The 54,752-nt window shown below is 69.6% G+C and carries 55 protein-coding genes (1 of these 55 only partly in view); 11 read left to right on the top strand and 44 right to left on the bottom strand.

What is annotated here, in order from left to right:
* Window positions 1–151: 151 nt before the first annotated feature.
* The 6 genes from ACWTPI_RS00990 to ACWTPI_RS00965 all read right to left on the bottom strand — a co-directional run bounded on the left by ACWTPI_RS00990 (window position 152) and on the right by ACWTPI_RS00965 (window position 5,745).
* Complete coding sequence (locus tag ACWTPI_RS00990; protein ID WP_020205155.1) at window positions 152–355, bottom strand: CsbD family protein; 204 nt, start codon at window positions 353–355, stop codon at window positions 152–154.
* Window positions 356–493: 138 nt separating this feature from the next.
* Window positions 494–1,072, bottom strand: a complete 579-nt coding sequence (locus ACWTPI_RS00985; protein WP_454730754.1) for a hypothetical protein — start codon at window positions 1,070–1,072, stop codon at window positions 494–496.
* A 234-nt stretch (window positions 1,073–1,306) separates the two neighbouring features.
* Window positions 1,307–2,638 (bottom strand): ATP-dependent protease ATPase subunit HslU, encoded by a 1,332-nt coding sequence (gene hslU, locus ACWTPI_RS00980; protein ID WP_454730753.1) that lies wholly within the window; start codon window positions 2,636–2,638, stop codon window positions 1,307–1,309.
* Window positions 2,639–2,704: 66 nt separating this feature from the next.
* Window positions 2,705–3,241, bottom strand: coding sequence for an ATP-dependent protease subunit HslV (hslV, locus tag ACWTPI_RS00975; protein ID WP_020205158.1), 537 nt, complete (start codon window positions 3,239–3,241; stop codon window positions 2,705–2,707).
* 311 nt (window positions 3,242–3,552) lie between these two features.
* Window positions 3,553–4,539: a tripartite tricarboxylate transporter substrate-binding protein gene (locus tag ACWTPI_RS00970; RefSeq protein ID WP_059414814.1), complete on the bottom strand. Its 987-nt coding sequence runs from the start codon at window positions 4,537–4,539 to the stop codon at window positions 3,553–3,555.
* A gap of 306 nt (window positions 4,540–4,845) precedes the next feature.
* Window positions 4,846–5,745 carry an alpha/beta fold hydrolase gene (locus ACWTPI_RS00965; RefSeq protein ID WP_454730752.1) on the bottom strand — a complete coding sequence of 300 codons (900 nt, stop codon included), beginning with the start codon at window positions 5,743–5,745 and terminating at the stop codon, window positions 4,846–4,848.
* A 300-nt stretch (window positions 5,746–6,045) separates the two neighbouring features.
* Here ACWTPI_RS00965 and ACWTPI_RS00960 point away from each other — a divergent pair, with 300 nt between their 5' ends.
* From ACWTPI_RS00960 to ACWTPI_RS00930, 7 genes are all read left to right on the top strand, one after another.
* Window positions 6,046–6,522 carry a Fur family transcriptional regulator gene (locus tag ACWTPI_RS00960; protein WP_156174016.1) on the top strand — a complete coding sequence of 159 codons (477 nt, stop codon included), beginning with the start codon at window positions 6,046–6,048 and terminating at the stop codon, window positions 6,520–6,522.
* A 97-nt stretch (window positions 6,523–6,619) separates the two neighbouring features.
* Window positions 6,620–7,696 carry a CobW family GTP-binding protein gene (locus tag ACWTPI_RS00955; protein WP_454730751.1) on the top strand — a complete coding sequence of 359 codons (1,077 nt, stop codon included), beginning with the start codon at window positions 6,620–6,622 and terminating at the stop codon, window positions 7,694–7,696.
* A gap of 302 nt (window positions 7,697–7,998) precedes the next feature.
* Window positions 7,999–8,685, top strand: a complete 687-nt coding sequence (dksA, locus tag ACWTPI_RS00950; protein WP_231401717.1) for an RNA polymerase-binding protein DksA — start codon at window positions 7,999–8,001, stop codon at window positions 8,683–8,685.
* A 269-nt stretch (window positions 8,686–8,954) separates the two neighbouring features.
* Entirely contained in the window at window positions 8,955–10,304 is a 1,350-nt protein-coding gene (gene zigA, locus ACWTPI_RS00945; protein WP_454730750.1) for a zinc metallochaperone GTPase ZigA, read from the top strand.
* Entirely contained in the window at window positions 10,261–10,776 is a 516-nt protein-coding gene (locus ACWTPI_RS00940; protein WP_454730749.1) for a hypothetical protein, read from the top strand. Before zigA ends, ACWTPI_RS00940 begins: the two co-directional genes overlap by 44 nt.
* Before the next feature lie 195 nt (window positions 10,777–10,971).
* Window positions 10,972–13,134 carry a TonB-dependent receptor gene (locus ACWTPI_RS00935; RefSeq protein ID WP_454730748.1) on the top strand — a complete coding sequence of 721 codons (2,163 nt, stop codon included), beginning with the start codon at window positions 10,972–10,974 and terminating at the stop codon, window positions 13,132–13,134.
* A 177-nt stretch (window positions 13,135–13,311) separates the two neighbouring features.
* Complete coding sequence (locus tag ACWTPI_RS00930; protein WP_454730747.1) at window positions 13,312–14,892, top strand: ABC transporter substrate-binding protein; 1,581 nt, start codon at window positions 13,312–13,314, stop codon at window positions 14,890–14,892.
* An 852-nt stretch (window positions 14,893–15,744) separates the two neighbouring features.
* Here ACWTPI_RS00930 and ACWTPI_RS00925 read toward each other — a convergent pair.
* The 23 genes from ACWTPI_RS00925 to ACWTPI_RS00815 form a co-directional block, all read right to left on the bottom strand.
* Window positions 15,745–16,293 (bottom strand): GNAT family N-acetyltransferase, encoded by a 549-nt coding sequence (locus ACWTPI_RS00925; protein WP_454730746.1) that lies wholly within the window; start codon window positions 16,291–16,293, stop codon window positions 15,745–15,747.
* 95 nt (window positions 16,294–16,388) lie between these two features.
* Complete coding sequence (locus tag ACWTPI_RS00920; RefSeq protein ID WP_043367838.1) at window positions 16,389–17,000, bottom strand: GatB/YqeY domain-containing protein; 612 nt, start codon at window positions 16,998–17,000, stop codon at window positions 16,389–16,391.
* Between the two features lie 138 nt (window positions 17,001–17,138).
* Entirely contained in the window at window positions 17,139–18,071 is a 933-nt protein-coding gene (locus tag ACWTPI_RS00915) for an MBL fold metallo-hydrolase (protein WP_454730745.1), read from the bottom strand.
* Between the two features lie 59 nt (window positions 18,072–18,130).
* Window positions 18,131–18,892, bottom strand: a complete 762-nt coding sequence (locus ACWTPI_RS00910; protein WP_454730744.1) for a DsbA family protein — start codon at window positions 18,890–18,892, stop codon at window positions 18,131–18,133.
* A gap of 7 nt (window positions 18,893–18,899) precedes the next feature.
* Window positions 18,900–19,160 (bottom strand): DUF1289 domain-containing protein, encoded by a 261-nt coding sequence (locus tag ACWTPI_RS00905; RefSeq protein WP_059414788.1) that lies wholly within the window; start codon window positions 19,158–19,160, stop codon window positions 18,900–18,902.
* A 4-nt stretch (window positions 19,161–19,164) separates the two neighbouring features.
* Window positions 19,165–19,686, bottom strand: a complete 522-nt coding sequence (locus ACWTPI_RS00900) for a YbaK/EbsC family protein (protein ID WP_020206981.1) — start codon at window positions 19,684–19,686, stop codon at window positions 19,165–19,167.
* Window positions 19,687–19,706: 20 nt separating this feature from the next.
* The gene (locus tag ACWTPI_RS00895; protein WP_020206982.1) at window positions 19,707–20,642 is read right to left on the bottom strand and encodes a hydroxymethylglutaryl-CoA lyase; all 936 of its coding nucleotides are present in this window, start codon (window positions 20,640–20,642) and stop codon (window positions 19,707–19,709) included.
* A gap of 71 nt (window positions 20,643–20,713) precedes the next feature.
* Window positions 20,714–21,655, bottom strand: a complete 942-nt coding sequence (locus ACWTPI_RS00890; RefSeq protein ID WP_454730743.1) for a 2-hydroxyacid dehydrogenase — start codon at window positions 21,653–21,655, stop codon at window positions 20,714–20,716.
* A 1,088-nt stretch (window positions 21,656–22,743) separates the two neighbouring features.
* A complete protein-coding gene (gene bioB / locus ACWTPI_RS00885) occupies window positions 22,744–23,787 on the bottom strand; it encodes a biotin synthase BioB (RefSeq protein ID WP_454730742.1) in 1,044 nt (347 codons plus the stop codon).
* Between the two features lie 52 nt (window positions 23,788–23,839).
* The gene (gene bioD, locus ACWTPI_RS00880) at window positions 23,840–24,553 is read right to left on the bottom strand and encodes a dethiobiotin synthase (RefSeq protein ID WP_454730741.1); all 714 of its coding nucleotides are present in this window, start codon (window positions 24,551–24,553) and stop codon (window positions 23,840–23,842) included.
* Window positions 24,550–25,764: an 8-amino-7-oxononanoate synthase gene (gene bioF, locus ACWTPI_RS00875; RefSeq protein WP_454730740.1), complete on the bottom strand. Its 1,215-nt coding sequence runs from the start codon at window positions 25,762–25,764 to the stop codon at window positions 24,550–24,552. The genes bioD and bioF overlap by 4 nt, the downstream gene beginning before the upstream one ends.
* Window positions 25,754–27,238 carry an adenosylmethionine--8-amino-7-oxononanoate transaminase gene (bioA, locus tag ACWTPI_RS00870; protein ID WP_454730739.1) on the bottom strand — a complete coding sequence of 495 codons (1,485 nt, stop codon included), beginning with the start codon at window positions 27,236–27,238 and terminating at the stop codon, window positions 25,754–25,756. The genes bioF and bioA overlap by 11 nt, the downstream gene beginning before the upstream one ends.
* A gap of 312 nt (window positions 27,239–27,550) precedes the next feature.
* A complete protein-coding gene (locus ACWTPI_RS00865) occupies window positions 27,551–27,979 on the bottom strand; it encodes a YchJ family metal-binding protein (RefSeq protein ID WP_020206775.1) in 429 nt (142 codons plus the stop codon).
* Complete coding sequence (locus ACWTPI_RS00860; protein ID WP_020206774.1) at window positions 27,976–28,665, bottom strand: HAD family hydrolase; 690 nt, start codon at window positions 28,663–28,665, stop codon at window positions 27,976–27,978. The genes ACWTPI_RS00865 and ACWTPI_RS00860 overlap by 4 nt, the downstream gene beginning before the upstream one ends.
* On the bottom strand, window positions 28,662–29,339 hold the full coding sequence (locus ACWTPI_RS00855; protein ID WP_020206773.1) for a 2-hydroxychromene-2-carboxylate isomerase: 678 nt from the start codon (window positions 29,337–29,339) through the stop codon (window positions 28,662–28,664). Before ACWTPI_RS00855 ends, ACWTPI_RS00860 begins: the two co-directional genes overlap by 4 nt.
* Before the next feature lie 105 nt (window positions 29,340–29,444).
* Window positions 29,445–30,575: an acyl-CoA dehydrogenase family protein gene (locus tag ACWTPI_RS00850; RefSeq protein ID WP_454730738.1), complete on the bottom strand. Its 1,131-nt coding sequence runs from the start codon at window positions 30,573–30,575 to the stop codon at window positions 29,445–29,447.
* A gap of 68 nt (window positions 30,576–30,643) precedes the next feature.
* Window positions 30,644–31,324, bottom strand: coding sequence for an SDR family oxidoreductase (locus tag ACWTPI_RS00845; protein WP_454730737.1), 681 nt, complete (start codon window positions 31,322–31,324; stop codon window positions 30,644–30,646).
* An 83-nt stretch (window positions 31,325–31,407) separates the two neighbouring features.
* Window positions 31,408–32,604: an acetyl-CoA C-acetyltransferase gene (locus ACWTPI_RS00840; protein WP_020206770.1), complete on the bottom strand. Its 1,197-nt coding sequence runs from the start codon at window positions 32,602–32,604 to the stop codon at window positions 31,408–31,410.
* 85 nt (window positions 32,605–32,689) lie between these two features.
* Window positions 32,690–33,361, bottom strand: a complete 672-nt coding sequence (gene can / locus ACWTPI_RS00835; RefSeq protein ID WP_020206769.1) for a carbonate dehydratase — start codon at window positions 33,359–33,361, stop codon at window positions 32,690–32,692.
* Window positions 33,358–35,166 (bottom strand): bifunctional isocitrate dehydrogenase kinase/phosphatase, encoded by a 1,809-nt coding sequence (gene aceK, locus ACWTPI_RS00830; RefSeq protein WP_454730736.1) that lies wholly within the window; start codon window positions 35,164–35,166, stop codon window positions 33,358–33,360. The genes can and aceK overlap by 4 nt, the downstream gene beginning before the upstream one ends.
* 138 nt (window positions 35,167–35,304) lie before the next feature.
* Window positions 35,305–36,486: an isovaleryl-CoA dehydrogenase gene (locus ACWTPI_RS00825; protein WP_059412489.1), complete on the bottom strand. Its 1,182-nt coding sequence runs from the start codon at window positions 36,484–36,486 to the stop codon at window positions 35,305–35,307.
* 78 nt (window positions 36,487–36,564) lie between these two features.
* Window positions 36,565–37,032, bottom strand: coding sequence for a PaaI family thioesterase (locus ACWTPI_RS00820; protein ID WP_020206319.1), 468 nt, complete (start codon window positions 37,030–37,032; stop codon window positions 36,565–36,567).
* A gap of 138 nt (window positions 37,033–37,170) precedes the next feature.
* Entirely contained in the window at window positions 37,171–37,611 is a 441-nt protein-coding gene (locus ACWTPI_RS00815) for a MerR family transcriptional regulator (RefSeq protein ID WP_029044304.1), read from the bottom strand.
* A 208-nt stretch (window positions 37,612–37,819) separates the two neighbouring features.
* Between ACWTPI_RS00815 and ACWTPI_RS00810 the strand changes: the two genes are divergently transcribed.
* Window positions 37,820–38,893, top strand: coding sequence for an MBL fold metallo-hydrolase (locus ACWTPI_RS00810; RefSeq protein WP_020206321.1), 1,074 nt, complete (start codon window positions 37,820–37,822; stop codon window positions 38,891–38,893).
* Window positions 38,894–38,926: 33 nt separating this feature from the next.
* Here the strand turns inward: ACWTPI_RS00810 and ACWTPI_RS00805 are convergent, their stop codons facing one another.
* From ACWTPI_RS00805 to argS, 5 genes are all read right to left on the bottom strand, one after another.
* Entirely contained in the window at window positions 38,927–39,757 is an 831-nt protein-coding gene (locus ACWTPI_RS00805; protein WP_454730735.1) for a helical backbone metal receptor, read from the bottom strand.
* Entirely contained in the window at window positions 39,754–40,554 is an 801-nt protein-coding gene (locus ACWTPI_RS00800) for an SDR family oxidoreductase (protein WP_454730734.1), read from the bottom strand. The genes ACWTPI_RS00805 and ACWTPI_RS00800 overlap by 4 nt, the downstream gene beginning before the upstream one ends.
* 142 nt (window positions 40,555–40,696) lie before the next feature.
* Window positions 40,697–41,335 carry a thiol:disulfide interchange protein DsbA/DsbL gene (locus tag ACWTPI_RS00795; RefSeq protein ID WP_020206324.1) on the bottom strand — a complete coding sequence of 213 codons (639 nt, stop codon included), beginning with the start codon at window positions 41,333–41,335 and terminating at the stop codon, window positions 40,697–40,699.
* A 90-nt stretch (window positions 41,336–41,425) separates the two neighbouring features.
* Window positions 41,426–42,181, bottom strand: a complete 756-nt coding sequence (locus ACWTPI_RS00790) for an SPOR domain-containing protein (RefSeq protein ID WP_020206325.1) — start codon at window positions 42,179–42,181, stop codon at window positions 41,426–41,428.
* 116 nt (window positions 42,182–42,297) lie between these two features.
* On the bottom strand, window positions 42,298–44,091 hold the full coding sequence (gene argS, locus ACWTPI_RS00785; protein ID WP_454730733.1) for an arginine--tRNA ligase: 1,794 nt from the start codon (window positions 44,089–44,091) through the stop codon (window positions 42,298–42,300).
* A gap of 250 nt (window positions 44,092–44,341) precedes the next feature.
* Between argS and ACWTPI_RS00780 the strand changes: the two genes are divergently transcribed.
* Window positions 44,342–44,662, top strand: a complete 321-nt coding sequence (locus tag ACWTPI_RS00780) for a DUF1840 domain-containing protein (protein WP_020206327.1) — start codon at window positions 44,342–44,344, stop codon at window positions 44,660–44,662.
* 332 nt (window positions 44,663–44,994) lie between these two features.
* On the opposite strand, the gene ACWTPI_RS00775 is transcribed toward ACWTPI_RS00780, so the two are convergent.
* The 3 genes from ACWTPI_RS00775 to ACWTPI_RS00765 all read right to left on the bottom strand — a co-directional run bounded on the left by ACWTPI_RS00775 (window position 44,995) and on the right by ACWTPI_RS00765 (window position 45,892).
* Window positions 44,995–45,438, bottom strand: a complete 444-nt coding sequence (locus ACWTPI_RS00775) for a DUF883 family protein (protein ID WP_454730732.1) — start codon at window positions 45,436–45,438, stop codon at window positions 44,995–44,997.
* Between the two features lie 43 nt (window positions 45,439–45,481).
* Complete coding sequence (locus ACWTPI_RS00770) at window positions 45,482–45,643, bottom strand: DUF1328 domain-containing protein (RefSeq protein WP_020206329.1); 162 nt, start codon at window positions 45,641–45,643, stop codon at window positions 45,482–45,484.
* A gap of 75 nt (window positions 45,644–45,718) precedes the next feature.
* A complete protein-coding gene (locus tag ACWTPI_RS00765; RefSeq protein WP_020206330.1) occupies window positions 45,719–45,892 on the bottom strand; it encodes a DUF1328 family protein in 174 nt (57 codons plus the stop codon).
* Between the two features lie 297 nt (window positions 45,893–46,189).
* Between ACWTPI_RS00765 and ACWTPI_RS00760 the strand changes: the two genes are divergently transcribed.
* Complete coding sequence (locus tag ACWTPI_RS00760) at window positions 46,190–47,671, top strand: CHASE3 domain-containing protein (protein WP_454730731.1); 1,482 nt, start codon at window positions 46,190–46,192, stop codon at window positions 47,669–47,671.
* A gap of 144 nt (window positions 47,672–47,815) precedes the next feature.
* Here the strand turns inward: ACWTPI_RS00760 and ACWTPI_RS00755 are convergent, their stop codons facing one another.
* The 6 genes from ACWTPI_RS00755 to ACWTPI_RS00730 form a co-directional block, all read right to left on the bottom strand.
* A complete protein-coding gene (locus tag ACWTPI_RS00755; RefSeq protein WP_020206332.1) occupies window positions 47,816–47,959 on the bottom strand; it encodes an entericidin A/B family lipoprotein in 144 nt (47 codons plus the stop codon).
* 83 nt (window positions 47,960–48,042) lie between these two features.
* Window positions 48,043–48,450, bottom strand: a complete 408-nt coding sequence (locus ACWTPI_RS00750) for a response regulator (protein ID WP_029044305.1) — start codon at window positions 48,448–48,450, stop codon at window positions 48,043–48,045.
* Between the two features lie 100 nt (window positions 48,451–48,550).
* The gene (locus ACWTPI_RS00745; RefSeq protein WP_059414755.1) at window positions 48,551–49,183 is read right to left on the bottom strand and encodes a response regulator; all 633 of its coding nucleotides are present in this window, start codon (window positions 49,181–49,183) and stop codon (window positions 48,551–48,553) included.
* A 250-nt stretch (window positions 49,184–49,433) separates the two neighbouring features.
* Entirely contained in the window at window positions 49,434–49,748 is a 315-nt protein-coding gene (locus ACWTPI_RS00740) for a hypothetical protein (RefSeq protein ID WP_020206336.1), read from the bottom strand.
* Window positions 49,749–49,998: 250 nt separating this feature from the next.
* Window positions 49,999–52,746, bottom strand: coding sequence for a methionine synthase (gene metH / locus ACWTPI_RS00735; protein WP_454730730.1), 2,748 nt, complete (start codon window positions 52,744–52,746; stop codon window positions 49,999–50,001).
* A 41-nt stretch (window positions 52,747–52,787) separates the two neighbouring features.
* Window positions 52,788–53,888: a homocysteine S-methyltransferase family protein gene (locus ACWTPI_RS00730; RefSeq protein ID WP_454730729.1), complete on the bottom strand. Its 1,101-nt coding sequence runs from the start codon at window positions 53,886–53,888 to the stop codon at window positions 52,788–52,790.
* Between the two features lie 177 nt (window positions 53,889–54,065).
* Here ACWTPI_RS00730 and ACWTPI_RS00725 point away from each other — a divergent pair, with 177 nt between their 5' ends.
* A complete protein-coding gene (locus ACWTPI_RS00725; RefSeq protein WP_020206339.1) occupies window positions 54,066–54,458 on the top strand; it encodes a rhodanese-like domain-containing protein in 393 nt (130 codons plus the stop codon).
* Between the two features lie 143 nt (window positions 54,459–54,601).
* On the opposite strand, the gene ACWTPI_RS00720 is transcribed toward ACWTPI_RS00725, so the two are convergent.
* On the bottom strand, window positions 54,602–54,752 hold the 3' portion of the coding sequence (locus ACWTPI_RS00720) for a BTH_I0359 family protein (protein WP_017227282.1). Its footprint extends 107 nt past the window's final position; 151 of the gene's 258 nt are visible here — the last part of the coding sequence; its start codon lies off the right edge, out of view — the gene reads right to left on this strand; its stop codon occupies window positions 54,602–54,604.

Genomic DNA, 54,752 nt, shown 5'->3' with positions numbered 1-54,752 from the left:
TGCGCCGCTGCACCGTCAAGTCCCCGCCGGCCGGAGCGCGGCGCGGATGGCTGGTGAGAGCGGCAAGCCGGCTCCCCGCGGGGGAGAGCCGGCCGCCACTTTGTCATCGCACGGTAGCGCTTGCCAGCGCGCTTACCAATGCTTACGGTCCTTACCAGCGCGTGTCACGCTCCCACGCTTTCATTTCATCCTCGACACGTTCCTTGGTATAGCCGTACCGTTCCTGGATGCGGCCGGCAAGCTGGTCGCGCTTGCCCTGGATCTGCGTGAGGTCGTCGTCGGTGAGCTGGCCCCACTTCTCCTTGATCTTGCCCTTGGCCTGATCCCACTTGCCTTCGATCTGATCCCAGTTCATGGTTGCTCCTTGGTCGCGATTGCGGTGGACGGGGGCGCCGCGGCGCGGCTGGCCGGCCCGGTTGCTGCTGGTTTCGGTGCTGGTTTCGGTGCTGGTTTCGGTGCTGGTTTCGGCGCTGGTTTCAGCGCTGGTTTCAGGTTACCTGGCGTACCTGGCCTGCACGTTGGCCTGGCACTTGTCCTTGGCGTCGCCGGACAGCGCGTCGCACTTTTCCTTGTCGGCCTTGTAGCTGGCGTCGACGGTGTCCTTCCTGGCGTCGCGGCGCGCCTCGGCCACGTCGGTACTGGTGCCGGTGGCGGCGGCCTTGTCGACCTTGGCCGCGCCGAGCGCCTGCTCGTGGGCGGCCTTGGCTTCCTTCACGCACACGTCCTTGTCGTTGCCCTTGCGGTCGTCGCACTTTTCCTTGGCGACGTCGTAGTCGGCGTCGGCCTTGACCTTCTCGGCCTTGGCGCGGGCCTTCGCGGTGCCGTCGCGGGTGGCTTCGGCGTTGGCCTTGGCTACGTCCTGGTCGCGCCTGGCCTCCTTCACGCACACGTCCCGGGCGTTGTCCTTGAGGCTGTCGCAGCGAGCCCGCGCGGCCTTGTAGCCGGCGTTGGCCGTCTTCACGGCGGCGTCATAGTCCGCCTTGGATCCCGGCGCGCCCTGGGCCAGCGCATGACCGGCGGGGGCGGCGATCATCATCGAACATGCTGTGGCAATCAGCCATTTCTTCATCATGTCATGCTCCTTTTCAGTGACGGCATGGCGTGGATGGCGGCTCCGGCCTGCGGTCCGCTCTGGCCCACACCGTATGAACAGGTTACGCAGCAAGCCCGCGCGCAAGCAGGCGTGCGGCTCCGAAAGCCGCGTCAGACGATTCCCACAGTTGGCATAGGCAGGCCCCAAATGCGGATCGCCCCGCGTGGAGCGTGTCCACGCGGGGCGATCGGGGCTGGCTGCCGGGGCGGCGGCTTACAGCACGTAGCGCGACAGGTCCTCGTTGCCGGCGAGGTCGCCGAGCCGCTCATCGACATAGGCGGCGTCGATGGTGACGGTCTCGCCCGACGACCTGGCGGCGTGGAAGGACAGGTCCTCCAGCAGCCGCTCCATCACCGTGTACAGGCGGCGCGCGCCGATGTTCTCGACCTTCTCGTTGACCGAGAACGCGATCTCCGCGAGGCGGCGGATGCCGTCCGGCGCGAACACGAGCTGGACCTGCTCGGTGCCGAGCAGCGCCTGGTATTGCTTGGTCAGGCTGGCGTCGGTCTGCGTCAGGATGGCTTCGAAGTCGGACACCGACAGCGACTCCAGCTCGACGCGGATCGGGAAGCGGCCCTGCAGTTCCGGGATCAGGTCGCTCGGCTTGGACAGGTGGAACGCGCCGGAGGCGATGAACAGGATGTGATCGGTCTTGATCATGCCGTATTTGGTGTTCACCGTGGTGCCCTCGACCAGCGGCAGCAGGTCGCGCTGCACGCCCTGGCGCGACACTTCGCCGCCGCCCAGCTCGCTGCGGCTGGCGATCTTGTCGATCTCGTCGAGGAACACGATGCCGTTCTGCTCCACGTTGGCCACCGCCTTGTGCTTGAGCTCCTCGTCGTTGAGCAGCTTGGCGGCTTCCTCGTCGATCAGCAGCTTGAACGCTTCGGCCACCTTCATCTTGCGGCGCGCCTTCTTGCCCTGGCCCAGGCCCGCGAACATGGTGCGGATCTGCTCGGTCATGTCTTCCATGCCCGGCGGACCCATGATGTCCATGCTGGGCGTGCCGGCGGAGACCTCGAGCTCGATTTCCTTGTCGTCGAGCTGGCCTTCGCGCAGCTTCTTGCGGAACACCTGGCGGGTGTTGGAATCCTTTTCCTCGGGCTGGTTGAAGCCGATGTCGCGCGGCGGCGGCAGCAGCACGTCGAGCAGGCGGTCCTCGGCGGCTTCCTCGGCCTTGGTGCGCACCTTCTTCATCTCGGACTCGCGCGCCTGCTTGACCGCCATCTCGGCGAGATCGCGCACAATGGTGTCCACGTCGCGGCCGACGTAGCCCACTTCCGTGAACTTGGTCGCCTCGATCTTGATGAAAGGCGCGTCGGCCAGCTTGGCCAGGCGGCGCGCGATCTCGGTCTTGCCGACGCCGGTCGGCCCGATCATGAGGATGTTCTTCGGGGTGATTTCCTGGCGCAGGGGTTCTTCCACCTGCTGGCGGCGCCAGCGGTTGCGCAGCGCGACGGCCACCGCCTTCTTGGCCTTGTTCTGGCCGATGATGTGCTTGTCGAGTTCGGAAACGATTTCCGACGGGGTCATGGTATGCGGCATGGTATCCGTTCAAGAAAGGAGACGCGCAGGCCTCGCGCCGGCGGCGGCGCGGGGGCCGGCCGACGCTTATTCCAGCGTCTCGATGACGAAGTTGGTGTTGGTGTAGATGCAGAGCTCGCCGGCGATGCCGAGCGACTTTTCCACGATGTCCCTGGGCCCGAGGTCGGTGTTCTCCACCAGGGCCTTGGCCGCCGACTGGGCGTAGACGCCACCCGAGCCGATCGCGGCGATGCCGCCTTCGGGGTCGAGCACGTCGCCGTTGCCGGTGATGACCAGCGTGGTGTCGCGGTCCGCGGTGATGAGCATGGCTTCGAGCCGGCGCAGCGCGCGGTCCGAGCGCCAGTCCTTGGCGAGGTCGACGGCGGCGCGGGTCAGGTTGCCCTGGTATTTCTCGAGCTTGGCCTCGAAGCGGTCGAGCAGCGAGAACGCGTCGGCCGTGCTGCCGGCGAAGCCGACCAGGACCTTGCCGTTGTAGATGCGGCGCACCTTGCGCGCCGTGCCCTTCATGACGACATTGCCGAGAGTGACCTGACCGTCACCGCCGAGCGCAACCTGGTTGCCGCGCCGCACGCTGACGATGGTAGTGCCGTGATACTGTTCCATGATGCCTTCGCGAGAATATGTCTGGGGGCTACTTGGCGACGGTAGCAACGAATTCAAGGGCCGCGGCGGCGACGCCCCGACCGGCTGCCGGACGGCGGCACCAGACCAATATAGACGAGCGCCGCGCGGCGCAGCGGACAGGCCGGGCCGCCAACGGGCCAGCCCGGCAGACCCGGCGGGATGCCGGCCGGCCGCGCGGGAACGGCGCAGAAGCGGCGCAAGAGCGGTGCAGAAACGGCGCAGAAGCGGCGCAAAAGCAAAAAGGCCACGCGTCGCGCGTGGCCTTTTCTTCATTCCGGCTGGCCGGAGGCTCAGTCGGCGTACACCCCGGCCTTCTTGATGACCGGCGTCCACTTGCCGATTTCGGCGGTCAGGAAGGTCTTGAGCGAATCCGGCGTGGCGCGCTGGGCCGGCACCGCCTCGGCGCCCAGCTCGGCCATCTTGGCGCGGAAGTTGGGGTCGGTCACGGCCTTCTGCAGCGCGGCGGACAGCTTGTCCACCACCGGCTTGGGCGTGCCCTTGGGCGCGTACATGGCGTGCCAGATCTTCACTTCCACGCCGGGCAGGCCCTGCTCGGCCGCGGTCGGGATGTCCTTGAACGCTTCCACGCGGCGGCTCTGCATGGCGGCGTAGGGCTTGAGCGAACCGGCCTTGAGCTGGCCGGCGATATTGGTGGTCTGGTCGCACATCAGGTTGACCTGCCCGCCCAGGATGTCGGTCAGCGCCGGTGCCGTGCCCTTGTAGGGCACCGTGGTCAGCTCGGTCTGGATCGCGCTCTGGAACAGCAGCCCGCACAGGTGCGAGGCCGAGCCGATGCCGGCGTTGGCCAGCGACAGCTTGGCGGCGTTGGCTTTGATGTACGGCAGCAGGTCCTTGAAGTTGTTCGGCGGCAGGTTCTTGTTGCCGACCATCACCATCGGCACGTCGGCGATCTCGCCCACGGTCTCGAAGTCCTTGAGCGGATCGAAGCCGAGGTTGCGGTACAGCGCCGGCGCCGTCGACATGCCGATGTGGTGGATCAGGATGGTGTAGCCGTCGTTCTTGGACTGGGCGACCTTCTTGGCGCCGATGGTGCCGCCGGCGCCGCCGAGGTTCTCGATCACCATCGTGGTGCCCAGGTGCTTGGACATGATCATCACCAGCTCGCGCGCGACCTTGTCGGTCGGGCCGCCCGCCGCGAACGGCACCACGGCCGAGACCGGCTTGCTGCCCGGGAATTCCTGCGCCTGCGCGCCCGCCTGCGTGCCCATTACGCCCACCGCCAGCGCGGCTGCGACAAATTGTGCAACTCGTTTCATGCTATCTCCTGGATACCCGCCTCATTCCCCGTTTGGCGCCGTCCCGGCCGGAGCGGCGCGCCCGTCCTCGCGGACGGAGCGCGGCCGTTCCCGCGCCGCCGTCCCGATCCGAGCGATCCCGACGGCGGCGCCGACCATGACACGGGCACGGCGCACCGGCCCGCGGCAAGGGCCGCGCAACCGGAGCGCAATGCTATCAATGCCGAAAAATGCCAAATATCCGGAAAAACCCGCGAAGACATTTCCATCGCCGCTTAAAAGCCGGTTTCCGGCCCACCCTGGCCGCGCCGGGGCCGGCCCAGACAATCAGCGGAAGAAATCGAGCATGTCCTGCTGCAGCAGCGCCGGCGCTTCCTCCGGGATGTAGTGCCCGCACGGCAGCGCCTGGCCGCTGACGTCGGCGGCCACTTCCTGCCACAGCGAGAGCGGTTCGAAGCAGCGCGCCACCACGCCGTGCTCGCCCCACAGCACGCGCAGCGGGCACTCGATGCGGCGGCCGTCGGCGCGGTCGGCGCGGTCGTGCTCCAGGTCGATGGTGGCCGCCGCGCGGTAGTCCTCGCACATGGCGTGCACGTGGGCCGGGTCGCGCATGGCGGCGACGTAGGCGGCCATCGCGTCGGGCGCGAACGGGCTGGGGCCGCCGTGGCGCAGCCCCATCAGTTTGTGCAGGTAGAACTCGGGCTCGGCATTGATGAGCGTCTCGGGAAACGGCGCCGGCTGGATCAGGAAGAACCAGTGCCAGTAGGCGGCGGCAAAGGCCATGCTGGTGCGCTCGTACATCGCCAGCGTGGGCGCGATGTCGAGCAGCATGGCGCGCGTGACGCGCCCGGGGTGGTCCATGCACAGGCGGTGGGCCACGCGCGCGCCGCGGTCGTGCGCGCACAGCGCGAAGCTGCCGAAGCCCAGGCGCGCCATCACCTCCACCTGGTCCTGCGCCATCGCGCGCTTGCTGTAGTTCTCGTGGCCGGCGCTGCCCGGCGGCGCGTCGCTGCCGCCGTAGCCGCGCAGGTCGGTGGCGATGACGGTGAAGCGGTCGGCCAGCGCGGGCGCCACCTTGTGCCAGATCAGGTGGCTCTGCGGATGGCCGTGCAACAGCAGCAGCGGCGGCCCGGAGCCGCCCCGCACGCCGGCGATGGAGACTTCGCCCAGTTGCAGGCGGAACGGCTCGAAATTGGGGAACAGCAGGGCACTGGCATCGTTCTGCATCGGGACGTCTCCTGGGGACCGGCGGCCAATACGCGGCAATGCGGCGGGGCGCGCGGCGCCATCCTGGCGCCGCGTGCCCTGCCGTTGCCGATGATAGACGCAACCGGGGCACAAGCGGAGCACATGCGGGGCACAAGCGGGGCACAAGCGGCGCGCAACCGGAAAGCGGCCGGAAGACCCGCCCCGGGCCATCCGCCCAAGCGCAGTTGACGCAACTGAATTGCATCAGTACCGGCGCTATGGTTAAATCGGCCCATGAGCAGCAGCCCCACCCCCAACCTGGCCGCGCCGGCCCCCGGCATGACGCCGGCGGCGACCACCCTGGACGCCGCCCACGAGCGCCTGCGCGAGCTGGGCGCCCGCGTCACCCAGCCGCGCCTGGGCATCCTGGCCTGCCTGATGGAGAGCAGCGAGGCGCTGACCCACCAGGCGGTGATCGACCGCATGCCGGCCGACGGCGAGGCGGTGGACCGCGTGACCGTCTACCGCGTGCTGGACTGGCTGGTCGAGCAGGGTCTGGCGCAAAAGCGCGCCGGCCACGACCGCGTGTTCCGCTTCAGCCTGGTCGAGCACGAGGCCGCGCGCGCGCAGGCGCACCGCCAGCACAGCCATTTCCATTGCAGCCGCTGCGACCGCACCTTCTGCCTGGACGGCGCCAGCGTGCCGGCCCAGGCCGCGCCCAAGGTGCCGAGCGGCTTCGCCGTGGAGCACGTGGAACTCACCGTCAACGGCGTCTGCGCCGAATGCGGCGCGCACACGACCGGGCGCGGCCAATGAACGCCCGCGCCGCCCGGCACATGCCGCCGGCATCACCCCAATCACACCGGCCCCGCGCACGGCAGGCCAGCGGTATTCCCTTCCCGGAGAAACAACAATGTCCAAACTGACCCCGGTCACCATCCTGACCGGCTTCCTCGGCAGCGGCAAGACCACCTTGCTCAAGCGCATCCTGAACGAGCAGCACGGCATGAAGATCGCCGTGATCGAGAACGAGTTCGGCGAGGAAAACATCGACAACGAGATCCTGGTCCAGGATGGCCGCGAGCAGATCGTGCAGATGAGCAACGGCTGCATCTGCTGCACCATCCGCGGCGACCTCGTGGCCGCGCTGTCGCAGCTGATGACGCAGCGCGACGCCGGCGAGATCGGCTTCGACCGCGTGGTGATCGAGACCACCGGCGTGGCCAACCCCGGCCCGGTGGCGCAGACCTTCTTCATGGACGACGAGATCGCCTCGCGCTACCTGCTCGACGCCGTGATCACGCTGGTGGACGCCAAGCACGCCAACCTGCAGCTCGACAAGCAGGAGGAGGCGCAGCGCCAGGTGGGCTTCGCTGACGCCATCTTCATCACCAAGGCGGACCTGGTGGACGAAGCCGACGTGGCCGAGCTGCGCCACCGCCTGCTGCACATGAACCCGCGCGCGCCGGTGCGCACGGCGCATTTCGGCGAGGCGCCGATCGAGACCATCTTCGACCTGCGCGGCTTCAACCTGAACGAAAAGCTCGAGATCGACCCCGATTTCCTGCGCGCCGAGGCCGAGGAACACGATCACGACCACGGCCACGCGCACGGCGAGCACTGCGGCGACGACTGCGGCCACGACCACCACGACCATCATCACGGCCACGATCACCACCACCATCATCACCACACCGACCGCATCGGCTCGTTCGTGTTCCGCAGCGAGCGGCCGTTCAACTACGCCAAACTGGAGGAATTCCTGTCCGGCATCCTCTCGGTCTACGGCGAGAACCTGCTGCGCTACAAGGGCGTGCTGTACATGGACGCGGTCGACCGCAAGGTGGTGTTCCAGGGCGTGCACCAGCTCATGGGCAGCGACATCGGCGCCAAGTGGGGCGACGAGACCCCCGGCACCAAGATGGTCTTCATCGGCGTCGACCTGCCCAAGGACGCCATCCTGAAGGGCCTGGCGACCTGCCTGGCCTGACCCCGCGGCGGGCGCCCTCCGCCCGCCCCGCCCGCCCCCGCCGGCAAGGGGGTCGGGAACTCAGGGAAAACTCCCCGCTTTTCCCCCATATCTCCAAAATTTTTGTTCAAGTACAATAGTCTGGATTTAGTGCGGGTTACGCAGCCTCGGCGGCGGCGCCCGCGCAATGCAGGGCGGCGGTCGTCGTCAGCATGAGGCGGGCTGCCGGCAGGTGCGGTCGCAGTGCTTCGTGCGGAGACCGCCCTCCGCTTGGGGCACAGGTTCCGCGCCGATATCGACCGACGCGAGAAAAGAGGTGTCCCATGGTAGCCGCAACGAAAACGAAAGAAAGCCGCAGCAAGAACGGTAGCGCTGCGGCCGAGACGCTGAAGGCGCGGCCCACCAAGGCTGCGCCCGCTCCCCGCGGCAGTACGGTGCACGCCGGTGCGGGCGAGGCCAAGGGGGGCACGCAAAGCAGCAAGACTGCAGCCAGCCAGAGCGAAACGTCCACGCCGCGCAAGCGGCAGGACACTGCACCCGAGCGGACCAAGACGCCGCCGGTCGCATCAACAAGAGAATCAGCAGCAACCATGAGCAGCAATAAACTTCTGACTGAAGCTGAAATCCTGAAGATGGGCGACAAGGATTACATGAACGAGGCGCAACTGGCCTTTTTCAAGAATCGCCTTGAGCAGCTGCGCGACGACATCCTGAAGAACGCCGATCAGACCACCGAGCACCTGCGCGAAACGGTGATCGTGCCCGATCCGGCCGACCGCGCCACCATCGAGGAAGAGCACGCCCTGGAGCTGCGCACGCGCGACCGCGAACGCAAGCTGCTCAAGAAGGTGGAGCAGTCGCTGGCCCGCATCGAGTCCGGCGACTACGGCTGGTGCGAGGAAACCGGCGAGCCGATCGGCGTGCCGCGCCTGCTGGCGCGCCCCACCGCCACGCTCTCGCTGGAAGCCCAGCAGCGCCGCGAATTGCGCCAGAAGCTGTTCGGCGACTGAGCCGGACCCGCCGGCGCGCTCCCAGACGGCCCGGTTCCCCGGGCCGTTTTGCTTGGCCGCGCGCCGCCGCGCCGGTGCCCTGTCCGGCACGTCTTTGCGGTGTCACGTCACCGGCCTATCATTAGGCACGGCGGGAGAACTGCCGCCCGCCGCCCCGGCATGGCCGGGCGCAATATCGGCCGCGGCGGCCCCGAAACACCCGCTTTCTGATACAGTCGCAACTTTGTTGCAATAACATGCGCGCACCTCGCCGGGCGCGCCTTCCCGTCATGGCCGATCGCCTGCCCGTCACCGTGCTGTCCGGATTCCTCGGTGCCGGCAAGACCACCCTGCTGAACCACATCCTCGCCAACCGCGAAGGCAGGCGCGTGGCCGTGATCGTCAACGACCTCGCGGACGTGAACATCGATGCCCGCCTGGTTGCCGACGGCATGGTGGCGCAGAGCGGCGAGCGCCTGGTGGAGCTGTCCAACGGCTGCATCTGCTGCACGCTACGCGAGGACCTGCTGGTCGAGGTGGCCAAGCTCGCGCGCGAAGGCCGCTTCGACTACCTGCTGGTGGAATCGACCGGCGTGGCCGAGCCGCTGCCGGTGGCCGAGACCTTCACCTTCGCCGACGAGCAGGGCGTGGCGCTGGACAGCCTGGCGCGCCTCGACACCCTGGTGACGGTGGTCGACGCCGCGCACTTCCTGCAGGACTTCAACGAAGCCGATTTCCTCCAGGACCGCGGCCAGGCGCGCGACGAGGACGACGACCGCACCGTGGTCGACCTGCTGATCGAGCAGGTCGAGTTCTGCGACGTGATCGTGCTCAACAAGCTCGACCTCGTCGGCGACGCCGAGCGCGCGCGCCTGACCGGCATCCTGCGCTCGCTCAACCCGCGCGCGGCCATCGTGCCGGCCAGCTTCGGCAAGGTGCCGCTGGACAGCGTGCTCGACACCGGCCGCTTCGACTTCGACGCCGCCGCGGCGGCGCCCGGCTGGCTGGCCGAGCTGCGCGGCGAGCACGTGCCGGAGAGCGAGGCCTACGGCATCGGCAGCTTCGTCTACCGGCGCCGCCGCCCGTTCCACCCGCAGCGCTTCGCCGACCTGATCCACACCGAATGGCTGCGCGAGCACGGCAGCGTGCTGCGCTCCAAGGGCTTCTTCTGGCTGGCCACGCGCATGGACACGGCCGGCACCTGGGGCCAGGCCGGCGGCGTGTGCCGCCACGGCGGCGCCGGCGCCTGGTGGGCCGCGCTGGATGCGTCCGAATGGCCCGACGACGACGACAGCCGCGCCGGGATCGAGGCCGACATGACCGTGGACGGCCAGCCCGCCCCGTTCGGCGACCGCCGCCAGGAACTGGTGCTGATCGGCCAGGACCTCGACCGCCCCGCGCTCGAGGCGCTGCTCGATGCCTGCCTGCTGACCGACGCCGAAATGGCGGCCGGCCCGGCGGCCTGGGCGAGTTATCCCGACCCGTTCCCGTCCTGGGAAGACGGACTCGACGACGACCACGTGCACGGCGACGACTGCGGCTGCGGCGACCACGGCCACCATCATGGCCACGCGCACGATCACGGCGACCACGACGATGGCCACGACGGCGACGATGGTCACGGCGGGCATGCCCGCTAGGCCGGTCCCGCCCTGGCGGCGCCTGCAGCGCCGCCGCGCGCGCGGCCTCGGCCTGTGGCCGGCGCTGTGGCTCGCGCTGTGCCTGCTGCTGGCCCAGCACGCCGGGCTGACCCACCGCGTCCACCACGGCGCGATGCCGTACCTGCCGGCGCAGGCATCCGCCGACGCCATCAATGACGCCGCCGGCTCCGCCCTGGCCGCCGCCGAACTGGCCGCGGACACGGACATGGACACGGACGACGACCTCCAGCCCGAACCCGCCGTCCCGCTGTCCGCCGGCGCGGCGGGACACTTCTGCGTCCTGTTCGACGGCGCCACCGTGGCCGCCAGCCATTGCGGCACGCCGGCCCTGCCGGCGCTGACCCATCTCCAGTCCCCGCTGCCGCCCGCCAAGGGCTGGCGCAAGCCTGACCTGCCTCCGGCCCGGCCCTTCCACCCGCGCGCCCCGCCCGCCGCCTCCGCCCTCGCCTGACATCCGGGCCGCGGCCGCCGCGCCGCCGCCCGCTTCCTGACGCACCGCGCCACACACGCAGCCTGCCACGCCGCTTGCCGTGCCGCCCCGCGCCCGTACATGCCCGCACTGGCCTGTACGCGCCCGGCGGCGCGGCGCGCGTGCGCGGCCGCCGGCGCCGCGCGCCCGACCGCAGATAAAAAAGCAACGCGAGCCATGTCCTTGTCTTACCGCTTCCAACCCGAATCCCTGCTGCGCCGCACCCCGCTGGCCGCCATCGCCGCCCTGATCGCCTCCGCCCCCGCCGGCGCCTTCGCGCAGGGCGCGCCCGCGACTTCCACGGCGGCTCCCGCACCGACTGCCCCGGCCGCGCCCGCCGCCACGCTGCGCGAGGTGGTCGTCACCGCCAACCCGCTCGGCAGCGAGCTCACCGATCTGGTCGCGCCGGTGTCCAGCCTCGGCGGCGACGCCCTCGCGGTGCGCCAGGCCAGCACGCTGGGCGAGACGCTCGACCGGCTGCCCGGCGTGTCGTCCAGCTACTTCGGCCCCAACGCCAGCCGCCCGATCATCCGCGGCCTCGACGGCGACCGCATCAAGGTGCTGCAGAACGGCGGCAGCACCATCGACGCCTCCACCCTCTCCAACGACCACGCGGTGCCGGTCGACCCGCTGGTGGCCGAGCGCATCGAGGTGGTGCGCGGGCCGGCCGCGCTGATGTACGGCGGCAACGCCATCGGCGGCGTGGTCAACGTGATCGACAACCGCATCCCCAAGGAGCCGATCCACGGCGTGGGCGGCGCGGTGGACGCCAGCGCCACCGCCGGCGGCGACACCGCGCGCGGCGCCAGCGGCCTGGTCGAGGCCGGCAACGGGCAGTTCGCCGTGCACGCCGACGGCTTCGTGCGCAAGACCAGCGACCTGCGCATTCCCGGCTACGCGCGCAGCGCCAGCCTGCGCAACAGCCAGCCGCTGCCCGAAGGCGAATCCGAGGCCTACGGCCGCCTGCCCAACAGCAGCGCGCAGCAGCAGGGCGGCTCGCTGGGCGGCGCCTACACCTGGGCCGACGGCTTCGTCGGCGCCAACTACAGCGAATACCACAACGAATACGGTACCCCGGCCGAGGACGACGTGCGCCTGCAGATGCGCCAGCAGCGCTTCGCGCTCGAAGGCGAGGCGCGCAACCTGGCCGGGCGCACCGGCGGCTTCATCGAATCGGTCAAGGGCAAGTTCAGCTACACCGACTACGAGCACAAGGAAATCGAGTCCGGCCAGACCGGCACCGTCTTCAAGAACCACGGCTGGGACGCGCGCTTCGAGGCGAAGCACGCGCGCATCGGCAACATGACCGGCGTGATCGGCACCCAGTTCGGCTCGACGCGCTTCTCGGCGCTGGGCGAGGAAGCCTTCGTGCCGAGCACCGACACCGACAACGCCGCGCTGTTCATCTTCGAGGAAATGCCGCTGACCGCCGGCGGCGACCTCAAGCTCAACCTCGGCGCGCGCATGGACCACACCAGCCTGAAGGCGCGCGCCGACGGCAACGAGCGCTTCTCGGACGCCAGCCGCAGCTTCAATGCCGGCAGCGCCTCGGCCGGACTGCTCTACAAGCTCGCGCCGGCCCTGTCGCTGACCTCCAACCTGGCCTACACCGAGCGCGCGCCGACCTTCTACGAGCTCTACGCCAACGGCCCCCACGTGGCCACCGGCGCGTGGGAACAGGGCAACCCGGATGCGTCCAAGGAACGCGCCACCTCGCTCGATCTCGGCGTGCGCTTCAAGTCCGGCCCGCACAGCGCCAGCCTGTCGGGCTACTACAGCCGCTTCTCGAACTACCTGGCGCTGTCGGCCACCGGCAACGCGCGCGACGCAGAAGGCAATGTGGTGGCGCCCGGCGCCGCCGGCGCGCTGCCCGAGTTCCAGTACCAGGGCGTGGCCGCCACGCTGTACGGCTTCGAGGCCGAAGGCCGCGCGCGCGTGGCGCAGAAGCTGCTGACCGGCAGCGACACGCTCGACCTGGAAGCGCGCGCCGACTACGTGCACGGCCAGAACCGCACCACCGGCGAGCCGCTGCCGCGCCTGTCGCCGCTGCGCCTCGGCGGCGCGGTGGTGTACGGCGCCGGGCCGTGGGGCGCGCGCGCCGACGTGACCTACGCCGCGCGCCAGTCGCGCGTGCCGGCCAACGACACGCCCACCGACGGCTACACCCTGCTCGGCCTGTCCATCACCTACAAGTTCAAGCTGGCCGGCACGCAGACGCTGGTCTACCTGCGCGGCGACAACCTGACCAACCAGGACGCCCGCAGCTCGACCTCGATCCTGCGCGACATCGCGCCGCTGGCCGGGCGCAACGTCAAGATCGGCCTGCGCACCACGTTCTGAGCGCCGCCGCCCATGCCTTGCCGTGGTGAAAGCGCGGCGGCGGGCGCCAGCATCGCGCCCGCCCGCCGTGCATCCCGCCTCGGCGCGGTGCATCGCGCGCCGCGGGTCGGCCCGCCTTGACCGGGCATGGGCGAGTCCTGACAATGCCTGCATCACAGGACAACCACGGACCACCCGATGACCCTCATTCGCCGCGCCCTTGCCTGTGCAGCCCTCGCCACGAGCCTGGCCTGCGCCATGTCCTCCCCGGCCGCCGTGGCCGCCGGCCTCACCATCGGGCTGTCCGGCGACATCACCTCGCTCGACCCGCACTATCACAACGTCACGCCCAACGCGAACGTCGCCGAGCACATGTTCGAGGCGCTCATCGCCAAGGACGAGAAGATGCGCTTCAAGCCCGCGCTGGCGCTGTCGTGGAAGCCGCTCGACGACACCACCTGGGAAATCAGGCTGCGCCCCGGCGTGAAGTTCCACGACGGCAGCGAGTTCACCTCGGCCGACGTGGTCTACTCGCTCAACCGCCCCGCCACCGTCAAGAACAGCCCGTCGCCGTACACCATCTACACCAAGGGCTTCAAGGACATCGTCGCGGTCGACAAGCTGACCGTGCGCATCACCACCAACGGCCCGTACCCGCTGGTGCCCAACGACCTGTCCACCATCTACATGGTGTCGAAGAAGGTCGCCGAGAATGCCGGCAGCGACGACTTCAACAGCGGCCGCGCGATGGTCGGCACCGGCCCCTACAAATTCGCCAGCTTCCGCAAGGGCGACCGCGTCGAGCTCGTGCGCAACGACAGCTACTGGGGCCCCAGGCCCGAGTGGGACACCGTCTCGCTGCGCATCCTCACCAACGACGCGCCGCGCGTGGCCGCGCTGCTGGCCGGCGACGTGCAGGTCATCGAGAACGTGCCCACCTCCGACATCCGCAAGCTGTCCGCCGACCCGGGCGTGAGCGTGTTCAAGGTGCCCACCTTCCGCCTGATGTACCTGCACCTCGACAGCAACCGCGACGTCACCCCGTTCGCCGCCGACAAGGCCGGCAAGCCGCTGGCGAAGAACCCGCTCAAGGACCCGCGCGTGCGCGCCGCCATCTCGCACGCGATCTCGCGCCAGGCCATCGTCGACCGCGTGATGGAAGGCGCCGCCGAGCCCACCGGCCAGCTGGTCAACTCCACGCTGTTCGGCTACGCGCCGTCGCTCAAGCCCGACACCTTCGACGCCGCCGCGGCCAGGAAGCTGCTGGCCGACGCCGGCTACCCGGACGGCTTCCAGCTCACGCTGCACGCGCCCAACAACCGCTACGTCAACGACGAACAGGTCGCCCAGGCCATCGCCTCGATGCTCTCGCGCATCGGCATCCAGACCCGCGTGGAAGCCATGCCGTCGGCCACCTTCTTCACGCGCGCCAACAAGCTCGACTTCTCGTTCATGCTGGCCGGATGGGGGGCAGACACCGGCGAGGCCGGGTCCTCGCTCAAGTCATTGCTGGCGACCTATGATCCGGCCAAGGGGTGGGGGGCGTCCAATCGCGGGCGCTACAGCAATGCGGCGCTTGACGCCAAGCTGAGCGCGGCGCTGACCACGATTGACGATCGCGCACGAGAGAAGCTGTTGCAGGATGCGACCGAGATCGGGATCAAGGATTATGGGGTGATTCCGCTTTATTTCCAGATTAATGTTTGGGCGGCGAGGAAGGGATATAACGTGGTGCCTCGGCAGGATGAGAGGACTCATGCGTTTGCGATTTCCAAGTAGTTTTTTGGTATTTTTTAGGTTTCTTGTTCTGGCTTTTGTGGGCCTTGAGGCTCGGGCGGTTGTTGGCGCTTGAACCCAAAAGCTGTATGACATCCCCGCTGCGCGGGGCTGCCAGTCACTTTCTTTTGTCTGAAAAGAAAGTAACCAAAGAAAGCAGACCCCTTGCAGGGGGGCTGGGCGCTCAGACTTTATGGCTGGTGCGGGATTCGTGGTGCGGTCTGTGGCTTCGATGAGGCTGCTGACGCTACCGGTTTGCTTGCCTGCGGCGTCGCAAACGAAATTGGATTCGTGGTGGCGCTGCATGATGGCGGCGGCCCAGGCCCTTCAGGCTGCTGCCGCGACCGAAGCGAATGGGCACGTCATGGGAGCGGCACTGGTTTCGTGGTGGGCACGGTGGCCCCGGATTGAAATGCGCCCGGCACGAGAACCTCAACGCTGACCGAAACCCAACACACTCGCACCGGGTCCACCACGCCCACCACGAAACCATAAGGGTGCTATGTAGCGGTGGCCAAAACCGGTAACGGCAGATGCCCGAACCAGCAGTGCGCCCGCCATCATAGGTCTGACCCCGCAACCCATACCGCCAGCCAGATCGTGGCCACTCGCACCGGTAATGGCAGGATGCCAGCAGAACCACGAACCCCACGACGAAACCACCAACAACCAGCAACACTGTTCGGCTCTGCCCCTGCCGGCCAGGCAGCCCGCTTTCTTGGCCTACTTTCTTTTCGGACAAAAGAAAGTAGGTCGCTCCGGGGGAGCGAAAGCCTTTGACTTTGACCTTGATTTTGACTTTATGCCTTTAAGGCCCTTGAAATTTACTTTAAAGTTGAAACCTCTGATTAAAACCTACTCCCCCTCATACCAAGGCGGCACCAACGAATACATAGCCGCCGCACACGGCACCCCATGCAACACCAGCCGGTTCCGCGCAATGCACTCGAAACGCGCGCCGATCTTCTCCGCCACCGCGCGGCTGACCGCGTTGTTCTCCGCGGCCACCACCTCGAGCCGCGTCAACCCCAGCCAGTGAAATCCATAACACGCCATCATGTCGGCCGCGCGCGCGCCGATGCCCTGGCGCTGGCGGCTTTGCCGGATCCAGTAGCCGAGGTTGCCGAAGTTGTAGTCGCGGTTGATCTGGTTGATGGAGACGCCGCCGTACAGCTCGCGGCCGTCCGGCGCGAACACGCCGATGTCGTAGGCTTCGCCGCTGCTCATGCTTTCCTCGCACATGTCGAACCAGCTTTCGGCGTCGCGCACGTTGTAGCCGGCGTGGCACCAGGGCATCCACTTGCCCACGGTGTCGAGCGATTCGTGCACGGCCGCAACGAACTGCGGCACGTCCGTGTAGCGGAACGGGCGCAGCAGGAAACCCTGGCCGTGGAGCGCTTGCATGATGGGGCCTCGTGTCCTCAAAGTGTTCTGGTCCTCGGTTTCTCGCGGCGGGTTCCGCTTCGCCTGCGCTTGCCGCGCCTCGTGCTTCGCCGCACTCAGCGCAGCGCCCTGCCGCCGCGCGCCATCGCCCCGGCGATCAGCAGGCGGGCCTGCACGCGCGCGTGCAGCAGGGCCATGTCGGCATGGCGCAGGCGCGGGTCGCGGCTGAGGATGGCCATTGCCTTGCCGGCCTGCCGCGCGCCGGCGGCGCCCGCCTCGGCCGCGGCGCGGTCGATGGCGGCGTCGAGCTCGCACTCTGACAGCGGCGCGGCGATGCGCGCGGCCAGATGCAGCGCGGTGTCGTCGAAACCGGCGCCGTCGTCGAAATGGATGCGGCCTTCGATCTCCACGTCGAGGCCCTGCGGGTCGAGCTCGCCGAAGCGCAGCGCGCCGACGTCCACGGCATGGTGCCGGCCGTCGAGATAGAGCGAGCCGTCGATATAACCCGGCTCCGGGTTGAGCGGGAAGCGCAGGCGCCGGCCGGCGAGCCGCGCCAGGCTGAGGCTGGGCAGACTCACGCCGTCGAGGCGGAGCGCCGTGCGCACCTGCGCGCCGCCGAGCGGGAACGGCGCGAGCTCGACCAGCAGGTCGGCGCCGTGCGCGCGGATGGACGAGGGGGTGAGATGGGCAACCAGGGGCTGGAGCAATGCGACGGGAAAGACAGGCATCGGCGGCTTCCTCGCGGACGGTTCGGGGGGCGCAACGTGCCTACATGCTACGGCGTCCGGCGGGCGCGATCAAACGGAAAACGAGGGGAACCGCCGCTGGCCGCCCACGCTCCTTCGTCCGCCCCCGGTTGTCCGCCCTTAATCCCGGTTATGGACTTCGTCGCCTTCCACCGCCACCGCGCCGGCCTTCGCCAGCGACGCCAGCATGCGCGCGAGCATGGCGCCGAAATCCTCGCCGGCCAGGAAGCGCGCGTGGATGCGCCGCATCAGCGGGGTCTGCCCGACCCACGCCAGCAGCGCCGCGTGGGACATGCGCTGCTGCTCGAGCAGCTTGAACTTGAGCAGCACCTTGACCGCGTGCGCGGCGTTGCGCGCGGGATCGGCACTCAGGTAGGCCAGCCGGCCACCGGCCACCTCGAGCGCGGCGTCGACGTCGGTGAAGGGCCGGCCGTGGCCGGGAATCACCACGCGCGCGCCGAGCGTGGCGATGCGCGCCAGCACCGCGGCCTGCTCGGCGAAGCCGCTTTCGCCGTCGAGTTCGGGGAAGATCACGCCGAAGCCGTTCTCCCACAGCGCGTCGCCCGAGATCAGGATGCGCTCGTGCGGCGCGAACAGCATCACCGCGTGCGGGTCGTGCCCGGGCGCGGCCACCACCTGCCAGTCGATGCCGCCCAGGCGCAGCGCGTCGCCGTCCTGCACCACGCCGTCGAAGACGAAGCGGTCGCACTGCTGGCCGGTGGCGCGGTAGCTGAGCAGGTCGTCGTCCCAGCTCCGCACGGCCGCGGCCTCGGCCGCCGGGATCAGCGTGCGCGGCTGCCAGCGCCGCTGCAGGATGGCGTTGCCGCCGCAATGGTCGGAATGCAGGTGCGTGTTCACCAGCCGCCGCAGCGGTTTGCCGCCCAGGCCGGCCTCGGCCAGCGCCAGCGTCTGCGGCGCGTGCGTGACATAACCGGAATCGACCAGCGCGGTGTCGTCGCCGTCGACGAACAGGATGTTGTTGGCCGACAGCCAGCCGCGCTCGAACACGCGCATGGTGGAGGGCAGGACCGGCGGGGTGAAGGCATCGGGCATCGGCGTTTGTCTCTGTGTTTTTCTGGTTTTTCCGGTTTTCTGATTCTGGCCCGCGCCGGCTAGGGGCCGGCCGGCTTCGGCGCATCCGCGCGGCCTTCGCCGGGCGGCAACTCCCCGGCCGCGCGGAAGGCGTCGGAGGCGAAGAACGGGTCCCGCCGCAGGCGCGCGGCCAGCATGTCGAGCGCGTCGAGGCCCCAGAACAGCTGGCCGGCGGGGTCGCCCGGCAGCACCGCGGTCGGCACGCCGAACACGCCGCGCGCCACGGCCTCGTCGCCGTGCTCGCGCAGGCGCGCCTTCACTGGCTCCCGCACCAGCGCAGCGGCGGGTACGCCCAGCGCGCCGCACAGCACCGCGAATTCGGCCTGCCGCTGCGGCACGTGGCCGTGCCGCCAGACGAAATGCAGCAGCGGCGCCAGCGTCTCGCGCGAGAGCCGGCCCTCCAGTTCCAGCGCCACGGCCAGCCGCAACAGCGGCAGCGGATTGAACGGGTGCGCCGCCGGCATGGCCAGCGGCACCTCGTCGCGGTGCGCGATCCAGGCGACGTGCTCGAAGGTGAAGCGGCGCTTGGGCGGAATCTCCGCCGGGCCGACGTTGCCCCAGTGCCGCAGCAGGCCGGCGAACAGCACCGGCACGTAGCGCACGCGCGTGGCGGCCGGCAGGACCTGCGGCAGCCGCTCGAAGGCGAGGTAGGAGAATGGCGAGATCGGGTCGAAGTACCAGTCGATGGCGGCGGGAGCGACAGCGGGATCGGTGGCGAAATCGGCGACGAAATCGGTGGCGGGGCTGGTGGCGAAATCGGTAGCAGAATCGGCGGCGGTCATGGCAGCCTCACTCCGTGCCGGGCCGCGCGGCCTGCGCGGCCAGTTGCGCGGCGCGCGCCGGCAGCCGCGCCCAGATGGCGCGCCGCGCGGCGTCGTCGCTGCCGGACCACGCGGCGATTTCGTCGATGGTGCGCAGGCAGCCCTCGCAATAGCCGCTGGCCGCGTCCATGCGGCACACGTTGCGGCATGGCGACGGCACCGGCAGCGCATGCTGCGCGGCCTGCGCGCCGCGCGTCAGGTCCGCGGCCAGGCGGGACAGCCGCGACACGGCCTCAGTCCCCGGCCCGCTGCGCCACGTCGGCCACCGGGGCGCCGGTCATGCGCTGCAGCTCGTGCGGGGTGAGGTTGAACACCGCGTGCGGATGGCCGGCGGCGGCCCACAGGCTGTCGTAGCGGAACAGGTCGCTGTCGAGCAGCATCACCGGCGCCACCGCATGGCCGATCGGGCAGACCCCGCCGATGGCGTAGCCGGTCTTCTCGCGCACGAATTTCGCGTCGGCCTTGCCGAGCGGCCCGACCACCGCCGCCACCTTGGCTTCGTCGACGCGGTTGCTGCCGCTGGCGATCACCAGCACCGGCGCGTCGTCCGCCACGCGGCGGAAGATGATGGACTTGGCGATCTCGGCCACCGAGCAGCCCAGGCCCGCCGCGGCCTCGGCCGAGGTCTTGCCGGTCGCCGGCAGCATCACCACCGGCTTGGCATGGCCCAGGCCGGCCAGCAGCCCGGCCACGCGCTGCGCGGCCTCGGGCAGGGGCGCCGCGGCCTCGTCGTCGTTCACGGAACGGTCGTTCATGTCTTCTTTCCGGTGCGGGTTCACACGCAGGCCGGCGCCGCCTCGGCGGCGCTCGCCCACTTGGTCAGCAGCGCGCGGCCCACGCGCGAGCTGTTGGCGCGGCCGATGGCCTGCGAGATGAAGTCGCCGGCGCGCACCACCTGATCCAGGTCCACGCCGGTGTGCAGGCCCATGCCGTGCAGCATGTACAGCACGTCCTCGGTGGCGACGTTGCCGGTCGCGCCCTTGGCATACGGGCAGCCGCCCAGGCCCGCGACGGAGGCGTGGAAGATCGAGATGCCCACTTCCAGGCTGGCCAGGATGTTGGACAGCGCCTGGCCGTAGGTATCGTGGAAATGGCCGGAGAGGCGGTCCATCGGGAATTCCGCGGCGGCCGCGCGCATCACTTCCTGCACGCGCACGGGCGTGCCCACGCCGATGGTGTCGGCAATGTCGATCTCGTCGCAGCCGAGGTCGCGCATGCGGCGCACCACGTCCACCACGGCGCGCACCGGCACCTCGCCCTGGTAGGGGCAGCCCAGCGCGCACGAGAGGCTCGCGCGCAGGCGCAGGCCCTTTTCCTTGGCCGCCGCGGCCACCGGCTCGAAGCGCGCGATGGACTCGGCGATCGAGCAGTTGATGTTCTTCTGCGAGAACGCCTCGCTGGCCGCGCCGAAGATCACCACCTCGTCGGCGCCGGCGGCCACCGCGCCCTCGAAGCCCTTCATGTTGGGCGTGAGCACCGAGTACAGCGTGCCCGGGCGGCGCTGGATGCGCGCCATCACCTCGGCGCCGTCGGCCATCTGCGGCACCCACTTGGGCGAGACGAACGAGGCCGACTCGATGTTGACGAAACCGGCGTCGCTCAGGCGGTTGACCAGCTCGACCTTGACCTCGGTCGGCACCAGCGCCTTTTCGTTCTGCAGCCCGTCGCGCGGGCCGACCTCGACGATCTTCACATAGTTGGGCAGTGTCATGGCGTCTCCTCCGTGTCCTGCCGCCGCGGCGCGCACGCCGCGGCGGCTGTGTCTGCTTGCTGTGTCTGCGTTCAGTAACCGCGCTGCAGGTCGACCACGCCGGCAATCGGCTGGCCCGCCCCGAGCGCGCGGATCTTGCCGGCGATCTGGGCGATGCTGTCCTCGCGCAGCGTCAGCGCGGCGATGTGCGGCGTGATGGTGATGCGCGGCTCGCCCCAGAACGGATGCTCGGCCGGCAGCGGCTCGGTGCGGAACACGTCCAGCGTGGCGCCGGCAATCTGGCCGGACTGCACCGCGGCCAGCAGGTCTTCCTCGACCAGATGCTGCCCGCGCGCCACGTTGACCAGATAAGCGCCCTTGGCCAGCTTGCCGAACAGGGCCGCGTCGAGCATGTTCTCGGTCTGCGGCGTCAGCGGCAGCACGTTGACCAGCACGTGCAGCCCGTCGAGGAACGCGGCCTGTCCGGCCTCGCCGGCAAACCCCCGCACACCCTCGATCTCGCGCGGCGTGCGGCTCCAGCCGCGCACCGGAAACCCGAAACCCGCCAGCGCCCGCGCGATCTGCGCGCCGAGCGTGCCCACGCCCATCACGCCCACGCTGAAACCCGCGCGGCGATGCGGCTTGAGGAAGCGCCAGTTGCCGGCCTGCTGCGCCAGCGCGTATTCGTCCAGGCGGCGGAAATAGCGCAGTACCGCGTGCGTCACGTACTCGATCATCTGCGCGGCCATGCCGGCGTCGTCCAGGCGCACGATGGGCACGCCGTCCGGCAGCGCGCGCGGATCGTCGTCACGCAGGCGCAGGATGCCGTCCACGCCGGCGCCGAGGTTGAACACCGCCTTGAGGTCGGTGCGCCCGCGCAGCATCTCCAGCGGCGGGCGCCACACCACGGCGTAGTCGGCGCGTTCGGATTTGCTGTCTTCCCAGGTCAGGCATTGTGCCTCCGGCAGGGCTTCGGAGAAGCCGTCGATCCAGGGTTGGTAGCGGCCGTCGGGCACGTACAACTGCAGCTTCATTTCTTCTCCACAGGGGGTTCTTATCGTGATTTGGTCTATTTTCGCAGAGATGGGGTGGGAGTGGGGGGCTTCTGGGGGCCTGGCGGCGGCGGGGGGGGGGTGTTCGTTTGGTTTCTTGGTTGACTGTTGAGGGTCAAGGGTGACTGTTGAACGGGGACTGTTGAACGTCAATGGCTGAACGTCAAAGTCAACGGCTGAACGTCAACGGCTGAACGTCAAAATCAAAGTCAACTTCAAAGTCAAAGGCTTTCGCTCCCCCGGAGCGACCTACTTTCTTTTCCCCGAAAAGAAAGTAGGCAAAGAAAGCGGGCTGCCTGGCCGGCAGGGGCAGAAACGTTGGGGTTTCTAGTGTTTCTGGTTTCGTCGTGGGGCCTGTGGTTCTGCTGGCATCCTGCCGTTACCGGTGCGAGCGGCCACGATCTGGCTGGCGGTATGGGTTGCGGGGTCAGACCTATGATGGCCGGCACACTGCTGGTTCCGCCATCTGCCGTTACCGACTCGGGCGGCCACGACATAGCATCGGCACTGGTTTCGTGGTGGGCGTGGTGGACCCCGCGCGGGTGTGTTGGGTTGCTGGAACCGGGATTGCTTTTCAACTGTTCGGCACCGCGCTCGAACAGGGGCCACCGCGCCCACCACGAAACCAGCACCATCTCTATGACGAGCCCCTCCGCCCCGGTCGCGGCAGCATCCCGAAGGGCCTGGACCTCCGCCATCATGCAGCGCCACCACGAATCGAACACCACCCGAGAGAACGTGGCCACCAAAACCGGTACCGGCAGAACCCCTGCAGAACCACCACCCCCACCACGAAACCACCAACAACCAGCAACACTGTTCGGCTCTGCCCCTGCCGGCCAGGCAGCCCGCTTTCTTTGCCTACTTTCTTTTCGGGGAAAAGAAAGTAGGTCGCTCCGGGGGAGCGAAAGCCTTTGACTTTGACGTTCAGCCGTTGACGTTCAGAAGTTGACATTCAGAATGTTGACTTTGACGTTCAGCCACCGACGTCAAACCATTGAAGCCAAAGCCAACTTCGAAGTCAGCCAAATCAGCCAATACCCCCAACCACCCCGAACAAAAAAATCCCCCTACCCACCATACCCCTCAGTCCGAATATCCAACCTCCCCAGCAAAGCCCGATCCCGATCCGCCTGCGGATTGGCCGTCGTCAACAGCCGATCCCCATAAAAAATGGAATTGGCCCCCGCCATGAAACACAACGCCTGCAACGCATCGTCCATCGCCTCGCGCCCGGCCGACAGCCGCACCATCGCCCGCGGCATGGTGATGCGCGCCACCGCGATGGTGCGTACGAACTCGAACGGGTCGATTGGCTCGGCGTGGGCCAGCGGCGTGCCTTCCACGGCCACCAGGTTGTTGATGGGCACCGACTCGGGATACGGGTCCATGTTGGCGAGCTGGGCGATCAGCCCGGCGCGCGCGTCGCGCGATTCGCCCATGCCGACGATGCCGCCGCAGCAGACGTGGATGCCGGCGTCGCGCACGTGGCCGATGGTGTCGAGGCGGTCCTGGTAGGTGCGGGTGGTGATGATCTCGCCGTAGAACTCGGGCGAGGTGTCGAGGTTGTGGTTGTAGTAGTCCAGGCCCGCTTCCTTCAGGCGGCGCGCCTGTTCGGCTTCGAGCATGCCGAGCGTGACGCAGGTCTCCAGGCCCATCGCCTTGACTTCCTTGACCATCTCGATGACCGGCTCGAGGTGGCGCTCCTTGGGGCTGCGCCAGGCCGCGCCCATGCAGAAGCGGCCGGCGCCGCTGGCCTTGGCGGCGCGCGCGGCTTCGAGCACTTCGTCCAGCGCCATCAGCTTCTCGGCCTTGACGCCGGCGTCGTGGTGCGCGCTCTGCGGGCAGTAGCCGCAATCCTCCTCGCAGCCGCCGGTCTTGATCGACAGCAGCGTGGAGAGCTGCACGGCGTTGGGGTCGAAATTCTCGCGGTGCACCTGCTGGGCGCGGAACATCAGGTCGTTGAACGGCAGCGCGTAGAGCGCGGCGACGTCGGCCACGGACCAGTCGCCGGGCTTGGCGGGCGCGGGTTCGGCGAAGCGGCGGGCGGTCTGGCGCAGGCTGTCGGCGGAGATGGTGGCGATGGCGTCGCCGGCGAGGGTGTTATTGGTCATGGTCGTTTCCGTGTTCTGTCTTGTCTTGGGGGATAGGTTCCGCGCGCCGCGCTCAGCCGAGCAGCGGCGCGAGCGCCAGCCGGCCGGCGGCTTCGGCCGGCGGCACCTGCCACGGCAGCGTGCCGAGCAGGGGCGCGTCCAGCGTGCGGCGCAGCGTGTCGATGTTTTCGTCGGCGAGGTCCATGTCCGGGTCGATGCGGTTGGCGATCCAGCCGGCCAGATGCAGGCCGCGCGCGCGCACCGCCTCGGCGGTCAGCAGCGCGTGGTTGATGCCGCCCAGGCGGATGCCCGCCACCAGCACCACCGGCAGGCCGAGCATCACGGCGAGGTCGGCCGTGTCCCAGCCGCCGTCCGCGGCCGGCGCGCCGTCGAGCGGCACGCGGAAGCCGCCCACGCCTTCGACCACCACCGCATCGGCGCGCGCCTGCAGGGCGGCGAAGGCGGCGCGGATCGGCTCGCGCGTGATGCGCGCGCCTTCGGCGGCGGCGGCCAGGTGCGGCGAGGCCGGCGTGCGCAGCAGGAACGGGCAGGTCAGCGCCTGCGGCACGTCCACGGCGCTGGCCGCGCGCAGCTGCGCGACGTCGTCGTTGTGCCAGTGGTCGCCGCGCCATTCGCTGCCGCTGGCCACGGGCTTCATGCCCACGGCCTGGCGGCCGGCGGCGCGCAGCGCGTGCAGCAGCGTGGCGCTGGCGTGGGTCTTGCCCACGCCGGTGTCGGTGCCGGTGACGAAGCACGCGAACGGGGCCGCGCTCATGCTGCCGCTCATGCGATCTCCCTGTGCGGCACCACGCTGCCGAGGCTGGCCAGCAGGCGCTCCACGTCGGCCTGCGCGTGCGCGGCCGAGAGCGTGATGCGCAGCCGCGCGGTGCCGGCCGGCACCGTGGGCGGGCGGATCGCGCCGACGCGGATGCCGTCGGCCTCGAGCGCCGCGGACAGCGCCAGCGCGGCCACGTTGTCGCCCACGATCACCGGCTGGATGGCGCTGGCGCTCTCGCCCAGGCGCCAGCCGGCGGCGCGCGTCAGGCCGGCCAGGCCGCCGCGCAGCGTGCGGATCAGCGCGGCGAGATGGGCGCGGCGCTGCCGCCCTTCCTCGCCGGCGATCAGCGCCAGGCTGGCCGACACCGCGTGCGCCACCGCGGGCGGCGCGGCGGTGGTGTAGATGTACTGGCGCGCGGTGTTGATCAGGTGCTCGATGATGGTTTCGTGCGCGGCCACGAAGGCGCCCGCCACGCCGGCGGCCTTGCCCAGCGTGCCGACGTAGATCAGGCGCGGCGAGGTCAGCGCGAGGTGCTCGAGCACGCCGCGGCCGGACTCGCCCAGCACGCCGAAGCCGTGCGCGTCGTCGACGATGATCCAGGCGTCGTGGCGCTCGGCCAGCGCCAGCAGTTCGTCCAGCGGCGCGAGGTCGCCGTCCATGCTGAAGATGCTGTCGGTGACGATCAGCTTGAGCGGGGTGGCCGCGCCGGCCAGCAACTGCTCCAGCGCAGCCACGTCGCGGTGCGGGTAGCGCGTCACCTTGGCGCGGGCCAGGCGCGCGCCGTCGATCAGCGAAGCGTGGTTCAGTTCCTCGCAGAACAGCGTGGCGTCGGCGCCGCCGAGCGCGCTCAGCACGCCCATGTTGGCCATGTAGCCGGTGCAGAAGTACAGCGCGCGCGCATGCGGGATGTGGGGCGCGAACCATTCGCCCAGCTCGCTCTCGAGCAGGTGGTGCGCCTGCGAGTGGCCGCTCACCAGGTGCGACGCGCCGCTGCCCGCGCCGTAGCGGCGCGCGCCCTCGGCCATCGCCTCGACCAGCGCCGGGTGGTTGGCCAGTCCCAGGTAGTCGTTGCTGCAGAAAGTCAGCAGCGCGTGGCGCTCGCCGCCGGCGTCGCTGACTTCCTGGTGCGGCGCGCACGCGGTGTGGGCGGTGCGGCGGCGGCGCGTGAGGGCCTGCTCGTCGCGCTCGGCGGCGGCCAGCTTCAGGTGTTCAAGCAACATCGTGCGTCTCCGTGGGTTGCACCGGCGCGGCGGCTGGCGCATCGGCCGGCGCGGCGGCCGGTCCGGACAGTACCGTGTCGAGCGTGGCGTGCAGCCGGTCCGCCAGCCATTGCGCCATGTCCGCGTCGAACACGTAGGGCGGCATGACGTAGAGCGTGCGGCCGATCGGGCGGATCAGCACGCCGTGCGCGCGCGCGGCGTGGTGGAAGCGCGCGGCGAAGTCGCCGGCGCCGCCCGGCACGCAGGCTTCGCGCACGTCGGCGGCCCAGATCAGGCCGCGCTGGCGCACGTGCTCCAGCCGCGCGTCGGCGGCCAGCGCGGACATGGCGCGCGCCAGCCACTGCGCGCGCTCGCGGTTGCGCGCCACCACGCCGTCCCGCGCGAACAGGTCGAGCGTGGCGAGCGCGGCGCGGCAGGCGAGCGGGTTGCCGGTGTAGGAATGCGAATGCAGGAAGCTGCGGGCGCGGTCGGGGTCGTGCGCCGCGGTGACGAAGGCGTGCTGCAGCGCGCTGCGCGACATCACCAGCGAGAGCGGCAGGTAGCCGCCGCTGATGCCCTTGGACAGGCACAGGAAATCGGGCCACAGGTGCGCCGGCAGCGGGCCATCCGTGGCGGGCTCGCCGCGCGACTGCTCCCAGGCGAAGAAGGTGCCGGTGCGCCCGCAGCCGACCGCGATCTCGTCGGCGATCAGGTGCACGCGGTAGCGGTCGCACAGCGCGCGCACGCCGGCCAGGTAAAGCGGGTCGTGCATCGCCATGCCGGCCGCGCACTGCACCAGCGGCTCGACGATCAGCGCCGCGATCTGGCCGCCGCGCGCCTGCAGCAGCACCTCCAGCTCGGCGAGCGCGCGCTGCGCCACCTGCGCCGCGCTCTCGCCGGGCGCGGCCTGGCGCGCGTCGGGCGACATCACCACGTGCGACTGCATCAGCATCGGGTCGTAGGCGTCGCGGAAGATCGCCACGTCGGTCACCGCCAGCGCGCCCACGGTCTCGCCGTGGTAGCCGTGGCGCAGGCAGACGAACTCGCGCTTGCCCGGCAGCCCGGTGTTGCGCCAGTAGTGGAAGCTCATCTTGAGCGCGATCTCGACCGCCGAGGCGCCGTCGCTGGCATAGAACACGTGGCCCAGCGCGCCGCCGGTCAGCGCCGACAGGCGCTCGGCCAGCTCCACCGCCGGCGCGTGCGTGCAGCCGGCCAGCATGACGTGCTCAAGCGTGTCGAGCTGCGCGCGCAGCGCGGCGTTGATGTCGGCGTTGGCGTGGCCGAACAGGTTGACCCACCACGAGCTGGTGGCGTCGAAATAGCGCTGGCCGTCCTCGCCGTGGAGCCACGGCCCCTCGCCGCGGGCGATGGCCAGCGGCAGCTCGCCGGCGTCGGGCCGCAGCGGCGTGCAGGGATGCCACACCGCGCGCAGGCTGCGTTCGCCGAGCGACGGCGCGGCTAGCGCCGCGCGCGGGGATTGGGACTGGTTGTCCAAGGAAACCCTCCTTTGTTGACCGCGCACCGTGCCGGCCGGGCCGGCGGGCGCCGGCGCGGCGGCACTCGCGTGCGCGTTGGGGAGAGTCATGGTAGGGAGCTCCCCTGCCCCTTGGCAAACAGGCCCGGTTTTACACGTTAGCGGCATGTTGGGCGACAAACCGCGAAGAAGCCGGCAAGCGTCTGGCATCGTGCCGCCAGCATGCGCCGATCCGCGCAGCGGATGTGGCCGATGCGCCGCGGCGCGCTCAGGATGGCGGGCCGGACGGCGGCCCCGGCTCCCGGAAAAGGCGCGCCGCCGCGCCCCCCGGCGTCATGGCGCCTCCCCCAGCATGTCGCCATCCACATAAAGCCAGCGCGGCGCCTCGCCGGCGGCGCGCGGCTCGCGCACGAAGCGGCTGCGCTCGTGCAGCCGCCACGCGCGCCCGCCGACCTTGTAGCGCGCGACGAACTCCACCTGCGCGTGGGTCTCGTCCTGCTGCGCGTGCGCCTTGATCGCCAGCCCGAGCCAGCGCGTGGCGGTATCGGGCGCGAGGTCGGGCGGGCAGGTCGACGGATGCCAGGTCTGGCGCAGCCACGCCACGTCGCCCATCACGTAGGCGCAATAACGCGAGCGCATCAGTTGCTCGGCATTGGCCGGCAGCGCCTCGCCGCGGTGGAAGCGCCCGCAGCAGGCGGCGTACTCGCCACCGCCGCACGGGCAGGCCGCGGCGCCCGCGCCAGGCTTGCGCGCATCTTTCATCCGATCCGCTCCGGCAGCTCGCGCATGTCGGCGAAGGTGCTGCCCGCGCCGGCCGCCAGCAGCGTGGCGGCAGCGTTGCGCGCGGCATAGCCGAACACCGTCATGCCGGCCGCCACGCCGGCGGTGATGCCGGCCGGGCTGTCCTCGATCACCGCGCAGCGCGCCGGCGCCACGTTCATGGTGCGCGCGGCCAGCAGGTACACGTCGGGCGCGGGCTTGCTGCGCGCGACCTCGGTGGCCGAGAAGATGTGCTCGCGCTCGTCCTGCCGGAACAGCGCCACCAGCCCGGTGCGGGTCAGCTGCAGCTTGACCTTGATGCGGTCCGCGCCGGAGGCCACGCACACCGGCAGGCCGGTGGCGGCAATGGCGGCGACCGCCTCGCGCACGTGCGGCACGGCCTGCACTTCGGCCTCCAGCACCGCGTTGCGGCGCGCGAACCAGTGCGACAGCCAGTTCTCCGGCAGCGGCGCGCCGCGCCTGCGCTCGATGTTGGCGAGCTCCTCACGCACCGCGCGGCCGAGGAACCACTCGGTGGATTCCTCCAGCGAGATGCGGATGCCGAGCTCGTTGAGCATCTCGTTGAGCACGCGGTTGACGATGGGCTCGCTGTCGACGAGCACCCCGTCGCAGTCGAAGATCACGCAATCGAAACGGGGATGGCGGACCGGCCGGATACTGGCATTCATGCGGGTTTCTTTTCCTTGCTGCTGTCTGTGTTGCTGGTTGTGCCGCCGCCGGCCACCGCGCGCAGTTCGGTCTGGCGGCGGCTCTTGAGATGGGCCTCGATCTGCTCGAAGCGGTCGAAGCCCCAGAACGGCTCGCCGTCGATGATGACGAAGGGCGAGCCGAACACGCCCTTGGCCATCGCCACCTCGATCTCCGCCTTGAGCTGGTCCTTGATCTGGAAGCTGCTGGCGCCGGCGTCCATCGCGTGCGCGTCGATGCCGAGCGGCTCGGCCAGCTTCACCAGCTCGGCCGGCTCGGCGATGTTGACGTCGTCGACGAACAGCGCATGGTAGACCGACTTGGCGAAGGCCGAGGCGATGTCCGCGCCGTGATGGTTCTGCAGCCACAGCATGGCGCGCGCGGCCTGCGTGGTGGGCAGCGGGAAATGCGTGGGGCGCTTGTACTCGATGTGGTGGAAGGCCGCGGTGCGCTCGAAATCGAGCCAGCAGTAGTCGCCCTTGAGCGGCACGTGCGGCAGCGGCGCGCTGCCGGTGGTCTTGAACACCACCCCGAGCAGGATCGGATGCCAGGCCACGAAGCGGCCGTATTTCTGCGCCAGCTCGTCGATGCGGGTGCTGGCAAAGTAGCCGTAGGGCGAGGAAAAATCGAAGTAGAAATCGATGGGGGCGGTCATGGCGTGGGGGACTCCTGGGGTCTGGCCGGGTTCGATGCTGCGTTGGGTTGGTGCTGCACTGGGTTCGGTGCCGTGCTGCCGCGCCGGCTTGGCGCGCGGCAGCCGTCAGGATAACGCGCGCGCGATCAGGATCTTCTGGATGTCGCTGGTGCCCTCGTAGATCTGGCAGACGCGCACGTCGCGGTAGATGCGCTCGACCGGGAAATCGCTGACGTAGCCGTAGCCGCCGAATACCTGGATGGCGGCCGAGCAGACCGCCTCGGCCATCTCGCTGGCGTAGAGCTTGGCCATCGCGGCCTCCTTCAGGCACGGGCGCCCGGCGTCCCGGAGCGAGGCCGCGTGCCACACCATCTGGCGCGCCACCTCGATCTTGGTGGCCATCTCGGCCAGGCGGAACTGCACCGCCTGGTGCGCGAACAGCGGCTGGCCGAAGCTCTCGCGCTCCCTGGCGTAGGCCAGCGCCGCCTCGAAGGCGGCGCGCGCCATGCCGATGCTCTGCGAGGCGATGCCGATGCGCCCGCCTTCCAGCCCCGACAGCGCCATCTTGTAGCCGGCGCCTTCGTCGCCGAGCAGGTTGGCGGCCGGCACGCGGCAGTCCTCGAACACGATCTGGGCGGTGTCGGACGAATGCTGGCCGAGCTTGTCCTCGATGCGCGCGACCACGTAGCCGGGCGTGGCGGTCGGCACCAGGAAGGCGCTGATGCCGCGCTTGCCGGCGGCCTTGTCGGTCACGGCCAGCACGATGGCTACGTCGGCGTTCTGGCCGCTGGTGATGAACTGCTTGACGCCGTTGAGCACGTAGTGGTCGCCGTCGCGCACGGCGCTGGTGCGCAGCGCGGCCGCGTCCGAGCCGACGTGCGGCTCGGTCAGGCAGAACGCGCCGAGCATCTCGCCGCGCGCCAGCGGCACCAGCCACTGCTGCTTCTGCGCCTCGCTGGCGAACGCCATCAGCATGCTGCACACGGGGCAGTTGTTGACGCTGATGACGGTGGAGGTGCCGCCGTCGCCGGCGGCGATCTCCTCGAGGATCAGCGCCAGCGAGAGATAGTCCAGCCCGGCGCCGCCGTACTGCTCCGGCACCGCCACGCCGTAGGCGCCGAGCGCGGCCAGCCCGCGGTGCACGGCCTTGGGGAAGGTCTTGTCGCGGTCCCACGCGGCGGCGTGCGGCGCGATCTCCCGTTGCGCGAACTGGCGCACGGCGTCGCGGATCATTTCCTGTTCGGGTGTGAGCAGCATGTCGTCCCTGTCTCTCTATCTCTGTTCTGTTTTTCCGCGCGGCCGGCGCCGCGCGGCGCCGGCCCGGCTCACCACGGAATCACCGCGCCGTCGTAGTTGCGGAAGCCGCCGTTGTCGTGCCGCGTGGCGCCGGCCATCACGCGGCGCATGCCGGACACGCTCTGCTGCGGCGTGATGTCGGCTTCCTTGCCGCCCATGTCGGTCTGCACCCAGCCCGGGTGGAAGGCCAGGCAGGTGGCGTGGCGCGCGTCGAGCGAGGCGGCCTTGAGCGCGGCGTTGGCGGCGGCCTTGCTGACGCGGTAGAGCCAGCTGCGGTTGCTGTCCATCGCGCCGATGCTGCCCATGCGCGAGGCCAGCACCGCCAGCACGCCGCCCTGGCCGCCGCGGCCGGTTTCCACCATCGGCAGCAGCAGCGGCAGCGCCATCATCGGGCCGAGCACGTTGACGTGCATCACGGCGTCGAAGTCCTGGCGCGAGACCGGCTGCGCGCCTTCGGTGCGCGGGCCGATCACGCCGGCGTTGTAGACCGCCACGTCGAACGATTCGCCGTCGAGCTTCCAGCCCAGCCCGGCGACCTGCCCGGCGTCGGTCAGGTCGGCGCGCAGCGCTTCGGCGCCGAGCGCCTCGATGGCGGCGATGCCTTCGTCACTGCGCGCCACGGCCAGCACGCGCCAGCCGTCGGCGCGGTACTGGCGCACGAATTCGAGGCCGATGCCGCGCGAGGCACCGAGGATGAGAGCGGTAGGCAAGACGGACTCCTTGTTTCTGGTCGATGGATTGCGGGGCCGCGGCCGCGCGCCGCCGGGCGGCGCGCGCCGGATGCCCCGGGTGGTCAGATGATTTCCAGCCCCACGGCGGTGGCCTCGCCGCCGCCGATGCACAGGCTGGCCACGCCGCGCTTGCCGCCGGTCTTGCGCAGCGCGCCGATCAGCGTGGCCATGATGCGCGCGCCCGAGGCGCCGATCGGGTGGCCGAGCGCGCAGGCGCCGCCGTGGATGTTGACCTTGGCGTGCGGGATCTTGAGATCGTGCATGGCGGCCATCGGCACCACCGCGAACGCTTCGTTGATCTCGAACAGGTCGACGCTGTCGGTGGTCCAGCCGAGCTTGCGGTAGAGCTTGCCGATGGCCTCCACCGGCGCGGTGGTGAACCAGCCCGGCTCCTGCGCGTGCGTGGTGTGGCCGAGCAGGCGGGCCACCGGCTGCAGGCCGAGGCGCTTCGCGGTGGACTCGCGCATCATCACCAGCGCGGCGGCGCCGTCGTTGATCGACGACGACGAGGCGGCGGTGATGGTGCCGTCCTTGGCGAACGCGGGCCTGAGCGAGGGGATCTTGTCGAGCTTGATGCGGCGCGGGCCTTCGTCGGTGTCGATGACGGTGTCGCCGCCGCGCCCGGGCACCGTCACCGCGGCGATCTCCCAGCGGAAGTCGCCGCGCTCGGTGGCCTGCTGCGCGCGCCGCACGCTTTCCATCGCGAACTCGTCCTGCGCGGCGCGCGTGAAGCCGTACTTCGACGCGCAGTCCTCGCCGAAGGTGCCCATCGAGCGGCCGCCGCCCTTTTCGTCGCGGATATAGGCGTCCTCGAGGCCGTCGAGCATCATGTGGTCGAAGATCATGCCGTGGCCGATGCGGTAGCCGCCGCGGCCCTTGGGCACGAGATAGGGCGCGTTGGTCATGCTTTCCATGCCGCCCGCCACCGCGACCTCGAACGCGCCGGCCAGCAGCGCGTCGTGCACGGTCATGGCCGCGCGCATGCCGGAGCCGCACATCTTGTTGACGGTGGTGCAGCCGGTGCCCATCGGCAGGCCGGCGCCGAGCGCGGCCTGGCGCGCGGGCGCCTGGCCCAGGCCGGCCGGCAGCACGCAGCCGAACACCACTTCCTCGACCTGCTCCGGCTTGAGGCCGGCGCGCTCCACCGCGGCGCGGATGGCGGCGGCGCCGAGCTGCGGCGCGGTCAGCGCGGCGAACTCGCCCTGGAAGGCGGCCATCGGCGTGCGGGCCGCGGATACGATGACGACGGGATCTTGCATGGTATGTCTCCGTTGATGTGTGGGTTGCAATGGCGGGCGGCGCGAACCGCCCTGCCGTGAATGCGCCGCTGCCGCGCCGCGCGCGTCAGCGGATCGACGCCTGCGGCGGATCGCCGAACTGGCGGTACGCCGCCTCGAGCTGCCGGTGCAGCTCGTCGTTGCTGCTGGCGGCCATGCCGAGGTCGCGCAGCAGGCCGTCGGACACGCCGTAGACCCAGCCATGCACGGTCACTTCCTGGCCGCGGCTCCAGGCATCCTGCAGCACGGTGGTCTGGCACACGTTGTTGACCTGCTCGATCACGTTGAGCTCGCACAGCCGCGTGTGGGCGTCTTCCTCGCGCGTCACGGTGCCCAGGTAGGCGCCGTGCTTGTCGGCCACGTCGCGCACGTGGCGCAGCCAGTTGTCGGCAAGGCCCACGCGCTCGCGCATCAGCGCGACCTTCACGCCGCTGCAGCCGTAGTGGCCCACCACGGTGATGTGGCGCACCTTGAGCACCTCCACCGCGAACTGGATCACCGACAGCGCGTTGAGGTCGCTGTGCACGATCACGTTGGCGATGTTGCGGTGGACGAACACCTCGCCGGGCGCCAGCCCGAGGATCTGGTTGGCCGGCACGCGCGAATCGGAGCAGCCGATCCACAGGTATTCGGGCGCCTGCTGGTTGGCCAGGCGCATGAAGAAGCCGGGGTCTTCCGCGTTGACGCGGTCGACCCACTCGCGGTTGTTGCGGAACAGTTGATCGATGGCGTCACTCATGCTGCCCTCCTCGCGGCGGCAGCGGGCTCGCCGTAGCGGTTGATGAAGCGCTCTTTGACGTCGTAGGCATAAAAGTCATGGATGTGTCCGGCCAGCAGCCGGTCCTTGTGGCCCTGCCACATGGCGGGGTCGAAGAAATCTTCGTGGTGGCGCAGGAACGCCGCGCGCACGCGCGCGTCGCCCAGCAGGAAAGTGCGGTAGGTCTCCGGGAAGATGTCGTGGCGGCCCACGCTGTACCAGGGCTCGCCGGACATCTCCTCCTCCTCGTTGCGCGGCTGCGGCACGCGGCGCACGTTGATGTCGGTCAGGTATTCGATCTCGTCGTAGTCGTAGAACACCACGCGGCCGTGGCGCGTGACGCCGAAGTTCTTGTACAGCATGTCGCCGGGGAAGATGTTGGCGGCGATCAGCTCCTTGATGGCGTTGCCGTACTCGACGATGCCGTGCTCGACCTGCGCGTCCGAGCCTTCCTGCAGCCAGATGTTGAGCGGCGTCATGCGGCGCTCGATGTAGACGTGGCGCACCACGATCTCCTCGCCGCCGTCCTTGCCGCGCTGGTATTCGATCATCGACGGCGCGTGCAGTTCCAGCTCGCGCACCAGCGCGTCGTCGAAGCGCGACAGCGGGAAGGCCACGTCGGAGTATTCGAGCGTGTCGGCCATGCGCCCGACGCGGTCGTGCTGCTTGACGAGCTGGTACTTGGACTTGACCAGCTCGCGCGTGGTCTCCTTGGGCGCCGGGAAGAAGTCCCTGATGACCTTGAACACGTAGGGATACGACGGCAGCGTGAACACCAGCATCACCAGGCCCTTGATGCCGGGCGCGCTGATGAACTTGTCCGACGAGTGCTGCAGGTGGTGCAGGAAGTCCCGGTAGAACAGGTTCTTGCCCTGCTTCTGCAAACCCAGCGAGGTGTAGATTTCCGCGCGCGGCTTGCGCGGCATGATGTCGCGCAGGAAGGTCACGTAGGCCGAGGGAATCTCCATGTCGACCATGAAGTAGGCGTGCGTGAACGAGAACAGGATCAGCAGCTGTTCCTTCTTCAGCAGCACCGTGTCGAGCATGAGCCTGCCGCCCGGCGCGTGCACGATCGGGATGGCCAGCGGGTAGGTGCGGTCGGCGTTCACCACGCGGCCGATGATGAAGGCCGACTTGTTGCGGAAGAACAGCGACGACAGCACGTGGACCTGGAAATTCGGCGCGATGCGGAAGTCGCCGAAATACTCGGTGACGGCGCGCACCACGTAGTCGATGTCGCGCCGCAGGTCCTCGAACGGCAGATCGAGCTGGAAGTTGTGGACGATGCGCTCGAAGCAGGCCGCCATGCCGGCGCGGCTGCCCGGGTAGTAGGCGCGGAAGGTCGGCCGCGTGGGCGACTCCTCGTTCTCGATGTACTCGGTCGAGATGGCCGGGCGCACGAAGATGAAGTCGTTGTTGAAATACGAGCGGTGCAGGATGCGCGTGCACACCGAATTGAAGAAGGTCTCGGCCAGCTCGGGCTGGTGATGGTTGGTCAGCAGGCCGATGTAGTGCAGCTTGATCTGCTGCCAGATCTCGTCCTCGATGCGCTCGGCGTCGTATTCGTCCTCCAGGATCACGCTGGTCTCGCGCACGCGCTCGTTGTAGAAGGCGATGCGGTCGCGCTGGAGCTGCTGCAGGCCGTGCCAGTCCGCCGCCTCGAAGCGCCGCTTGGCTTCGTGGCTGACCTCGCGGAACAGGCGATAGTGCTTGTCGAACCCGTCCAGCATGGTGCGGGCCACGTCGTAAGCGATCTGCGAGGACAGCAGCTTGGGGAAGTGGGACATGGCGCGGGCCGGTGGCAAGGAAAAAGCGACGACTGCGGGCAACGACTGCGAGTTTCCGGAGATTGTAAATTGGTTCGAGGGGCCGGCGCTGCCTGTTTGGCGCGATGGCCGGCCGCCGGCCCGCTTGTCACGCTGGCGTCACATCGTCTCGGCGTACAGTTCGCGCCCGATCAGCATGCGGCGGATCTCCGAGGTGCCCGCGCCGATCTCGTACAGCTTGGCGTCGCGCCACAGCCGGCCCACCGGGTATTCGTTGATGTAGCCGTTGCCGCCCAGGATCTGCACCGACTCGCCCGCCATCCACGTGGCCTTCTCCGCCGTGTACAGGATCACCGCCGCGCAGTCCTTGCGCACCTGCCGCACGTGCTCGCGGCCCAGCGCGTCGAGGTTCTTGCCCACCGTGTACAGGTAGCTGCGCGCCGCCTGCAAGGTGGTGTACATGTCCGCCACCTTGCCCTGGATCAGCTGGAACTCGCCGATGCTCTGGCCGAACTGCCTGCGGTCGTGGATGTAGGGCGTGACCACGTCCATGCACGCCTGCATGATGCCGACCGGCCCGCCCGAGAGCACCGCGCGCTCGTAGTCCAGCCCGCTCATCAGCACGCGCGCGCCGCCGTTCTCGGCGCCGAGGATGTTCTCCACCGGCACTTCCACGTCCTCGAACACCAGCTCGCCGGTGTGCGAGCCGCGCATGCCGAGCTTGTCGAGCTTCTGCGCCACCGAGAAGCCCTTCATGCCCTTCTCGACGATGAACGCGGTCATGCCGCGCGCGCCCAGGTCCGGCTCGGTCTTGGCGTAGACCACCAGCACGTCGCAGTCCGGGCCGTTGGTGATCCACATCTTGGTGCCGTTGAGCACGTAGCGGTCGCCCTTGAACTCGGCGCGCAGCTTCATGCTGACCACGTCGGAGCCGGCATTGGGCTCGCTCATGGCCAGCGCGCCGATCCAGTCGCCCGAGACCAGCTTGGGCAGGTACTTGGCTTTCTGCGCGGCGCTGCCGTTGCGGTGGATCTGGTTCACGCACAGGTTGGAGTGCGCGCCGTAGGACAGGCCGACCGAGGCCGAGGCGCGGCTGATTTCCTCCATCGCCACCATGTGGGCGAGGTAGCCCATGCTGGCGCCGCCGTATTCCTCGGCCACGGTGATGCCGAGCACGCCGAGGTCGCCCATCTTTTTCCAGGCGTCCATCGGGAACTGGTCGGTGCGGTCGATCTCGGCGGCGCGCGGGGCCAGCTCGGCCTGCGCCCAGTCGCGCACGCTTGCGCGCAGCATGTCGATGTCTTCGCCGAGGTGGAAGTTCAGGCCGGGGAGTTCTGTCATGTCGGTCTCCTTATCGTGATCGCGTGATTGCGTGATTGCGTGAGCGCGCGATCGTTGTCTTTGTGCGCCGGACCGTCGTCAGACGTGGCCGAGCGTGCGCACCACGCACAGCGTCATCAGCATGGTGGCCACCTGCTTGCGCGCGCCGTCCTTCTCGCAGAACACGTCGCCCTGCGCCACGATCAGCGTGCGGCCGGGCTTGAGCACGCGGCCCACGGCGACCAGCCGCTCGCCCTGCGCCGGCGACAGCAGGTTGATCTTGTACTCGGCGGTCAGCCCGGCCTCGCCCTCGGCCACCATCGACAGCGCGGCGTAGCCGCACGCGCTGTCGGCCAGCGCGCCGACCGTGCCGCCGTGGAAGAAGCCGTGCTGCTGGGTGACGCCCTCGGACCACGGCATGGCGATCTCCACCTCGCCGTGCTCGATGCGCGTGAGCGCGGCGCCGAAGGTGGTCATCAGGCCCTGGCGGGCAAAGCTGGTGGCGATGGCGTCCGCGCGGGCCGCGGGAAGCGTGTTGCCGGAGGCGGGAGCGGGGGCTGCGGGCATGGCGTTTCCTGGGTTGGCCGGCCGCTGGGCGCGATGATGCGATGGCGCGGCGGCACGGATGACGGATTGCGAAGCTATTTTATTTACGTTTACGTAAACGTCAATCAAATCCGGCGCCAAGCGCCAGAAAGACGGCTATCAGGCGCTTTTGACTTCGGCGCCCGGTCCGGCGGCCTGCCCGGCGAGCAGCGCGCGGCACTGCCGCTCGTGCTGGTCGATCTCGGCCAGCTGGGCCTGCAGGTCCTCCAGCTGGCGCTCGAGCGCGCCGCGGTGCCGCGCCAGCGAGTGCAGGAAGCGCTCTAACTGGGGCGCGGTGTCGCGCGGCGACTCGTAGAGATCGAGGATCTCGCGGATCTCGTTGAGCGTCAGGCCCAGCCGCTTGCCGCGCAGCGTGAGCTTGAGGCGGGTGCGCTCGCGCCCGTTGTAGACGCGCTTGCGCCCGCCCGGCCCTTCGCGCTCGGGCGCCAGCAGGCCCTGGTCCTCGTAGAAGCGGATGGCGCGCGGGGTCACCTCGAACTCGCGCGCGAGGTCGGTGATGGTGTAGGTCGGCGCGGCTGGCAAGGCTGGCGAAGCTGGCATGGTGGCCCGTGAAAAGTGAACGGTCGTTCGTTGCGGAATGAAGTTTTCGCTTAAGATGGCGGAAGCCCGTTCCGATTGACGTTAACGTTAGCGTCAATCAAAACCCGTGGCAACCACGCCGTGCGCCTGCCTCCGCGGTCCGCGGCACCATGACAAGAAAGCCCGCCCGCGCCGCGCGCGCGCAGGGCTTCGGACCGGAGAGACGCTCATGAACGCACTCGAACACCAGCTCCAATACCCGTTCGGCGACACCCTGCCGCTCGCCGGCGCCCGCCAGGAAGTCGCGCCCGGCGTGTACTGGCTGCGCATGCCGCTGCCGTTCGCGCTGGACCATATCAACCTGTGGCTGCTGCGCGACCGGCTCGACGGGCGCGACGGCTGGACCGTGATCGACTGCGGCATCACCAGCGACACCATCAAGGCGCACTGGGAAACCATCTTCGCCAACGAGCTCGAAGGCCTGCCGGTGCTGCGCGTGCTGGCCACGCACTGCCACCCGGACCACATCGGGCTGGCGCACTGGCTGTGCAAGCGCTGGGACGTGCGGCTGTGGATGAGCCTGGGCGACTACATGAACGCGCGCGTGATGGGCGGCGGCACCGGCGCCGGCTCCAACGCCGGCGGCGACTTCGCCGCCAGCCACTTCGCCCGCCACGGCCTGACCGACCCCGACAGCCTGGAGAAGCTGCGCGCGCGCAAGAGCTACTACCCGTCGCTGGTGCCCGACCTGCCGGGCCAGTACCGCCGCCTGATGGACGGCGACACGGTCCATATCGGCACCGACCCGGCCACCTCGGGCTGGCGCGTGATCACCGGCTTCGGCCACGCGCCCGAGCACGTGGCGCTGTACAACGCCGCCACCAACGTGCTGATCTCCGGCGACATGGTGCTGCCGCGCATCTCCACCAACGTCAGCGTGTTCGACATGGAACCGGAGGCCAACCCGCTCAGGCTCTACCTCGATTCGCTCGGCAAGTACGAGCCGCTGCCGCAGGACGTGCTGATCCTGCCGTCGCACGGCAAGCCGTTCCGCAACCTGCACACGCGCATCCGCCAGTTGCGCGAGCACCACGTGGAGCGGCTGGCCGAGACGCGCGCGGCGTGCGCGCGGGCTGCCTGCAACGCGCACGACATCGTCGGCGTGATCTTCAACCGGCAGTTCGACATCCACCAGATGACCTTCGCGATGGGCGAGGCGCTGGCGCACCTGCACCTGCTGTGGCACGCAGGCGAAGTGCGCCGCGAAGTGGGCGACGACGGCATCGTGCGGTTCCGGGCCTGAGGCCCCGCCGGACAGCCGCGCCGGAACGGTGCGTCAGACCTGCGCGGCGAGGTCCATCAGGTAGCGCACGCCGTCCACCGCGCGGCTGCCGTACCACGACACCATCTCGCCGTCCGCGAGCAGCACTTCCTTGCCGAGCTGCCGCTCGAGCGCGTCGGCGTGCGCCTCGGTGAAGCGGTAGGGCTCGGTGGACAGCAGCACGAGGTCGAGCTCGCGCACCAGCGCGTCGCTCCAGCGGAAGCTCGGATAGCGCGCATCGGGCGCGTTGGGCCGGCTGCAATCGCCGTCCACGCACGCCTGCGCCGGCGCCGCCGGCCAGGTCCGCCAGTTGACCAGCGCCAGCATGCGGCTGATGTAGGTGTCGCGCGACACCGTCATCCACGGGTCCTGCCAGATCGCGTACAGCACCCGGCGCGCCGGCCACGGCCGGGCCCGCGCCTGCGCCAGCACCGCCTCCAGCGCGCCGCACAGCGCGCCGGCCTCGGCCTCGCGGCCGAAGACGCCGCCCAGCAGCCGGTACAGCGCGAGGTTGTCCTCGGGCGCGCACGGGTGCGTCACGATCACGTGCGGCACGAACGCGCGGATCTCGTCGACGGTCTCGCGGCGGTTCTCGTCGATGTTGACGATGACGTGGGTGGGCGCCAGCGCGCGCAGGCGCTCGAGCCGGACGTCCTTGGTGCCGCCCACCTTGGCGACGGCGCGCACGGCCGGCTCGGGATGGACGCAGAAGCCGGTGCGCGCCACCACGCGCGGCCCCAGCCCGAGCGCGAACAGCAGCTCGGTCACGGAAGGCACCAGCGAGGCGATGCGGACCGCGCCGCCGGCCGCGCCGTGCCAGGCGCCGGCGGCATCCTGCCAGCTCATGGCTGGCGGTCCGGGCCGCGCGGCTTGCGCGGCGCGCGGGCGAACAGCGCGTCGTAGAGCCAGCGCGGCATCAGGTGCAGGACGGAGGCGACCACGCCCATCTGCCACGGCAACACGGCGAAGCGCCGGCCCGCGGCGATCGCGCGCACGGCCTTGCGGGCGAACACGTCGGCGTCCATCAGGAACGGCATGCGGTAGGGATTGTGCTCGGTCATCGGCGTGCGGATGTAGCCGGGCGCGATCGTGACCACGCGGATGCGCTCGCGGCGCTGCTCCAGGCGCAGGCTTTCCAGCAGCTTGATGACGGCGGACTTGGAGGCGCTGTAGGCGCCGCCGCCGGGCAGGCCGCGCACGCCGGCCACGCTGGCGATGCCCACCAGCGTGCCGCGCCAGCCGCCGGCGCCGGGCTCGCGCGCGCGCATCGGCTGCAGGAACGGCTGGAAGGTGGTGAGCACGCCGAACCAGTTGGTGTCCATCACCATGCGGAACGCTTCGAGGTCCTCGCGCTCGCTGGCGACCGTGCCCACCGACACGCCGGCGTTGGCGATCACCACGTCGGGGCAGCCGAAATGATCGAGGAAGTCCTGCGCGGCGGCCTGCATGGCGGCCGCGTCGCGCACGTCGGCGGCATAGACGCGCACCGCGTTGGGGTTCGGCAGGCTGGCGGCGAGCTCGCGCAGCGCGGCTTCGCGCCGGCCGACCAGCCCGAGGATGGCGCCCCGCGCGGCGTACTCGCGCGCCAGGGCCTGGCCGAGTCCGCTCGACGCGCCGGTAAGGAAGACTTTCTGAGCTCGCATCGGGATGGGAAGGGTCCAGGGGAAAACCGCAACATGGCCATGCCGGCGGACCCGCCCGATGCGGTCCGGCGGCTGGGAGCCAGCGCTGCCGGTCGGGCCGGCGGCGGCGCGGCCGTCGGGCCGGCTGCCGCCGCGGGGAAGATTACAGCTTCTTGTCGCGCACCTGGCCGACCAGGTAGTCCATCGTCTGGATGGCGGCGGCCTTGGTGCCGGCGATGGACGGCGAGGTCGCGTACTTGCCCTGCACCACGATGGTCGGCACGCCGTCGATCTTGTAGGCGTCGGCGATCTTGTTGGCGCGCTGCGAGTTGGTCGTCACCGAGAACGAGTTGTAGGTGTCGAGGAAGGCCTTGCGGTCGATGCCGTTCTTGGCCATGAAGTCGGCGATCTCGTTCGGGTCGAGCATGCGCTTGCGCTCGACGTGGATGGCGTTGAAGACCTTGCCGTGCATGGCGTCGAGCTTGCCCAGCGCTTCCAGCGTGTAGAAGATCTTGGTGTGCGCCAGCAGGTCGTCGCGGAAGGCCACCGGCACGCGCTTGAACACCACGTCCTTGCCCTGCTTGCCGACCCACGCCTCGAGCTCGGGCTCGAAGTCGAAGCAGTGCGGGCAGCCGTACCAGAAGAACTCGGTGACTTCGATCTTGCCCGGCGTGACGGGCTGCGGCGCCTTCAGGACCTGGTATTCCTTGCCGGCGGCGGGCGCGGCGGCCTGCGCGGGCGCATTCATCAGGAAACCGGTCACGGCGACCAGCGTGGCGAACAAGGTGGCGAGTTTCTTCATAAGGCGCGGCTTTCGAGAATGGGCGATGTGCGTATGACAGCGGCCGGGCTTTCCGGTTCAGCGGCGGCGCGCCGGCTTGGTTACGGTTGCTTACTGCTTGGTGAAGCGGATGACCGAAGCCTCGAATCCCGACGACTGCAGGCGGTCGCGCGAGCGGTTCATGTCCTCGATCCTGTTGTACGGCCCCAGGCGCACGCGGTACAGCTTGACGCCGTTGACCTCGCGCTCCGTCACCTTGGCCTCGAAGCCCTGCATGGCGAGGTTGGCCTTCTGGCGGTCGGCGTCGTCCTGCGAGCGGAAGGCGCCCACCTGCAGCAGGTAGCCGACCTTGTTGGCGTCGGCCTGGGCGATCTCGGCGATGGGGTCGGCGACCGGCTTCTCGGCGGGCTTCTCGGCCGCCTTGTCGGCGGGCTTCTGCGCCACCGCGGCGGGCTTGTCGGCCGGTTTTTCGGCAGGCCGCTCGGCCGGCTTGTCGGCCGGGCGGGTGGCGACCACCGGCGGCGCCGGGCGCTCGGCCGGCCTGACCGTGGGCGCCGGGCCGGCGGGCTGGTCGGGCTCGGCGGCGGGGCCGACCGGCTTGGCCGGGGTCTTGCTCCACAGCGGCTTGTTCGGATCGCTCGGGGCTTCCTGCGCCGGCGCGGGCAGGTTGCTGACGACGTTGCCGGGCTCGGCCTGCTTCTGTCCGTTCTTCTGCTGGAATGGCGCCGGGGAACGGGTGATGTACAAGGCGACCACCACCGCGATCGCCAGGCCGACGATCAGGCCCAGCACCAGTCCCAGGAACGTACCGCCGCGCTGCGGGGCGCGGCTGGCATTGCGCGGAGCGCGCTTGCGTTGCTGTTGCATGAATTCCTCTTGCGTGATGGCGCGATTATAGAGCCTGCGCCGTGACACGCATCACTGTCTGTGGTCAGGACGACACGCGCGGCCGCCGGCCCGGCGCGGCCGCGGTAAGCAGGGACTTACATCCGCTGCGGCGCGGACACGCCGATCACCGCCAGGCCGTTGCGCAGCACCTGGCGCGTGGCGGCCAGCAGCGCCAGGCGCGCCAGCTTGACCGGCTCGTCGTCCACCAGCACGCGGTCGGTGTTGTAGAAGGCGTGGAAGTCGCCGGCGAGGTCGCGCAGGTAGAACGCCACCGCGTGCGGCGCCAGTTCCGCCGCCGCCGCGGCCAGCATGTCGGGGAAGTCGGCCAGGCGCTGCCCCAGCGCGAGCGCCTGCGGGCTGGCGTCCGCGCCCGTCACCGGCGCCAGGTCGGTGCCGACCAGCGCGGCGAGCCTGGCTTCCCAGCCGGCGCCGCCCCACGACTCGAAGATCGAGCAGATGCGGGCATGGGCGTACTGCACGTAGTACACCGGGTTCTCGTCGTTCTGCTTGAGCGCGAGGTCGACGTCGAACACGAACTCGGTGTCCGCCTTGCGCGACAGCAGGAAGAAGCGCACCGCGTCGCGCCCGCGCGTGAAGTGCGACGGCCAGTCCGCCACGCCCGCCTCCAGGCAGCCGCGGATGGTCTCGCCGCCCTCGGCGCCGTTGCTCCACTCGATCAGGTCGCGCACGGTCACGTAGGAGCCGGCGCGCTTGGAGATCTTGACCTCCTCGCCGTTGCGCATGACCGTGACCATCTTGTGCAGCACGTAGTCGGGATAGCCGACCGGGATGCCGATCTCCAGCCCCTGCAGGCCGGCGCGCACGCGCGCGATGGTGCCGTGGTGGTCGCTGCCCTGCACGTTGATGACCTTGGCGAAGCCGCGCTCCCACTTGGTGGTGTGGTAGGCCACGTCGGGCACGAAGTAGGTGTAGGTGCCGTCGCCCTTGCGCATGACGCGGTCCTTGTCGTCGCCGTCGTCGGTGGTGCGCAGCCACAGCGCGCCCTCGTTCTCGTAGGTCTTGCCCTTGGCGACCAGCGACTGCACGGCGGCTTCGACCTTGCCGTCGGTGTACAGCGACGATTCCAGGTAATAGCGGTCGAACTTGACGCCGAACGCGCGCAGGTCGATGTCCTGCTCGTTGCGCAGGTAGGCCACGGCGAACTTGCGGATCGAGTCGATGTCCTCGACGTTGCCGGAGGCGGTGACGGCGTCGCCGTCGGAGGCGCGCACGCTCTTGCCGGCCAGGAAGTCGGCGGCGATGTCGGCGATGTAGTCGCCGTTGTAGGCCGACTCGGGCCAGCCCGCGTCGCCCGGCTTGAGGCCGCGCGCGCGCGCCTGCACCGACAGCGCCAGGGTCTGGATCTGCACGCCGGCGTCGTTGTAGTAGAACTCGCGGTGCACGGCGAAGCCCTGCCAGTCGAGCAGGTTGGCCAGCGCGTCGCCCAGCGCCGCCTGGCGGCCGTGGCCGACGTGCAGCGGCCCGGTCGGGTTGGCCGAGACGAACTCCACCAGCACGTTGCCGCGCGCGCCCCGCGCCTGGGCGCCGTAGCGGTCGCCCTGCTGGAGCACCGCGCGCAGCACGTCGGCCTTGGCCGCCGGCGTCAGGCGCAGGTTGATGAAGCCGGGCCCGGCGATCTCCATGCCGGCCACCAGGTCCGCGGTGCGCGCGTCGGCCTTGACCGCGTCGACGATCTGCTGGGCCAGCTCGCGCGGGTTGCGCTTGAGCGCGCGCGCGACCTGCATGGCGAGGTTGCAGGCGAGGTCGCCGTGGGCGGCGGCCTTGGGGCGCTCGAAGGTCGCGGCGGGCAGCGTGGCGCCGGCCGGGGCGAGGGCGCGCACGGCGTCGTCGAACGCGGCGGCGAGATTGGTGGTCTGAACAGGCAGCATGGATGTATCGTGGCCCCGGGGGCAGTTGTACGGTGCCGGCGCGGCAGTCCCGCCGTGGCGGCACCGTCACGCGGCGGCATGTGGATGCCGCGTCGCGTGGCAGGCAATGAATTGCAGAACGCGGATTTTATCAGGTGCTATGCTGACATCATGCAGCGCGCCCCAAACCGGCCGCTGCGCGCCCCCGCCCCGATTCCGGGACACGACGCGCGGTCTCGTCAGTTCGCTGTAGCCAAGGAAAGGAAATATCATGCTGATCACCTTCAAATCCCACGCGGCGCAAGACCTCATCATGATGAAGGATCTCGCCGTCACGCTACTCGGGATTATCGGCAAGCACCTGGGAGAACGCGGGGTGATCACCGCCGATGAGCTGCCGCGCGCGATCCACAAGCTCGAGGCCGCGGTCGCCGACGCCAGGCGGGCGCACCCGGCGGAATCGGCGGTGTCGCCGGACAAGGCCGACGAGGACGAGGAAGAGCCGCTGCACCTGGGCCAGCGCGCCTTTCCGTTCCTGGACATGCTGCGCGCCTCGCAGCGCGAGAACACCGAAGTGATGTGGGGCGTCTAGCGGCGCCGTCCGCGCCCTGCCGTTGCCGTTGTTCCTTGCTGTTCCCGTTCCGCCGGAGCCCGCTGACGCGGGCTTTGTCGCGTCTGGCCGGCGCCGGAAAAAAAGAAGCCCGGCCGGGGCCGGCCGGGCTTGCCGGATCAGGGAGGCAGATCCGGAAGGGGGGTGAAGATCAAAGCGGTCGAAAGGGGTCGAAGCGGGTCGAAGCGGGTCGAAAGGAGTCAAAACCGGTCGGCGGCGGCCTCGGGGCGCCCGATGCGGCATTCGCCGCCCCGAAGGCGAGAATCTGCCCTCGCCTGCGGCGCGTGGCCGGGGCGCGGGGGCCGCGCGCGGCGTCAGTCGCCGCCCCGGCCGGCGCGGCCGTTGACCGCCAGCAGCAGGCCGACGAAGGCGCCGACCGCGGCGGCGATGCCGAGCGCCTTCAGCGGCGACTCGACCACGCGCTGCTGCACGCCCTCCACGGCGTGGTCGACCCGCTCGCGGGCGCGGCTGGCGCCATCCAGCGTGGCCTGGCGCAGATGCTCGCCGAGCGCGCGGGCGCGGTCCTGCAGGCGCCGCCCGGCCTGCACGGCCTCGGACGAGCCTTCGCGCCCCAGCACTTCCATCGTCTGCTCGAGCTGCGCGATCAGCGAGCGCACTTCCTCGGCCACCGGGCCGGCGGCGTCGCGCGCCGCGCCGCGCGTGTCGCGCGCGGCATGCCGCATCTGGCGCACCGTGCTGCCGGCGCTGTCGGCCAGGTGCGCAAGTTCCTTCCGGACCTTCGGGTTGTGGGTCAGCATCGTTGTCCCTCCATGTCTGTCCTGGCCATCGTTCCCGCGGCGCCTATCGCCTGACCAGGCTGATGACGAACGTCACCAGCGCCACCACCAGGAAGATGAAGAACAGGATCTTGGCGATCTCGACGGCCCCCGCGGCGATGCCGCCGAAGCCGAACAGCGCCGCGATCAGCGCGATGACGAAAAATACGAGTGCGTAGTGCAACATGATGACGGCTCCCTGGATGGGTTCGGCCCCGCGCGCGGGTGCTGCGGCGGCGTTCCGCGGTCTGTCCGGCGCCTGCTACTTCACCGCCCTGAACACGGTCACGCCGAGGACCAGGAACAGCACGAACAGCACCACGAAGATGAAGAACAGGATCTTGGCGATGCCGGCGGCCCCGGCGGCGATGCCGGTAAAGCCGAGCAGGCCCGCGATCACGGAAACCACGGCGAAGATCAGTGCCCACTTGAGCATCGGCGTTTCTCCTTGCTGCGCTGTGCGGCTCGCGCGGCAGGCGCAAGCTCATGGATTCATGGTAGAAAGCGCGCCCCGGCGCAGGCACCCCCGCGCCACCGATTCCGGTGTCAGCGGATTCCTACAAGGCCAATGCCGGCGCGGGCCGGCGGGCACCGGCGCCGCGCGGCAGGTTGACCGGGCCGCGCCGATATGCTTCCATCGTCGCCGACAGGGTGCGCGGCCGGCATGCCCCACCGCCCGGCGCCGCCGCGTGCCGGCGCAGTCCCGGCCCCGCCCCGGCATCGGGAAACGACAATGTTCAAGCAGTCCATGCTGCGCTCCACGCTGCTGCTGGCTGGCGGCATCTTGCTGACGGTGGTGGTGCTGATGGCCTCCGAGGCGGGCAACATCCGCCTGCGCGAGGGTTATACCCAGGTGATCCAGTCGCAGCAGGTGCAGGGCCAGATCACCTCGCTGATCGGCGAGCTGGTCAATGCCGAGGCCGGCCAGCGCGGCTTCCTGCTGACCGGCAAGGAAAACTACCTGCAGCCCTACTACCAGGCCCTGCCGCGCATCAATGCGCTGATGAGCGCGCTGCGCAACCGCTACGCCAACGATCCCGAATCGCTCAAGCTGTTCGCCGCGGCGTCCACCGCCGTCAACCGCAAGCTCACCGAGATGGACCTGACGCTGATCTACGGCAAGCGCGACGTGGAAGTGGCGCTCGACCTGGTGCGCACGGACTTCGGCAAGCAGACGATGGACAACGCGCGGCGCGGGCTCGAGGCGCTGCTCGCGCGCGAGTCCGCCTCGGTCTCGCGCAGCCTCGAGTACGCCGACCGCGACCTGGCGCTGTCGCGCTACGGCATCGGCCTGCTGACGGCCATCAACATCGTGCTGCTGGTCGTGGTCGGCCTGCAGCACTCGCGCCGCATGGCGGTGTCCGAAGCCGCGCGCAGCGAGCTGGAAGAGGAAAGCGCGCGCCTGGAGCGCATGGTGCGCGCGCGCACGCGCCAGTTGTCGGCGCTGGCCTCGCACCTGCAGCGCGTCACCGAGGACGAGAAGACGCGCCTGGCGCGCGAGCTGCACGACGAGCTCGGCGCCATCCTGACCGCCACCAAGCTCGACATGCACTGGGTGCGCCGGCGCCTGGAGGACACCCATCCCGACGTGAAGGAAAAGCTCACCCGCGTGATGCTGCACGTGGACCAGGGCATCCAGATCAAGCGGCGCCTGATCGAGGACCTGCGGCCCACGGTGCTGCTCAACCTGGGCCTGAAGGAAGCCATCGGCCAACTGGCCGAGGAAGTCGCCGCGCGCAACCAGTGGGAGGCCGACGTGCTGCTCGGCGAGAGCGTGCCGCCGCTGCGCGACGATGCCGCCATCGCGCTCTACCGCATCGTGCAGGAATCGCTGACCAACGCCAGCAAGTACGCCGAGGCGAAGCGCGTGACCATCACGCTGGACGACGGCGGCGGCATGCTCACGCTGGAGGTCAGCGACAACGGCCGCGGCCTGCCCGAGGATTTCGAGACGCGCCGCACGGCCGGGCACCACGGCCTGCTGGGCATGGAGCAGCGCGTGATCGCGCTCGGCGGCACCATCGACATCCGCTCGCGGCCCGGCGCCGGCGTGACCATCCACGTGGAAGTGCCGCTGACCGACGCCATCGTGGCGCCCGAGCGCAACGACGACGAGGCGTTCGGCGAGGCGGCGCAGGATCCCCCTGGCGAGGCGGCGGATGCCGAAGCGCCCGCGCCGTCCGGCGAGGCCGGGACGCCGCGCGCGCCGGGTTAGCCCGCATCGCCTGTGGTCTCCCCTCTCCCGCCTGCGGGAGAGGGGAGCAAACCTGCGGCAACCGCAGGCCTGCCAGCAGCCCATAAAAAAACGGCGGAACACCGGAGCGTCCGCCGTTTTCGTTCGCGGCGCCGCGCCGCTGCCTTACATCTTCTGCCTGGTGTCCTCGGCGGCGCCCTGCATTTTCTCGCCGCCGCGCTCTATGTCCTTGCCCGCGCCCGCCACGGTATTGCAGCCGGTCACCAGGACGACACCCGCCAGGGCGAACAACGCCATCAGTCTTCTCATGATTTTCTCCTTGCGTGGTTGACGCGGCGGCGCCGCGACGGGAATGCGCCAGAGGGAAAGGCCGCGGCGGCGCGGCCGCCGGTTCAGGCGCCCGCCTGCGCGTATTCCTCGATGACGCGAAATACCTGCTCGAGCTCGAGCGACTTGTCGAAGAAGTAGTCGGCTCCGGCCTCGGCGCACTGGCGCCGGTAGGTCGGCACCTGCGCGTGATTCGTGTACACGATGCGGATGCCCGAGGGCACGGATTTCCGCATGGCGCGCAGCACGTTGATGCCGTTGCCCTGCCGCAGCTGCAGGTCGACGATGACGACCTCGTGCCTGCCCGCCTCGTAGAGGCGCAGCGCCGAGCTTTCGGTATCCGCCCAATCCACGGCCTCGACGAACGGAAACGCGGTCAGGTACTCAAGCAACATACCCCGCAGGACCGCCGAGTCCTCGATGAGCAAGACCCGCAGCGCGCGATACGAAGAGGCCGCAGCTTGATCCGACATGATTCAATGGTAGCAACTGGGCATGGAAAGCAACTATCGGCGTCCGTCCTACAGGGGTGTCGGCCAAGCGATGGTTCTGCCGCCGCGGCCGGCGCGGCGCCTACTCCACCAGCCCGTTCTTGATGGCATAGTAGGTCAGGTCCGCATTGGTCTTCATGCCCATCTTTTCCAGGATGCGCGAGCGGTACGTGCTGACGGTCTTGACGCTGAGGAACAGCTCGTCGGCGATCACGGAGACCGACTGGCCGCGCGACAGCTTGCAGAAGATCTGGAATTCCCGCTTGGACAGGGTCTGGTGCAGCGGCTGGTCGGTCGGCTTGTCGAGCCCGCCGATCAGCAGGTCCGCGACCGTCGCGCTGACGTAGCGGCGGCCCTGGGCCACGGTGCGGATCGCCTTGACGAGATCGTCCGGCGCGCTTTCCTTGGTGAGGTAGCCCGAGGCGCCGGCACGGATCAGGTTGATGGCGTACTGGTCCTCCGGGTAGGTGGACAGGATCAGCACCGGCAGGTCGGGATGGCGCTGGCGCAGCAGCTTGAGCACGTCGATGCCGTTGCGGTCGGGCATCGAGATGTCGAGCACGACCACGTCGAACTCGTGCTCGCGCAGCCGGGTCATGACTTCGTCGCCGCTGGCAGCTTCCCCTTCCACCCGGATGTCGGGCTCGTCGGAGATGAACTGGCGCAGACCGGCGCGCACGATCTGGTGATCGTCGGCGATCAGGACGCGGATCATGGGTCTCTCCCTGGGCATGGATGCGCCGTTCCGGTCGGAACGGGCATGCCCACTGGGCCAGTGGACTGAAACATTGTAGTGGTTACAAAGCCGCGGGAATGTCGGTGTAAGGCTGACAAGGCGCGGTGGCAGGGGGGCGGAATGGGGATGGAGAATGGGGGCGGGAGGACGATGACTTCGTTGATGCTCCGGCCCCCGGCTCCTCTCCCGCAAGCGGGAGAAGAGCGCAAGCCAGCAGTCCCTGGCGGGCTTACTGGACCTTGGCCGCGGCGCCCGTGTCGGCCGTGGCGCCGGTCTCGGCGGCGGTTCCCTTCCTGGCCTTGGCGTGGCTGACATGCTTGCCGGTCCTGGCGTGCGCGCCGGCCTTCGCGTCCGCGCCCTTGTCGCTGCCCGCGTTCACATCCGCGCCGGCCGCCACGCCCTTGTCCGCGGGCGCGCTCACCGCGGGCGCCGCCAGGGTGCCGGCGGCGCCGGCCTTGGCATCGGCGCCGGTACCTTGCGCCAGGGCCAGCGACGAAGCGGCGGCGATCGACAGGGCGGAAAGGGAGATCAGCAGTTTGTTCATGGAGAGGCTCCTTGCAGTTGGCTCCGCGGCGAAACGCTCGCCGCGGCGTTCACTTGATGTGAGCCCCCAAGTCTAGGGACGCGCCGCGGCGCGGTCTGTTAGGAGATGTAATGCCTTGTAAGGAGTGGTGAAGCCCCGCCGAGGTCGCGCCGCCGCGCGCGGGCGGGCATTTTCCCTGCCTGCCCAACGGCTTGCGGCGCGGCGGCGGCGCGTATCGGCGCATATCGGCGCGCGCGCCGCGCAGATGCGGTTACAGGTTCGGCGCGAGCGCGCGCTCGAGCACGCTGCGTTCCTCGCCGCGGCGCGCGGCCATGTCGTCGAGCTGGTCCTGGCCGATCTTGCCGACCGAGAAATACGTCGACTCGGGATGCGCGAGATAGAAGCCGCTCACCGACGCGGCCGGCGTCATGGCCAGCGAATCGGTGATGCCCATGCCGATCTCGGCGGCGTTGAGGTAGTCGAACATCGGCGCCTTGACGGTGTGCTCCGGGCAGGCCGGGTAGCCGGGCGCGGGGCGGATGCCGCGGTAGCGCTCCTCGATCAGCTGGTCGTTGGTCAGCACCTCGCCGGCGTCGTAGCCCCACAGATCGCGGCGCACGCGCTCGTGCAGGCATTCGGCGAAGGCCTCGGCCAGGCGGTCGGCCAGCGACTTGAGCATGATCGCGCTGTAGTCGTCGTGGTCGGCCTCGAACTGGGCTTCCTTCTTGTCCACGCCGATGCCCGCCGTGACCGCGAACACGCCGATATAGTCGGCGATGCCGCTGTCCTTGGGCGCGATGAAATCGGCCAGGCAGCGGTTGGGGCGCATCACGCCGTCGATCACCGGGCGCTCGCTCTGCTGGCGCAGGTTGTGCCAGGTCAGCGCGACCTGGCCGCGGCTCTCGTCGGTGTAGATCTCGATGTCGTCGTCGTTGACGGTGTTGGCCGGCAGCAGCGCCAGCACGCCGTTGGCGCTCAGCCAGCGGCCCTGGATCAGGCGCGACAGCATGGCCTTGCCGTCGGAGAAGACCTTGCGCGCGGACTCGCCGACGATCTCGTCGTTGAGGATGTCGGGGAATTTGCCGGCCAGGTCCCAGGTCTGGAAGAACGGCGCCCAGTCGATGTAGTTGGCCAGCTCCGCGAGGTCGTAGTTGCGGAACACGCGCCGGCCGATGAACTTCGGCTTGGGCGGCACGTAGGCGCTCCAGTCGATCCTGGTCTTGTTGGCGCGCGCCTGCGCCAGCGTCACCATCGGCGTGGCCTTGCGGTTGGCGTGCTGGTGGCGGATGCGCTCGTAGTCCGTCTTCAGCTCGTCGAGGTAGCGCGCCGCGCCTTCGTCGGACAGCAGGCTCGAGGCCACGCTGACCGAGCGCGAGGCGTCCGGCACGTAGACCACCGGGCCTTCGTAGTTGGGCGCGATCTTGACCGCGGTGTGCACGCGCGAGGTGGTCGCGCCGCCGATCAGCAGCGGGATCTTCTTGATGCGGAAGTAGTCGTCGCGCTGCATCTCCGAGGCGACGTAGGCCATTTCCTCGAGCGACGGCGTGATCAGCCCGGACAGGCCGACGATGTCCGCGCCCTCGACCTTGGCGCGCGCCAGGATCTCGTTGCACGGAACCATCACGCCCATGTTGACCACTTCGAAGTTGTTGCACTGGAGCACCACCGACACGATGTTCTTGCCGATGTCGTGCACGTCGCCCTTGACCGTGGCGATGATGATCTTGCCGCGCGCCCTGACGTCGCCGCCGGCCTCGGCCAGCAGGCGCTTCTCCTCCTCGATGTAGGGCAGCAGGTGGGCCACCGCCTGCTTCATCACGCGCGCGCTCTTGACCACCTGCGGCAGGAACATCTTGCCGGCGCCGAACAGGTCGCCCACGATGTTCATGCCGTCCATCAGCGGGCCTTCGATCACCTCGATCGGGCGGCCGCCGCGCGCCTCGACCTGCTGGCGCACTTCCTCGGTGTCCTCGACGATGAACGTGGTGATGCCGTGCACCAGCGCGTGCGCCAGGCGCTCGCCCACCGGCACCGGGTTCTCGGGCGTGCCGCGCCACAGCAGGTTCTCTTCCTTCTTGGCGCCGCCGCCCTTGAAGCGGTCGGCGATCTCGAGCAGGCGGTCGGTGGCGTCCTCGCGGCGGTTGAGCACCACGTCTTCCACGCGCTCGCGCAGCTCGGGGTCGAGCTGGTCGTACACGCCGAGCTGGCCGGCGTTGACGATGCCCATGTCCATGCCCGCCTTGATCGCGTGGTACAGGAACACGGTGTGGATGGCCTCGCGCACCGCGTCGTTGCCGCGGAACGAGAACGACACGTTGGACACGCCGCCGCTGACCTTGGCGTAGGGCAGGTTCTGCTTGATCCACGCGGTGGCCTCGATGAAGTCCACCGCGTAGTTGTTGTGCTCCTCGATGCCGGTCGCCACCGCGAAGATGTTCGGGTCGAAGATGATGTCCTCGGGCGGGAAGCCGATCTCGCCCACGAGGATGTCGTAGCTGCGCTTGCAGATCTCGGTCTTGCGCGCGTAGGTGTCGGCCTGGCCCTTCTCGTCGAACGCCATCACCACGGCGGCGGCGCCGTAGCGGCGGATCAGCCCGGCGTGGTGGCGGAACTGCGCCTCGCCTTCCTTGAGCGAGATCGAGTTGACCACCGGCTTGCCCTGCACGCACTGCAGGCCGGCCTCGATCACTTCCCACTTGGACGAGTCCAGCATGATCGGCACGCGCGCGATGTCCGGCTCCGAGGCGATCAGGTTGAGGAACCGGATCATGGCGGCCTTGGAGTCCAGCATGGCCTCGTCCATGTTGATGTCGATGATCTGCGCGCCGTTCTCGACCTGCTGGCGCGCCACCGCCAGGGCCTCGTCGAACTGGCCGTTGAGGATCATGCGCGCGAAGGCCTTGGAGCCGGTGACGTTGGTGCGCTCGCCGACGTTGACGAACAGCGTGTCCTCGTCGATGGTGAAGGGTTCGAGGCCGGACAGGCGCATCGGGCGCGGCGGCAGGGTAGCTTGGGTCATGGCTTGGTCTTGTTCGGTGGGCTCGTGGGCGCGCGGCGGGTTCACGCTGCGGCTGCGTCGTCGCTGCCGCTGTCGCGGTACTGGCCGGGCCAGGTGCGCGGCTTGCGGCTGGCCACGCGCTGCGCGATGGCGGCGATGTGCTCGGGCGTGGTGCCGCAGCAGCCGCCCACCAGGTTGACCAGGCCGGAGGCGGCGAACTCGTCCACCAGCGACGAGGTGACTTCCGGGGTTTCGTCGAAGCCGGTGTCGCTCATCGGGTTGGGCAGGCCGGCGTTCGGGTAGCACGACACCGCCGCGTCGCAGATCTTGGCCAGCTCGGCGATGTACGGGCGCATCAGCGTGGCGCCGAGCGCGCAGTTCAGGCCGAACGTGATCGGGCGCGCGTGGCGCAGGCTGTTCCAGAACGCCTCCACGGTCTGGCCCGACAGGATGCGGCCGGAAGCGTCGGTCACGGTGCCGGAGATCATCACCGGCAGGCGCTCGCCGGTGTCCTCGAACAACTGGTCGATGGCGAACAGCGCGGCCTTGGCGTTGAGCGTGTCGAAGATGGTCTCGACCAGGAACACGTCGGCGCCGCCTTCGAGCAGCCCCTTGCCCTGCTCGTAGTAGGACTGGCGCAGCTCCTCGAAGCTGACGTTGCGCGCGCCGGGATCGTTGACGTCCGGCGAGATGCTGGCGGTCTTGGGCGTGGGGCCGAACGCGCCGGCCACGAAGCGCGGCTTGTCCGGCGTGCTGTACTTGTCGCAGGCGGCGCGCGCGAGCTTCGCCGCCTCGACGTTCATCTCGTAGGCCAGCCCGGCCATCTTGTAGTCCTCCTGCGCCACGCGCGTGGCGCCGAAGGTGTTGGTCTCGATCAGGTCGGCGCCGGCGGCCAGGTACTGCTCGTGGATCTCGCTGATGACCTGCGGGCGCGTGAGCAGCAGCAGCTCGTTGTTGCCCTTGACGTCCACGTGGTGGCCGGCGAAACGCTCGCCGCGGTAGTCCGCCTCGGACAGCTTGTAGCGCTGGATCATGGTGCCCATCGCGCCGTCCAGGATCAGGATGCGCTGGCGCAGCAGGGCGGGCAGGCTGGCCGCGCGGGTGTAGGGGCGCGCCGGCGGATGCGCGGCGGGCAGCGAGGCGGAACTTGGGGCGGCGCTCATGAGGGGCTTCTGCGGCAGGGAAAAGATGTCGATTTTATCAGTTACATCAATGGTTTGCGGATTACGCGGCGCCGCCGCCGGATGCCTCGCGCGCGGCCCGGCGGTTGCGGCCCGGCCGGCGCCGGCCCTACACTGCGGAAATCCCGCCCTCCCCCAACCCCAACGCAAACCCAGCCCATGCAACACCTCAGCCCCGTCGACGCGCAGGCCCTGCTCGGCGCATCGCCCGACGCGCTCTTCATCGACTGCCGCAGCGAGATGGAATACCTGTTCGTCGGCCATCCCAAGGGCGCGCACAACGTGCCGTGGAACGACGGGCCCGACTGGGAGGTGAACCCGCATTTCGTGCAGGCGGTGAAGAAGCTGGCCGGCCAGGCCTCGGCGCGGCCGGTGCTGCTGATCTGCCGCAGCGGCAACCGCTCGGCGGCGGCCGCGCGCGCGCTCGAAGGCGCGGGCTTCAGCACGGTCTACAGCGTGCTGCATGGCTTCGAGGGCGACCTCGACGCCGAGCGCCACCGCAACACGCTCAACGGCTGGCGCCACGCCGGCCTGCCCTGGGAACAGTACTGAACCGCTGCGCCGGCACTTGCGCGCGCGGCAAGAAGCAAAAAGCCCGTGCGCTCGGCGGCACGGGCTTTCCTGCTGCGCGAAGCCGGCTGCCGGCGCCGCCCTTCCGCGGGGGAAGGACGGCGGCCCCGCCGCGTCGGCTGCGTTCAGTGCATCACCAGCGGATGCGTCATCACGGTATCGAACTTCCCGAGGAAATCATCCACCTCTTCCACCGACGGCTCGCTTTCGATCAGACGCTTCACGTCCGCGCGAAAGCTCTCGGCCATCTGGCCGCCGAGGAAGATCTCGCGTTTC

The organism is Cupriavidus ulmosensis, from assembly GCF_977008105.1.
Note: the sequence above shows the minus strand (reverse complement) of the source record. Positions and strands in the feature narration are given on the sequence as shown.

Coding starts and splice junctions, on each gene's coding strand:
- ACWTPI_RS00990 (WP_020205155.1), bottom strand. CDS start 355: ATGAACTGGGATCAGATCGAAGGCAAGTGGGATCAGGCCAAGGGCAAG.
- ACWTPI_RS00985 (WP_454730754.1), bottom strand. CDS start 1,072: ATGATGAAGAAATGGCTGATTGCCACAGCATGTTCGATGATGATCGCC.
- hslU (WP_454730753.1), bottom strand. CDS start 2,638: ATGCCGCATACCATGACCCCGTCGGAAATCGTTTCCGAACTCGACAAG.
- hslV (WP_020205158.1), bottom strand. CDS start 3,241: ATGGAACAGTATCACGGCACTACCATCGTCAGCGTGCGGCGCGGCAAC.
- ACWTPI_RS00970 (WP_059414814.1), bottom strand. CDS start 4,539: ATGAAACGAGTTGCACAATTTGTCGCAGCCGCGCTGGCGGTGGGCGTA.
- ACWTPI_RS00965 (WP_454730752.1), bottom strand. CDS start 5,745: ATGCAGAACGATGCCAGTGCCCTGCTGTTCCCCAATTTCGAGCCGTTC.
- ACWTPI_RS00960 (WP_156174016.1), top strand. CDS start 6,046: ATGACGCCGGCGGCGACCACCCTGGACGCCGCCCACGAGCGCCTGCGC.
- ACWTPI_RS00955 (WP_454730751.1), top strand. CDS start 6,620: ATGTCCAAACTGACCCCGGTCACCATCCTGACCGGCTTCCTCGGCAGC.
- dksA (WP_231401717.1), top strand. CDS start 7,999: ATGGTAGCCGCAACGAAAACGAAAGAAAGCCGCAGCAAGAACGGTAGC.
- zigA (WP_454730750.1), top strand. CDS start 8,955: ATGGCCGATCGCCTGCCCGTCACCGTGCTGTCCGGATTCCTCGGTGCC.
- ACWTPI_RS00940 (WP_454730749.1), top strand. CDS start 10,261: ATGGCCACGACGGCGACGATGGTCACGGCGGGCATGCCCGCTAGGCCG.
- ACWTPI_RS00935 (WP_454730748.1), top strand. CDS start 10,972: ATGTCCTTGTCTTACCGCTTCCAACCCGAATCCCTGCTGCGCCGCACC.
- ACWTPI_RS00930 (WP_454730747.1), top strand. CDS start 13,312: ATGACCCTCATTCGCCGCGCCCTTGCCTGTGCAGCCCTCGCCACGAGC.
- ACWTPI_RS00925 (WP_454730746.1), bottom strand. CDS start 16,293: ATGCAAGCGCTCCACGGCCAGGGTTTCCTGCTGCGCCCGTTCCGCTAC.
- ACWTPI_RS00920 (WP_043367838.1), bottom strand. CDS start 17,000: ATGCCTGTCTTTCCCGTCGCATTGCTCCAGCCCCTGGTTGCCCATCTC.
- ACWTPI_RS00915 (WP_454730745.1), bottom strand. CDS start 18,071: ATGCCCGATGCCTTCACCCCGCCGGTCCTGCCCTCCACCATGCGCGTG.
- ACWTPI_RS00910 (WP_454730744.1), bottom strand. CDS start 18,892: ATGACCGCCGCCGATTCTGCTACCGATTTCGCCACCAGCCCCGCCACC.
- ACWTPI_RS00900 (WP_020206981.1), bottom strand. CDS start 19,686: ATGAACGACCGTTCCGTGAACGACGACGAGGCCGCGGCGCCCCTGCCC.
- ACWTPI_RS00895 (WP_020206982.1), bottom strand. CDS start 20,642: ATGACACTGCCCAACTATGTGAAGATCGTCGAGGTCGGCCCGCGCGAC.
- ACWTPI_RS00890 (WP_454730743.1), bottom strand. CDS start 21,655: ATGAAGCTGCAGTTGTACGTGCCCGACGGCCGCTACCAACCCTGGATC.
- bioB (WP_454730742.1), bottom strand. CDS start 23,787: ATGACCAATAACACCCTCGCCGGCGACGCCATCGCCACCATCTCCGCC.
- bioD (WP_454730741.1), bottom strand. CDS start 24,553: ATGAGCGGCAGCATGAGCGCGGCCCCGTTCGCGTGCTTCGTCACCGGC.
- bioF (WP_454730740.1), bottom strand. CDS start 25,764: ATGTTGCTTGAACACCTGAAGCTGGCCGCCGCCGAGCGCGACGAGCAG.
- ACWTPI_RS00865 (WP_020206775.1), bottom strand. CDS start 27,979: ATGAAAGATGCGCGCAAGCCTGGCGCGGGCGCCGCGGCCTGCCCGTGC.
- ACWTPI_RS00860 (WP_020206774.1), bottom strand. CDS start 28,665: ATGAATGCCAGTATCCGGCCGGTCCGCCATCCCCGTTTCGATTGCGTG.
- ACWTPI_RS00855 (WP_020206773.1), bottom strand. CDS start 29,339: ATGACCGCCCCCATCGATTTCTACTTCGATTTTTCCTCGCCCTACGGC.
- ACWTPI_RS00850 (WP_454730738.1), bottom strand. CDS start 30,575: ATGCTGCTCACACCCGAACAGGAAATGATCCGCGACGCCGTGCGCCAG.
- ACWTPI_RS00840 (WP_020206770.1), bottom strand. CDS start 32,604: ATGCAAGATCCCGTCGTCATCGTATCCGCGGCCCGCACGCCGATGGCC.
- can (WP_020206769.1), bottom strand. CDS start 33,361: ATGAGTGACGCCATCGATCAACTGTTCCGCAACAACCGCGAGTGGGTC.
- aceK (WP_454730736.1), bottom strand. CDS start 35,166: ATGTCCCACTTCCCCAAGCTGCTGTCCTCGCAGATCGCTTACGACGTG.
- ACWTPI_RS00825 (WP_059412489.1), bottom strand. CDS start 36,486: ATGACAGAACTCCCCGGCCTGAACTTCCACCTCGGCGAAGACATCGAC.
- ACWTPI_RS00820 (WP_020206319.1), bottom strand. CDS start 37,032: ATGCCCGCAGCCCCCGCTCCCGCCTCCGGCAACACGCTTCCCGCGGCC.
- ACWTPI_RS00815 (WP_029044304.1), bottom strand. CDS start 37,611: ATGCCAGCTTCGCCAGCCTTGCCAGCCGCGCCGACCTACACCATCACC.
- ACWTPI_RS00810 (WP_020206321.1), top strand. CDS start 37,820: ATGAACGCACTCGAACACCAGCTCCAATACCCGTTCGGCGACACCCTG.
- ACWTPI_RS00805 (WP_454730735.1), bottom strand. CDS start 39,757: ATGAGCTGGCAGGATGCCGCCGGCGCCTGGCACGGCGCGGCCGGCGGC.
- ACWTPI_RS00800 (WP_454730734.1), bottom strand. CDS start 40,554: ATGCGAGCTCAGAAAGTCTTCCTTACCGGCGCGTCGAGCGGACTCGGC.
- ACWTPI_RS00795 (WP_020206324.1), bottom strand. CDS start 41,335: ATGAAGAAACTCGCCACCTTGTTCGCCACGCTGGTCGCCGTGACCGGT.
- ACWTPI_RS00790 (WP_020206325.1), bottom strand. CDS start 42,181: ATGCAACAGCAACGCAAGCGCGCTCCGCGCAATGCCAGCCGCGCCCCG.
- argS (WP_454730733.1), bottom strand. CDS start 44,091: ATGCTGCCTGTTCAGACCACCAATCTCGCCGCCGCGTTCGACGACGCC.
- ACWTPI_RS00780 (WP_020206327.1), top strand. CDS start 44,342: ATGCTGATCACCTTCAAATCCCACGCGGCGCAAGACCTCATCATGATG.
- ACWTPI_RS00775 (WP_454730732.1), bottom strand. CDS start 45,438: ATGCTGACCCACAACCCGAAGGTCCGGAAGGAACTTGCGCACCTGGCC.
- ACWTPI_RS00770 (WP_020206329.1), bottom strand. CDS start 45,643: ATGTTGCACTACGCACTCGTATTTTTCGTCATCGCGCTGATCGCGGCG.
- ACWTPI_RS00765 (WP_020206330.1), bottom strand. CDS start 45,892: ATGCTCAAGTGGGCACTGATCTTCGCCGTGGTTTCCGTGATCGCGGGC.
- ACWTPI_RS00760 (WP_454730731.1), top strand. CDS start 46,190: ATGTTCAAGCAGTCCATGCTGCGCTCCACGCTGCTGCTGGCTGGCGGC.
- ACWTPI_RS00755 (WP_020206332.1), bottom strand. CDS start 47,959: ATGAGAAGACTGATGGCGTTGTTCGCCCTGGCGGGTGTCGTCCTGGTG.
- ACWTPI_RS00750 (WP_029044305.1), bottom strand. CDS start 48,450: ATGTCGGATCAAGCTGCGGCCTCTTCGTATCGCGCGCTGCGGGTCTTG.
- ACWTPI_RS00745 (WP_059414755.1), bottom strand. CDS start 49,183: ATGATCCGCGTCCTGATCGCCGACGATCACCAGATCGTGCGCGCCGGT.
- ACWTPI_RS00740 (WP_020206336.1), bottom strand. CDS start 49,748: ATGAACAAACTGCTGATCTCCCTTTCCGCCCTGTCGATCGCCGCCGCT.
- metH (WP_454730730.1), bottom strand. CDS start 52,746: ATGACCCAAGCTACCCTGCCGCCGCGCCCGATGCGCCTGTCCGGCCTC.
- ACWTPI_RS00730 (WP_454730729.1), bottom strand. CDS start 53,888: ATGAGCGCCGCCCCAAGTTCCGCCTCGCTGCCCGCCGCGCATCCGCCG.
- ACWTPI_RS00725 (WP_020206339.1), top strand. CDS start 54,066: ATGCAACACCTCAGCCCCGTCGACGCGCAGGCCCTGCTCGGCGCATCG.